The organism is Paenibacillus taihuensis (assembly GCF_003386535.1).
GTDB classification, from domain to species: Bacteria; Bacillota; Bacilli; order Paenibacillales; family Paenibacillaceae; genus Paenibacillus_Z; species Paenibacillus_Z taihuensis.
On record NZ_QTTN01000048.1, the window covers coordinates 1 to 44879 of the forward strand.

Sequence of the window (44879 nt, forward strand, 5' to 3'; positions counted from 1 at the left end):
AGGAGCTGTCCTTAGTACGAGAGGACCGGGATGGACGCACCGCTGGTGTACCAGTTGTTCCGCCAGGAGCATAGCTGGGTAGCCAAGTGCGGACGGGATAAGCGCTGAAAGCATCTAAGCGTGAAGCCCCCCTCAAGATGAGATTTCCCAATTAGTAAGACCCCTGAAAGACGATCAGGTTGATAGGTTCGAGGTGGAAGCGCAGCAATGTGTGGAGCTGACGAATACTAATCGGTCGAGGGCTTATCCTAAACAAGTTCATCCAAGCAAAGAACTTCGCAAAGGTTCGTATCCAGTTTTCAGGGTGTTAAGTACCTGAATAGCGTGCCGGTGTAGCTCAGTTGGTAGAGCAACTGACTTGTAATCAGTAGGTCGTGGGTTCGACTCCTATCGCCGGCACCATTTATATGCGGAAGTGGCTCAGCGGTAGAGCATCGCCTTGCCAAGGCGAGGGTCGCGGGTTCGATTCCCGTCTTCCGCTCCATATAAATGCTAATCATGGTAATCCTTGCTGATGCAAGGCTTTTTTTGTTTCTAAATACAAAGAGCGCAGTCCACTTAAGGTCTGCGCTCTTTTTACTTAAATGAGATGACCGATATAGCCTCGTACATGGGCTGACGGTGCATGTGTGTGGCGTACAGCACCATAGAGCTGGATTGCCACTGAAGCGGCTGATGTTCAGTCGGATACGGAGCTTTATGCAGCGATAGCGCTGAAGAGTCGAATGGCTCTTCACGGTTGTATTTACGTGCAAGAGTGAGATGAGGCGAGTAGGGTCGCTCCTCAGGCGGGAAGCCAAGCGGGCTTAGTTGAGAGATGACCTGCTGCTGTAAGCCGCGAAGCTGCTCTATCTCGCCATCTATAGAGCCCCACAGAACCGATGGAAAGCTTGGACGTCCGAAGGTACCGAGTGATTTTATGCAAATTTGAAAGGGTGTTATTGCGGTGACAGATGCCCTTAATTGCTCGATGATATGCGGTATTCGTTCTCTTGGCGTGTCACCGAGAAATTGGAGTGTAATGTGCAAATCCTCGGGATGAACCCATTTGCGAAAAGTGAATTGAGGCAGCTGTTGTAGATTGTTGATCCATTTCTTTAGCTCTTGTTTGATCTCGTCAGGAAGAGGGACAGCGACGAAGAGCCGCATGGAGGATGATTTATCATCTTCTGAAGTACTTATCATGTGGATGACTCCTTTAACTGGAGAAATGAGAGCAGGCCGCCTGAAATGGCGACCTGGCTGTTAATTATGCGCTCCTATCGGTTCGATCAGGACTCGTCTTCGAGCTCTTCTTCAAAACCCGCAAGGCTTTGTCTGCGGCGTTCATTCTTCGCCTGGAGATTTTGCTGTTCGCTAGCGCCTAGCTCGCTTGCATGTTCATCAAGATAAGCTTCGGTTTCCTGTAAATTCGACTCTGTGTTCTCGATATGTTCCTGCAGATGCGCTGCATTATCAGCGCGATTATCTGGTTTAGACATGATTTTCTTGCCTCCACGTTAGTTTAATGCCGAACCTTGCTTATTATGGCAGGTAGGAGAAGCAGGTATGCATGTAACAAGAGAAAACCGCGTAACCAGCCATGTGGTTACGCGGTTTTCTCTTGTTTATTCCGTGTAAGGCAGAACCATCTGCTTCACAAGCGACTTATAGGATGGATCAAAGTAGGCGGTGAATGTAATACTCGCCGAGAGCGGCTTGTCTGCACTGCTTGATTTTGCGATATCGAAGGAATCCACGGTTATCAATCGCGGCATCGTCTGGAGCTTCTCTACATAGTGAAGCACGTTCGTGTAGCTTCCTTTAATGACAACGGAAACACCAAGCTTCTTCACATAAGAGCCAAGCTCAGCAGAACTGCTATTTCCAGCGGTGGCATTATCAGAGCTTGTATCCAGCCCAATGTTCCCCAAGGAGGCGCTATCTGTCTCACCATCAGCTTGCTTCCCATCCGAATCGGGACTAAAGGTCGCAGTTATCGTAGTAGCACTAGTTTGTTGCTCAATGGACTGTAAATCTAACAGAAGCTGCTCCGTGTTATCCCAGAGCGGAAGTGCGTTCTGCACACCAGCTTCGGAATAAGATTTGTTTGATTCCTTCTTCTCCGCCAGCTTTTTGCTAAGCAGTTCCGTCTGGCCTGTCAGCCGATCTATCTCTGCTTGTTGGTCGGAGTTGCTGCCGGAAGAAGGCTTGATTACGAACGAATAAGCTGCAAACAAGATGAGAAAGAGAACGGCGATGAGAAGCACGGCGAGAGAGCGGTTCTTATTTAGCTGTTCCATCTGTCTCCTCCTCCTTCTCTGTCTCCGAGCCCAGCGGCTTCAATTTTACCGTGAATGTAGCCGAGTATGGCTTCGTGACGGAGACCCCGCCGTTGCCAGTAGATGTAGCGATAATCTCGCTGCGGGACATCGTTTGCAGAATGGCATCTTGGGCGAAAGTCATGCGATGCAGGTCAAACAAGTAGCGCGATATATCGCCAAGCTTTATGAAGCCGGCACTGATTGCGACCTGGCCCTGCCCTGTAATGCTAATCGTTCGGATATCCGCTCCAGCCGGAAGCTTCTGGTCCAGCTCACGTGCAATGGCGACTACGTCCCGTTGCTTGTTCTTAATGGCTTCAATCTCAGCCAGCGGGTTCGATTGGCCGCTCTGAGCGCTTGAAGCAAGCTGGTTGGAAAGCAGGGCAATTTGATCATTCAACCTCTGAACGGTGTCGGTATGATTCGCATCCTCGGCGCGATTGCTAAAGTAGGAGTAGCCAGACAGCGCGGCCAGAAGCAGCCAAACCGAAAGTGCAGCGACGATTATTGATGGAAAACGCTTCGACTCGCTCGTCGCACGGCGAGGCATCAGATTAATCTTGAAGCTCGAATCCTGCGGTAAAGCCAGACCGGCAGGGAGCAGGTAAGCCCCTTGTCGACCAGCGAAGAGATTCGGTTCAAATGCACGGAAAGCCGTATCGCTCATATCGATGTCCGGTTGGGCCTCGCTCAGCGCAGCGATGAGGCTCGCTTTGGCTGCGGGAGCGCCGGCGACGATCGCTTTTGTAATCTGCGATGCGCCTTCATGGAGACCGAACTGATAGAAGTTGAGAATCCGGGAAATTTCCGCTGTCAGTTCGCCAACCTGGTGCTCACTGAGCTTGCCAGGCTCATGGCCGCCAAGCTCCTGCAGCGAGATCGTACGCATGAAGATCGGACTGCCTTCATGGAACATAAAGATTTCAAGCGTGCTCTCGCCGAGATGAACGACCATCGTTTCGCTTGTTTTTTCCGCTTGCTGCGTGAATATCGATCTTGCGAGAGCAGCTGCGGGGAAGGAGATCATTTTGACACGAAGACGGGCTTCCTGCAGCAAATCGACTATAGAGCGAATCCATTTGAGAGGTGCGGCGAATATAAGCACATGTGTGCTTTCCTCGTCCTTGCTCATGATCAAATAATCATAGACCGGCTCCTCAAAAGGCAAGTGGAGCGTTGTCTCGACCTCCAGCTCGATGAGATGCCGCAGCTCCTTGGTGTTCGTTGAAGGGATGCGCATTTTGCGTACGATGATTTGTGAAGTTGGGACAGCTAGCGTAACGTTTGCGCCGGCGAGCTTCTCCTTGTTCACCCACTTTTTAAACGCGCCGCGAATACCGTCCGCATTAGTTAGCTGATCATCCACCATAATGCCGCTCGGGAAAGCAAGAAATCCGGAACGGTCAATCGTCCAGGCTTTCTTCTTGCGCAGGCTGGCATAACGAATCCCTGTCTCATCGATAGTCAAGCCAATCATTTTGGAGCCAGTTAGAAACATGATCAAATCACTTCCCATTATTAGGTCAATACGTTTAAATACCAATCAATGATGGCATCACCATAGCAATAAGCGATCAGTGAGCCTAGCGCGAGAAAAGGTCCAAAAGGTATAGCTTGCTTGCGCCTCACGCGCCTAATCAGCATGAGCAGGCCGCCAATAAGAGTACCGGCGAGACATGCGAGCAGCAGCGCGACGATAATGGACTTGAATCCAATGATAAGCCCGAACAGAGCGAAAAGCTTAACATCGCCAAGCCCCATCTGTCCGCGCGAAACGATATGCACGAGCAGCAGAATGCCGCCTCCTAGCAGGGCGCCAAGCCCGTAATGCCAGAGTGGCTCTCCGTGCTGAAACAGCCTAACGATCAGCACGAGCGGGAGGAAAGCAAGGAGGACGTTGTTCGGAATGAGCATATAGACAAGATCGGATACCGTAACGATGATGCACAAGCTGACAAACAACAGGGCCGCAACGAGTTCAAGCGATAAGCCGATTCGGATATACATAAGCATGAATAGCAGACCAGTAGCGGATTCGCCAAGTGGATAAAGCAGCGATACCTGCTTCTTGCAATGTCTGCAGCGTCCTCTGGCAAACAGATAGCTGAAGACGGGAACGAGGTCGCGTTTGCGCAGCCTTGTACCGCAGCTGCCGCAGGTGGAAGGCGGGTAAAGAAGCGACTGCTTCTTCGGCACGCGTAATCCGACCACGTTGAAGAACGAGCCGCAGATGAGGCCAATCAGCAGCAAATAGATCGCGATTGCAGTCGTCATAGTGTATAACTACTTTCGTTAAGAGTAAAAGAGAGGAACCGGAACGAATCCGGTTCCTCGTGAGGTGTTTTTGATATTATGGGTGCAGACCAGCTGCCGCAGTTGCTTTAGAGTTAGTAGCAATTACATCAGTACCTAAATAATATTTTCCTGCGGTGAGTGAAGGAGAGGTACTAACAGAAACGTAATACAGTTTCCCAGTTGCATCGTCGAAAGATACTTGGCCGCCAGTGATTGCCTCTTTATTGCTCGGAAGGTAGATAGGACTTTCCAAGTAACCTTTTGCTTGTAGTTCAGCAATCGTAATTATGAGGTCTGTATCTGTTGTCGGCTGCGTAGAAAGCTTGGTCTTGTAATCGCTGTTGAGTTCAGCTGTAACATACAAGCGTGTAGCTTCGTAAATTTGTCTCGCTGTCGCGAGGTCAGAATCGGTTTTGGACTTATTGATGACTCCACCGATCAGCGGAATAGCAATCGCAGAAATAACCCCTAGAATAACGATAACCGCCAGCAACTCGATGAGTGTGAATCCTTTCTCACTTTTGCCCATACGTTTCATTACATTAACCATCGTGCATTCCTCCTAAAAATTCTTCTAAATTGTAAGCAATCTCTTATTATGCGATAACGTAGAGGTCAGCCTAATTGGCTATATAAACTGAACATCGGCAGCATGATAGCCGCGACAATGGTTCCCACCATCCCTGCCAGAAAGACGAGCAGCAGTGGTTCGATCAATGACTTCAGTCGGTCTACGGTTTGTTCAACATCCATTTCATAGAAGTCAGCGACTTTGGCGAGCATCAGATCAAGTGAGCCCGTTTCCTCGCCGATCGAGATCATCTGCGTTACAAGCGGCGGGATGACCCACGACTTCTTAAGCGGATCAGATAGCGGCATGCCTTGACGAAGCGAATCGGAAGCGCTCTTGATGACTTGTCCGACTACGCGATTGCCGACGACTTCCTCGACGATGGCGAGCGCTTGAAGCATAGGTACCGAGCTGGCATAGAGCGAAGATAACGTTCGCGACATCTGCGCGATGACACCCTTCTGCTTGAGCTTGCCGGATATCGGTAACTTGAGCTTCATATAATCGATGTAATAAGCCCCCTTGCTAGTTCGTCCTGCTGCAAAATAACCAATCCCAATAAGTGCAATAACAACAATCCATAGATACCACTGGTTTTCAATGCTTCCGCTAACAGCCATAACCATCTTCGTAATGGCAGGCAGCTGTGCATGCATGGAGTTAAACATATTGACGAACTGCGGGACGACAGCTTTGAGCAAATAAACTACGGCGGCGACTGCAAGTAATCCGACTACAACGGGGTACGTGAGCGCTGACTTGATCTTCTCCCTCGTGACGTGCTGCTTCTCGAAGGTCTGTGCCAGCCGATCGAGCGTGCCTTCCAAGTCGCCGGACTCTTCACCTGCCCGAATCATACTGATGAACATGGCAGGAAAGATTCGTTTATGCTCGCTGGCTGAGAGCGAGAAGGCGTTGCCTCGAAGGAGGCTGGAATGGATGTCCTGCAATGCCTTCTTGAGCGGCTTGCTCTCGGTCTGCTGAGCCAAAATGCCAGTCGCGTCTACGATCGTAACGCCTGCCCGAATGAGAGTTGCGAACTGGCGGCAGTACACGATGAAGTGCTGCATCTTAACGGGATTGCCGATGTAAATCTCCATCGAGAGCATCGTCGTCCGATGCTCGTTCAGAGAGAGCACGACAAGACCGCGCTTACGCAGCTCCTCCATGGCTGCCGATTTGTCCATGGCTGCCATCTGGCCGCGAAGCTGCTTGCCTGTGCTCGTCTTGACGTGATAGGCGAACCGAGCCATTAGCCGGCACCTTCAGTCAAGTAAATCGCAGCGGCAGCCCGATCTACGCGTCCAGTTTGGAGAAGTTCCTTAATCGAAGCGTCCAGCGTGTGCATGCCTTGCGCACGTCCGGTCTGCATGATGCTCTTGATCTGGTGCACCTTCTCGGTGCGAATGAGATTCGCCACAGCAGGCGTGTTAATCATGATCTCCGTTGCACATGCGCGACCTTCGCCTCCAGGACGCGGCAGAAGTCGCTGGGAGATGACGCCGAGCAGTACGGCCGCGAGCTGCGTCCGAATTTGCCCTTGCTGATGCGATGGGAACGCATCGATGATACGGTCAATCGTCTGCGGAGCATCGGTCGTATGCAGCGTCGCGAATACCAAGTGACCGGTCTCTGCGGCAGTGACCGCAGCGGAGATGGTCTCCAGGTCGCGCATCTCGCCGACCAGAATGACATCCGGATCTTGTCGCAGCGCGGCACGCAGTCCGTTGCTGAAGCTCTTCGTATCGTTGCCGACTTCACGCTGGTCGACGACGGAGGCAGCATGCGTGTGGAGGAACTCAATCGGGTCCTCGAGTGTCACAATATGCTTCTTCTGCGTCCGGTTGATGAAGTCGATCATCGCTGCGAGTGTCGAGGACTTGCCGCTTCCCGTCGGCCCTGTCACAAGGACGAGCCCTTGATGCTTATTCGCGAGCGTCTCAATGATATTCGGCAATTGCAGCTGCTCGAGCGTCGGAATGCGAGTTGGAATCGTACGAATCGCGATGCTCACTTTGCCCCGCTGGCGGAAGGCATTAATCCGGTAGCGCGAGTATCCTTCCAGCTCATAGGAGAAGTCGACCTCACCGGCTTGATCGAAATGCGCAAGCTGTGCTTCGCTGAGCAGTGCGACAGCCATCGCTCTGGAGCGCTCAAGCGTCACCTCTTCTTGGCCGAGGCGCTGGAGCGAGCCGTGTACGCGCATAACAGGAGGGGAACCGACCGAGATATGCAGGTCAGATGCTTTGCTTTCATGGGCCTGCCGCAGCAGGTTCGTAATTTGCTCCAATGGTTGAGTCATTAAGTTGCCCCCTGTTTAGTGGAATACGGTCTCGCGAAGCACTTCCTGAAGCGAGGTGATGCCTTGCGCCGCCTTGTCCAGGCTGTCATGCATGAGCTGGATCAATCCGTGCTTCTCAGCCGCCATGCGCAAATCATGAACCGATGTATCCTGACTGATCTGCTGCCGGATCGTATCGTTAACCGCAAGTACCTCATGAATGGCTACCCTGCCCCGGTATCCGGTCTGATTGCAATCTCCGCAGCCGCTTCCCTTGTACAGCTTGTCCGCTTTGATTCCGTGATTGCTAAGGAAGATCGTTTCCTGCTCCGATGGCGTGTACGCCGCTTTGCAATTCGGACAAATCCGTCTGACAAGCCGCTGGGCAACGACTCCAACGAGTGATGATGCGATCAAATAGGACGCGATACCCATGTCCCGCAATCGTGTTATAGAGCTTGCCGCATCATTCGTATGCAGCGTCGACAGTACCAAGTGACCCGTAAGTGAGGCGCGTATTGCAATCTCCGCCGTCTCGGTATCCCGGATTTCGCCGACCATGATGATGTTCGGGTCTTGTCTCAGAATAGAGCGCAAGCCAGCTGCAAAAGTAAGGCCGATCTGCGGATTCACATGCACCTGATTAATGCCTTCAAGCTGATACTCGACCGGATCCTCGATCGTGACGATGTTCGTGTCTTCCTTGTTCAAGTGCTGAAGCGCGGAGTAGAGCGTCGTCGTCTTACCGCTTCCCGTAGGTCCGGTAATAAGAATGATGCCGTAAGGAACGCCTATAATTTCTTTGAAAATATCATAGTTAGCGCGGCTGAAACCGAGTTGGTCAATCGCCTTTACCCCGACGCTGAGATCGAGTATCCGCAGAACGATCTTCTCCCCATGAATGGTCGGCAGCGAGGAGACACGAATATCAACCGTCTTGTAATCGACCTGCATCTTCAAACGGCCGTCCTGAGGCAGCCGCCGTTCGGCAATGTTGAGCTTCGCCATAATCTTGAGGCGGGCAGTAATAAAGCCCTGCATCTGCTTCGGGATGGTACGTTCAGTCCGGAGTACGCCGTCAAGCCGGTAACGAATGGCAACATTCGTCTCGCCAGGATCGACGTGAATGTCGGATACTTGAAGCTGCACCGCCTGCTGAATCATCTGGTTGACAAGACGTACGACAGGGGAGTCTTCGTCGGTGATCTCCGTCTCGCGGATTTCATCCGTCGACGGGAGTTCTCCTAGAATCTGCGACATGGAATCCTGCAGACCGTAGTGTCTAGCAATGGCGCGCTGGAGTTCGTCCTTGCTGGATATGGCAGGCTCAATCCGGAATCCCGTTGACATCCGAAGTTCTTCAATTGCGAAGTAGTCGAGAGGATCAGCCATAGCGACAAGCAGCTTGCCGCCTTCTTTATGTAAAGGAATCGCTTGGTAACGGCGAGCTAGACTCTCTGGAATAATTTGCGTAATAGAAGGGTCGATCTGATACTTAAACAAGCTGACGTGAGGGATGCCCAGTTGGACTTCAAGAACCTCGAACAGCTGTTGCTCTGTGATATATCCGGAGGTGATGAGCAAGTCACCAAGCTTCTGTTTCGTCTTGCTTTGCTCACGCAGCGCTTGCTGCAGCTGCTCTTCCGAGATGACGCTGCTCTCTATGAGCAGATCGCCTAGCCGTTTCTTCTTTACGGTGCTCATGATCGTCACATCCCCTCTTAAACCTCAGACAAAAGTTGGAAAAAGGGAAATCTTGATAATAGGACTATAGACCTATTATTTTCTTATGCAGGAAATGGTAGAAGTAGACGCTAAATTCAAGAAAATTGCCACTTTTTACGGCAGTGATTTCATTATACACGTACCCGACTCTATTAGACAATAAAGGAATGGCTTGATCAAAATTTAACATAAAACGCTATTTTTCTAATGGGTTTAGAAGTATAATAGAAGTAAAATTCCACTAGTACTTTTGAACTGGTTAATTTTGTATAGGTTATACAGTTTTGGAGGGGATAACGTGAGCGCGAAGATGAGAAAGCTCATAGTCAGGCTTGTTCTTGTATGTATGGTCTGTGCATTGATCGCGATACCTGAATTTCGGGGAAAAGCATACGCTGACAGCACGGTTTACTATGCCATAAAAGCAGGTACGAATAAGTTTCTGACCGTTGGATCCGGCAATGTGCTGACTGCGAGCACGACTAGCAGCGGTACGGCAGCAGAACAGTTCGAACTGATTTCCAATAGTGATAATACATATTCAATTAAGTCCAAATTGACGGGGAAGTATGTGACGGCTTCTTCGACTTCGTCACCTCTCCAGGCGACCTCGACTACGATTGGCTCTCTGCAGAAATTCAAGAAGAGCAATGACTATTTGATCGCTACTATAAACAAGAACGATAAATATGTTTTCGTCGATGAGGATAATGGATCCAAACTTTACGCTTCGAAGAATAAATCCAGCGATGCAACGAAGCTCTATTTCTCCAAAGACGTCACGAAGCTGCTTGAAATAACGGATAGCGGCGATTCCGATTTGCAAGATGAGCTTGGCTCGCTTCCGAATGTGTCGATCGACACGGTTAGCATGAAGCGGTTCGTAGCGCTGCGCGGCGATCTGGACGGCAGCTATGACGCAATTTACATCGGGAAAGGCAACTACAATCCGAACAGGGTAGCGCTGACGACAACCAGCAACAGAGATGCTGCTCATGCAACCAAGAATCTGGAGAACGATATCACGATGCTGAAGGCAAAGGAAATCGTTAACCAGTTCATCCTCAAAGGCCAGCTTGTCCTGCTCTATAGCGATTCTTCATCGAAGAGCGGCTTGCTCTATCAGGGCACGATCGTCAACAGTAAATTTGTTGCCTCACACGGCAATCTCTATGACACATTTGCTCCATATTACACAGCTAAACGAGATAACGTCATTTTTCTGGATGCAACTGGTTTAAACAATCTCTACAGTAGGTTCTCAACCTATACCGAGCTGCTCCACCAGCGGCCGAAGCTTGTACTAAGCAATCAGCCAACTTCGTACTTAATTAATCCGTCGACACTGTACCACGCAGGGGACAGGCTTACATTCGGCTTCAATGTGCCGAATTACAGTGATTTTGGACAAGGCACTTTGACAGCAAATTTATATCTGGGCCTCGATAAGGCTGCAGTCTTCGGTAACAATCAGATCGTGGCAAGCGCATCGGTTACGAATCAGGAAGGCGAAATCAGCTATACGCTGCCGAAGGGCTACTCCGGGTTGTTCTATTGGAAGCTTGAAATTATCGACCAGCAGTCGAAGCTGAGCAGTTATGAAACCGGCGTCTTCCGTTATCGCGATCAAGTGACCAATGTACGCGTACTGCAAATTATGGCCAATGACTCGGATGTGAGTAGTCTAAAGAAAAGCACGAACTTGACTCAGAGTTATTTGAGCTCTACCGGCGAGTACAATATCACCATTACAACGATGAAATTTAGCGAATTTAACGCAAGCGACAAGAGCGGGCTGAATGGCTCGTACGACATGTTAATCTTCGGTTTTGCGGATTCGTACAATGCCAACGCAAGTATTACGGATGCAACCGCCGATGTCGTCAATAACTTTATCAAGACGGGGCAGAGCGTTATGTTCACGCATGATACGGTTTTCTCGAGCTCCGGAACAGATCGTAATACATGGATCAACAAGTTCCAGCAAACGACGGGGCAGATCGAGCCATGGACGAATCTTGGATTCGGCGCGCCAAGTACGTCAACCTCGGTCCAGAAAGTGAATGACGGGCTTCTCACTCAGTTCCCATTCAATTTGGATGATGCGACGCCAACGGTTGCAACGACGCACAACCAGTACTTCACGCTAGATCTAGAAGATTCGACTGTTGTGCCGTGGTATAACATTACTGGCGGCAGCCGCAATGACACGAACGATAGCTGGAATGATTACTATACGTACTCGAAGGGCAATGTGACTTACTCCGGTACCGGGCATACGAACACAGGCTTCCCAGATTGGGAACAGAAGCTGTTCGTCAATACGATGTATCGTGCATACATGGGTTCAAACCATGCGCCGCTATTGACGGTGTACAATCCGGTGGACTATTCGGCAGCCCAGGATAATTTTATTCCGAGCTATCAGCCGATCAACTTAAGCTTCATGCCGGAGGATTATGATTTTGCCGATCGCAACCTGACCGTTCAAACGAGTTACACCTACAATAATGGCTCGGGAGCTACAACGAAGAATCTAGACCCTTTAACGGTGGTATCCGGTTCAACAGCCAATCAAGTGATCCCGAACCCGTTTACAGGTGACGGAGATTTGACGATTAGCATCACCGTGACCGATAAGACAGGCGCGAAAGCGACAAAGACAGTTCCGGTGAAAATCAAGAAGATCTCTTCGAACCTGACTGTGCAGCGTACAATTACAGGTGGGGCTGTCGGTTCCGGCGGCGAGATCGTGATGGAGCGGGGAACGACAGCATCGTTGAATTATTCCGCAACGCCAAAACCGATTGCGAATTCCGGCTCTGTGAACGCTTCGAGCTTAAAGATTCAAGGCATCACATTCAATGAGACGCTTCCAGCAGGTCTTGAGGTTGTGGGCACGTTGCCTAACGGGCTAACGAAGAGCGGCGATGTGAACAGCGGCTATACAATTAGCGGCACTTTCAACACGATCTCGTATTCGCTCGCAGCTGACGGGAAGAACTACATCGCATCGCCGATTAATTTCAGCATTACGGTGAAACCGACCGTCACAGGCACATTACCGCTTAACCGAGCAAGCCTTGCGTTCAAGGATGTAGGACAAACGACGTCGATGACATTGCCATATGACTCTTACACGATTAATTCCATCGTTAAAGTGGACAACCTGTCAATCAGCGTGAACGACCTGACGCTGGTGAATAGGAGGGACAGCACAGGAGCGATGGTTTACGATACGGCGACGGTCATCCCTACGTATACCCCTGCAGATGCAACGCCGAGATTCAGCTGGACCTCGTCCAAGCCTAGCGTTGCTTCGATTATTACGACGAATGCAGGCAACGGCTTCGTAACCGCAGCCTCGACCGGCGAAACAACGATTACAGTCATAGATGCGATTACCGGCAAGTCTGCTAGCGCGAAGGTGACTGTTCTGGAGTCGGGCTTGAATATCATTGGCGACGATACTGTAAGCGTAGGATCGACAATCGATTTAAAGCGAGGTATCGTGAAACCGAACCGTGAAACAGAGAAAAGCATCCAATGGAGCGTCTATAACCCGAGCGATGCAACACTAAGTACAAGTACCGGTTTGCAGACGAAGCTGACTGGTCTCAAGGCAGGCACAGTTACCGTTACTGTACATGTCGAAACAACGTATGTCTCTGCGATAGATGGATCAACAGTGACGAATACGTATGATGCGACAAAGCAGATCAAGATTGAGAATCCGGATTTGAAGCTGTCCGGAGCTCAAACGGCCGGGGTTGGTGATAAGATATCGCTGACCGCTGCCTTACTGAAGGCATTTGATCAGACGCCTATTGCGGACAGCAGCATTGTGCAGAATGTAAGCTGGAGCTCCTCTAATACATCAATTGCAAAAGTAACGGCAGATAGTACGGGCAAACAGCTGACGAACGAGCTCCAGGCGAAGTCGCCAGGAAACGTAACCGTATCGGTTACAGTCATATTACCTGGTGGACCTCTGACGAAGGATCTTCCGATCGTCATTCAAGATCGTAAGCCTGCAATTAGTGGAACATCGGTTGTGAAGGCGGGTAATTCGATTACGGATCTAAACGTAACGTGGAGCGGCAGCGCAGGTGCGCCATCGTTCAACTACTTGCCGGAATGGACGATCTCGGGCAGCCATTCGGCGAGTATCACGATTGATCCAGCTACTGGCAAGCTGCAGACAGGACCCAATGATAGCGGTACAGTTACAATTGTGATGACGATACATACGCCAGCAGGCGTCGATCTGATAGCAACGAAACAGATTGATATCGTCAATATTGTGCCGCCACAGAGGGCAGAGCTGTTTCAAGGCGATACGATGAATTTGGCTGATTCAAAGGTGCTGATCATCCTGCCTGAACGACTGCGAGATTCGATCGTCACTGGTCTTCAATGGTCGTCGGATAACAGCAACATCGTGACCGTTACACAAGCTGGCGACATTACCGGCAAGCGTAAAGGTACGGCAACGATAACGATTTATGAACCGAAGCTCGGCATGACGTTTAAAGTGCCGGTAACGGTAACGAATACCGATAAGTACTAGACTGACGAAATGCTGCTAGAACAAAGAAAAATGGTGGTGCGGAATCTGACGATTCTGCACCACCATTTTTTATTAGAAGCTATGATGCAGGGACAAGCTTCTTCTGCCCGATGTGCACTCTGACTTTGTTGACGCGAGGCAACCCGACACCCTGGGTTTTGAACATATCGCGGTCATAGTCAATGACGAAGCGGGCATTCTTCAGGTTGAGGCCGTCCGCTTCATCCTGAGGTTCGAATTGCAATGTGTTCTGATTCGGCACTTGGCTCGTGTTGCCGAGCACAGCGTTGATCGTCATCCCATCCTTAGCGAAGAAGCCGCCATGAAGCCAGAAGAGAGAGCCTACGCCGTAGAGCTCCGCCTCCTTATCCGTATAGAAGAAGGCATCCAGTGTATTGGGGCTGTCCTTGCTATAGCCGCCAGGGTCGAGGTTCTGGAAGGAATCGACCCGGTAAATATCAATCGGCGAGTTCGCAATCATGACAAGCTCGCGCTTTACACCGTTAATAGTCAAGCCGCGAATCTGGGCATCAGCGATTTCATTCTTGCTGGTTTTACTATCTATTAAAGAGTAGATCGTTGAATCCATTTCAAGCTTTCCTGCCAGATGGATGTTTCCTTTGACCAAGATATTTGCCCGGATTGGAATCGTTGTGTTCGGATCATCATTGTCGATCGTTAAATCGCCATTTACGACTAGCCAATCATTTACCGTCTTTTCATGGTCATAGTAAATCTTGCTAAGTCCGTCCTTGCCAATCGTTAGATCGCCATCTATATAAAGCGGGCCGGATAGATGACTAAGGCTATCATTCAATTTGCTCATCGCTTGATGGTACAGGGTAACATCCTCGTCAGATGCACCGGCTGCCGGCTTCGACGGTACCGTCAGCACCCTGTTCTGATTGGAATAGATCGTTCTGAAATAGTCCCTCAGCAGGTTAAGGAGCTCGTCCGCTGGATTAATCGGATGGTCGTCATAGGCATGCATCAGCGCATCCCGGAGCATGTAATCTACAGTCCCATCCGCGCCAAGCGCATCGAAAGCTTTATCGACAAACGTGTCGGGCACTTCAATCGAGATGAACTTCTTCTTCTCGGAAAACTCGATCTGCGGCTCGAGGCCATGAAATTGCGGCGACTGCGAGTTTTGCGGAAGATCCTGAGACGTCGGACTATCACCTATGTAATATTGTACCGTGCTGTCCGTCTGAATTTGGATTTTGCCACTTTCAATCGGATCTCCGTTATCGTCAAACAGTTCATTGATCGGTGTTGTGTTATCTGACGGTACCACATAAAGATACTGCGTATCTGCTAAGTTCTGATTGCTATGGTAAACGTAATTGGCAGCGTTTCGGATACTCAACTGTGTGCCTGCATAGATGCTGCCGATGAAGAGGGGGGCACCGTTAACATTAACGTTGCCTTCGGAGCCCATTGAATATTTCAAGAAATCCGGGAATGTATCGAGCGTCACTTCTTGCGTGAGGTCACGTTTCACGCCGTTCACGACAGCTTCTGCAGTAACGCGCAGTGATGTTAGATACGTTGTCTCATTGCCGCTTGCAGGATTATCCGCTGTTTGATGGTCTGCACAGTAGAGACCTTGCTTCGAGATATCGGACGGCACGTCTAACAAACAAATATTCTTGATCTGGTATTCAGGGCTCTTGGCCTTATCAAGATCGGAGTTATCACGCCAGCTATAGTCATTAAACTTACCCACGAAATCTTCGGCTTGCTGGGTGATCTGAGTGGGGTTGATCGACTGGTCATTGAACTGCGCCATAATATGCGCGACTGCTTCGCTCAGCGCTTTATCTGCCAGATGGACGGTCTGCAGATTGTCCTCGGACTTCTGTGCCCGCGTTGCGCCGCCAATGGTAGCGCCAAGGACAGCGACACCGAGCATCGCGAAGAGGAGAATCATAAATACGACGAGCAGCAAGGCGGAGCCTCGTTCTTCCCGCCACATGGTGCGCAACATTGATCAACAGCCTCCTTCTTTAAAATCCGAATCTGCTCTCCAGATCAAGATCGTAATTCTTATTGCCAAACTCCTGACGCAGCTTCAACTTAATTTCGATGAGTCCGCTGCCACAGCCGTTGGCTGCATCGTTATTCATACAGGACACTGTGATAGAAGAGGCACTAGGATCGGTGCGGTCCACAACAATGTCAGATTGTGCTTCGATTATGCGCTCGTTTACGCCGCTACCAATAACGAGCGTGTTTTTATCCGTACCATCCGCCTGCTTGACAGCCCTGATCTGAATCGGTTCTAGCACGGAGGAGCTATCAGATCCATCCTCAGACTGAATCTCCGGAAGAGTAAGGACCATGGACTGATGGTAGGGATCAGTTTGCGATATCCGGGTAGGGCCGACCTGATACAGCTCGCTAATGATGGTGGACATAATCACATCGCCTTCGTCGCGCAGTTCGTTCTGAATACGTACTTTGTGATACGTGTTCAAGCCGAATGTAATCGAAGAGTAGATGACACCCATAATGACAGATAGCAGCGTGAGGGAGGCAAGAAGCTCGATTAGCGTGAAGCCTCGCTCACCTCCGTTACTGCGGAGGCGCTGAGTTAGGCGCTGATAGAAATTAACGAATCGATTCATCGGTTATATATCCCTCCACTTCCGTGCGCTTTCGCTTGGACGGATCTACAGCCTGCCCGTTATCGTTCTTGAGCACTTCTTCAACCTCTACCTTAATGGGGAGCAAGTAGGTGCCGATTCGTCCCCCGTCTGCAGTAGCGCTGTCGGTATTCGAGTCCAGGTCACTATGCAATTTTTCCTGATAGCTTATCGTGACATCGTATTGGATACCATTAATTTTAGGGTTCAAAATGTAGACGAGTGTTTGCGAGTCCTTTACGAGCGTCTCATACTCGGTACAGGAGCTGCTTACAACAGGGCAGCCGGCCGAATCAATCTTGTTATTCTGGGCGGAGAAGAAATCTTTCACTTTATCGAACTTGGACTCCTTCTGCATATAGAACAACGTATTGCGCGCGAGGTTGATCATAACAGTCTTATTCTGGTTGCCCTTCGCGTACGAGAGCGCATGAACAAAAAAAGCCGTCATCGCGAGTCCCGCAATAGCAATGACGACGAGGGAGGCTAAAATTTCGACTAAGGTGAAACCGCCCTCATTCGAAGGCTTCGGCCTTACGCGTGCTGCAGGCATACCATTCCCAATTCCCTTCGGTACAAACATTTACAAGTATTCTAATCATTCGACACGAAGGGGGCAAAATCCTCTTTTTCTAGTTCTAAGGTTCATAGTCTAAAAGTCCCGTGAGACGAAAGAAGCACCGCAGTTCCAAAAGGCGCTCATGCCTCCGGATGCGGTGCTTCCATACATTTCAACTATGCGTAGGTTCCTTCACTTTCGACGTCTGAATGAGACGCTGCAAAATGCTAAACAGCTGGATCGGATCGAACGGCTTCGTAATATAGGCATCCATGCCGGCATCAAGCACTTGCTCTTTGACGCCCTTCATGGCATCGGCGGTCATCGCAATGATCGGTGTATCTCGGCCCGCTGCTAAACCCCGAATCGCCTGTGTCGCCTCAAACCCATCCATGACAGGCATCTGCAGATCCATGAGAATGGCGTCATAGGGATCACGCTGCGCCAGCTCGACCGCTTCTTGTCCGTTCTCCGCGACATCAACATGAATGCCCATCTCGCGCAAAATCTCTCTGGCTACGAGCTGATTAATCTCGTTATCTTCGACAAGCAGCACGCGAGTACCGCGAAGGGCGGTGTATTTGTCCGACTGCTTCACATGCTGCGGCGACTGATGCTTCGTCTGAAAATGCTGCCTGAACAGGCTGATCATCTCGTTGTACAGCTGAGACTGGCTGATGGGATAGTGCAGCACCTTCTCGACTGCCTGCGACTGTTCGGCCTGCAGCAAGCCCGGCTCGTGGTATGCGCTGATCAGCACGATGACCTGGAGCGGCGCCGCGAATGCGATCTTGATCCGCTCGGCAAGCTGCAAGGCATCGGCAGGCTGCAGCATCCAGTCGACGATGACAAGGTCATAGCGGCCGCTGCGTGCAATATTATCGAATGCATCCTCCTCGGTCACCGCAGTGCCGACGACGCATTGGAACTGCTCAAGCTGCTTCTTCAGCACCTGCTGCATCTCGATATTGTTCGAGATAAGCAGGACGCGCAAGTACTTCAGCTTGACGTCCTCTTGCTCCTGGAGAGCAATCGCATCGCCGGTGCTGCGTCCGAACTGCGCGGTAAACGAGAAGCAGCTGCCTTCGCCAGGCTCGCTCTGCACCTCGATGGAGCCGCCCATCAGCTCGACGAGGTTTTTGCTGATGACAAGGCCAAGCCCGGTTCCGCCGTATTTGCGCGTGGTCGACATGTCGGCCTGCGTGAACTGGCGGAACAGCTTGTCCTGCTGCTCGCGCGAGATGCCGATGCCTGTATCCCGAACCGCGAAGGCGAGCGTAACGCCGCGCTCGTCCTTTTGTTGTACCTTTACTTCAAACGTCACTTCGCCTTCTTCCGTAAATTTAACTGCATTATTAGACAGGTTAAGCAGGATCTGATTGAGTCTGAACGGATCGCCGATGAGCATCTGCGGCACGTCAGGGTGAATCGAGAAGTGCAGCTTCAGCCCCTTGTCGAACGCTTTAATGCTGATCAGATTCGAAATCTGGTTCAGCACCTCGTACAGATCGAACACGATTTGCTCCATGACCACCTTGTTCGCTTCGATCTTGGAGAAATCGAGCACATCGTTAATGAGTGTAATGAGATTTTTTGCGGATAGGATCGTATTGTCCACGTAGCCCTTCTGCTGCTCCGTTAACTCTGTTTGCTGAAGCAGATAGCTAAGCCCGATGACGGCGTTCATCGGCGTGCGAATCTCATGGCTCATGTTGGCGAGGAATTCGCTCTTCGCGCGATTCGCCGTATCCGCCGCTTCCTTCGCTTCCTCAAGCATCGCGTTTTTGTTCTCAAGCTCCGTCGTCCGCTCCTCAACAAGCACTTCCAAATGCCCTTTATAATGATGCAGCGCTTCCTCGGCTTGCTTCCGCTCGGTGATATCCATCCCCGCCCGCAGTGTCCCGATCATCTGCCCGGCTTCGTCGCGAACGATCGTATTGTTCCAGGAAATATATCGTATCTCACCGGCCGACGTCCGGATCGCGCCTTCGTGCTCATCGAACGTAAACAACGCATTGTTGAACCAATTCAGTCCAAGCAGATCTATCTCCGAGCTTCCCAGCAATCGGCAGCCTTCACGATTAATCCGTGTAATCCGGCCGTCCGGATCATAGGCGACGATAATGACCTCGACGATATCGAGATACTGCTGCGCTTTCTCCTTCTCCAGCGACAGATCACGTTTCGCCCGACGGCGAATGGAACGGTTCACCAGCAGGAAGACGGCACCGATCACGATTGCCAGCACGCTGATCATAATGACCGTCGTTTGGCTTAACATCTGTTGGTTTGCCGATTTCTCGACATCGCGCTGCGTGCCGCTCAAATTGTAGTCGACCCATTTCGAAAGCGCAGTGTCCGCTTGCTGCCGCGTCGGCGACAGCTCGGCGAGTAGGGCAAGCCCGTCCTCATGCTTTCCTGCCAGAACTGCATCAATAATAAGCTGTCCGGTTTGGAAGTACGAGTCGGTGAACTTGCCTACAAGCTGATAGATGGCCGTTTCCTTCGTCGAATTGTTCAAATACGAGTAGCCTTCAAAATTCGTCTTGAACTGTTCCTGCTCTTTCCGGATCAGCTCCGCGTACTGCTGCTGCGTTTCTTTACTATCCGTAAGCAAGATTGTGTGCAGATCCACTCGTATTTGCGTGAATTCATCCTTCAAAATGGTGATTTTCGCAATACTCGGCATCCAGTTCGTTTCCACTTTATTTATCGTTCTCCGAAGATCGTTCGTTTGATAAACGGAAATCGCAATGACAGAAGCAAGCAGTACGAAAATGGTTGTCACAATTACGGTTATTTTCGTTCGGTTAGACATTGCGTCGCACTCCTTAAGTAGCAGAAAATTTTCCAGTTTACGGGTACCTCTCTAGCATACGCTCTATTTCCATTTGCTGTCTAGAAGGAAGAAGGCATATGGAGGCAATGGGATCGACAATGGAATCAGCGGCATTTTTATACGCTTTTAACGCGGGCCGCCCTCTTCTTTACCCCGCTTTTACAGCAAAGAGGTTTAAGATGTGTCAGTACCGTTCAACGCCGTTACGAGTATAGGAGAGTGGAGCAGAAATGGAAGGTTGCCAGATAAGAACGATAGAGCTGCACCGGTTCGATAGAGAGCTTAGCGAAGCGCGCTATCACCTTGATAATCGAAGCTGCATGTGCGGCTTGCTCAGCGTCACGGCAAGTAACGGCTCGTGCGGTTGCAGCGAGTTCGCAGTCCCAAGCACGCAGCTCCGAGGAGATTTTATCCAGTGGGCAGTTGTGTTTCAGAGATTGAAGGGAATGACGATTCAAGAAGGACTCGATTTCATTCATCTTCACCAGGATACATGGGGGGCTGCGCGCGTCTGTCTCGCTGAAGCGGTATTGACTCATATGGAGCAGACCGGCGCAGCTTGGAACAGAACCTATTTGTTCGATCATACCGAGGCCTATGTCTCGTTTTGAGGGAGGTGCAGCGCCATTTTTATATTTTTTTTACACGCCGCATCAGGTTTCTTTACCCCGTTTTTACAGCGAATCGGTTTAAAATTTGGCTATGCCAGCGAGGGGGAAAAAGACGTGGGTCCGTCTGGATGGTAAACGAGCATAGTGCGCATCATATAAAAGCTGGAAGTAAACGGTATTCCATAGGCTCGTTCTCATCTGTAAGGGGGTAGGAGAAGCATGGTTAATGATGTCACGATGGTTGTATTGTTCATTGCGGCATTTGCGATTTTCTGGGGATTCAAGAAGTTCTGTGAGAGAGCGTAAGGGGGTAAGAGCGAGATGGTCGTCGTTGGAATCATTGCAGCTTTGCTGCTCGTATATCTCGGATTTGTGTTAGTCAAACCAGAGAAATTTTAAAAACGTTAAGCGGAGGATATGTCATATGGGTATGGGATTTATTCAAGTGGCCCTGACGCTCGTCATCATTATGCTGCTGGTGAAGCCGGTGGGCACTTACATGGTCAAAGTATTCGGGCAAGAGAAAACATGGCTGGATCGTATATTCGGTCCAGGGGAACGGCTGTTATACCGATTGATGGGCGTGCGCGAAAATGAGGCGATGGGCTGGAAGAAGTACGTCGGGGCGATCTTAGCAAGTAACTTTGTAATGATGCTCCTGCTGTATCTTGTGCTCCGACTCCAAGGAAGCCTCCCGCTGAATCCGGATGGCATTGGCAATATGGGAGCGGCGCAAGCTTTCAACACGGCGGCGTCCTTCATTACAAATACAAACTGGCAGTCCTATTCAGGCGAAAATGGTCTGTCGTATCTATCGCAGCTGCTTGCGATTACATTCCCGATGTTTACGTCGGCGGCAACCGGCTTCGCGCTCGCCATTGCGTTTATTCGCGGATTAGTTGGCCGCCAAGACAATCTCGGCAACTTCTACGTCGACCTTGTGCGAAGCATTACGCGGATCTTCCTGCCGCTCAGCTTCTTGGTCGCGTTGTTCCTTGTGTTCCAAGGCATTCCGCAGACGTTCCAAGGTGCGGTTGATGTCACAACACTGGAAGGTGCGAAGCAAACCATTACGCGGGGACTTATCGGCTCACTTGAAGCGATCAAGCACGTCGGTACGAATGGCGGCGGATGGTTCGGCACGAACGCTGCGCATCCGTTCGAGAATCCGACGCCGCTTACGAATATGGTTCACATTGTATGCATGATGCTGTTGCCGACTTCCCTTGTCTATGCGTTCGGACTGATGATCCGGAACAAGAAACAAGGCTGGGCAGTGTTCACGGCGATGGGACTTATCTTCCTCGTCATGCTGTCCGTCATCTTCGTGTCGGAATACCGCGGCGTTGCTGCGCTGGATGCGGCAGGAGTACACGGTAATATGGAAGGTAAAGAGGTCCGCTTCGGCATATCGGAATCCGCTCTATTCACAACGGTAACGACTGCAGCAACAACAGGCTCGGTCAACAATATGCATGAATCGTTAACGCCGCTAGGCAGCATCGTGCCGATGGCCGAAATGATGCTGAACAACGTATTCGGCGGTAAAGGCGTAGGGCTTCTCAATGGGTTATTGTACCTCATTCTGTCCGTCTTTATTTGCGGCTTGATGGTTGGACGGACGCCGGAGTTTCTGGGCAAGAAGATAGAGGGCAAGGAAGTGAAGCTGGCAGCGATTGCGCTGCTAATTCATCCGTTTATTATTCTGGCGCCGACTGCGCTTGCGCTGGCGACGAATGCGGGGACCTCCTCCATTAGCAATGGCGGTACGCACGGTTTGTCTGAAGTGCTCTATGCGTTCACGTCCGGTGCTGCGAATAACGGCTCGGCGTTTGCCGGTCTGAATGCCAACACCGATTTTTATAATATCGGCATTGGACTCGTCATGTTGTTCGGCCGCTATATTTCAATCATTGCCATGCTTGCGATCGCGGGATCTCTGGCTGTGAAGCGGGTCGTTCCAGTAACGACAGGAACGCTGCGTACGAATACGCCGCTCTTTACAGGCATTCTGATTATGATCATTCTCGTCATCGGAGCGCTTACGTTCTTCCCGGCGCTTGCACTCGGACCGATTGCCGAGCATTTGGCTATGCCGCACTAGGAATTGAGGAGGATCACGATGTCTACTCGAAAATCATTAATAACCAAAGAAATTGCCTCCCAGGCAGTCATAGATGCTTTCAAGAAATTAAATCCTGCGGTCATGATCAAAAATCCGGTCATGTTCATCGTAGAGGTTGGTACTGTGATTACATTGCTGCTATCGATCTCGCCGGACTTGTTCGGAGCGGATCATGTCGGCCGCGGCTATGATGTGGCGGTGTTCCTTATCCTGTTGTTCACTGTGCTATTCGGCAACTTTGCCGAGGCGCTTGCGGAAGGCCGTGGTAAGGCACAAGCCGATACACTGAGACGGACGAAGTCGGAAACGATGGCGAAGGTGCTGCTGAAAGATGGCACGATGAAGCAAGTTCCTTCGACGCAGCTGAAGAAGGGCGATATCGTCCGTGTCGACACCGGTGAGATCATTCCGACGGATGGCGAAATCATTGAAGGGCTCGCATCCATCGACGAGTCCGCGATTACGGGTGAATCTGCACCGGTCATCAAGGAAGCAGGGGGCGACTTCTCCTCTGTAACAGGTGGAACAAGAGTTGCGTCAGACTATATAATCATGAAGGTAATGACCGACCCGGGCGAATCTTTCTTGGACCGTATGATCTCGCTCGTTGAAGGGGCGAAGCGGCAGAAGACGCCGAACGAAATTGCGCTGACGACGCTGCTTGCCGTACTGACGATGATCTTCATCATCGTTATTATCACCATGGTACCGATGTCGAAGTACTTGAATGTGGATCTGGATATCGCAACGCTCATTGCGCTGCTTGTCTGTTTGATCCCAACAACAATCGGTGCTTTGTTATCGGCGATCGGTATTGCGGGTATGGACCGGGTAACGCAGTTTAACGTACTCGCGATGTCAGGTAAGGCAGTTGAGGCAGCAGGGGATATCGATACACTCATCCTCGATAAGACGGGTACAATCACATACGGTAACCGTATGGCTGCTGAGTTTACTCCGGTGAAAGGCGTTACTCAGCAGGAGATCACGTTCGTTGCGCTGCAATCGTCTGTGAAAGACGAGACGCCGGAAGGCCGTTCGATTGTCGAGCTTGCGAATAAACAAGGCGGAGTATGGGCGAATAAAGAATATGATTCCGCAGAGATCATAGAGTTTACGGCGGAGACGCGTATGTCCGGCCTTGATCTGCCTGGCGGCGTGAAGATCCGCAAGGGCGCCGTTGATGCGATTAAGAAATATGTATCTGCGCTCGGCGGTGTCATTCCGAATGATCTAGAGGAGATTGCGAACCGAATTGCAAGAGCGGGCGGCACGCCGCTGGCGGTGGCCGCTGGCAACCGAATCGTAGGCGTTATTTACTTGAAGGATACCGTTAAGCCAGGCTTGAAGGAGCGTTTCGCTGAGCTTCGGGCGATGGGGATTAAGACGATCATGTGTACGGGTGATAATCCGCTTACTGCGGCAACCATTGCGCTTGAAGCCGGTGTTGATGATTTCATAGCGGAAGCGAAGCCGGAAGATAAGATCGCTGCGATAAAGAAAGAGCAGCAAGAAGGCAAGCTCGTAGCGATGACAGGAGACGGAACGAACGATGCACCGGCGCTTGCGCAAGCTGACGTAGGTCTGGCGATGAACTCTGGTACAATGGCCGCGAAAGAGGCAGCGAATATGATCGACCTTGATTCCGATCCGACGAAACTGCTCTCCGTCGTATCAATCGGCAAGCAGCTGCTCATTACTCGCGGCGCGCTGACGACGTTCTCGATTGCCAATGACATCGCGAAATATTTTGCCATCATTCCGGCGATGTTCATTCTTGCAATGCCGCAGCTGGATGCGATGAACATTATGCACCTTGCTTCACCGAAGTCGGCGATACTGTCCGCGCTGATCTTTAACGCGATCATTATCCCGCTGCTTATCCCAATTGCGATGAAGGGCGTTAAGTACCGGTCATCCACGGCTGACAGCCTGCTTACTCGCAATGTGCTGCTATACGGTGTTGGCGGTGTAATCGTGCCGTTCGTAGGCATTAAATTGATTGACCTTATACTTCATGGGCTCAGTCTTGTATAGGAAGGGGAACGATTAACTATGAATTCAGCACTAACCGCTATTCGCGCATCGATTGTCCTGATGCTGCTGTGCGGGCTCATATACCCGCTTGTTACGACAGGCGCTGCCGGCGTACTGTTCCCTAAGCAAGCGAAGGGAAGTCTCATTGAAGTGAACGGGCAGCCTGTCGGGTCCGAGCTAATCGCCCAGGATTTTGCGTCACCGAAGCTGTTCCATCCGAGAGCGTCGAATGCCAAGTATGATCCGACTGCTTCGGCAGGCTCCAATATGATGATCGCAAGCGAAGATTACGTGAAGTCGATTCAGGAGAAAATTGATGCATTGCACAAAGAAAATCCGAGTCTGACCGACATTCCAGCCGATCTCGTTACGGTGTCAGGCTCCGGCTTCGACCCGGATCTATCGCCGGAAGGGGCGAAGGCGCAAGTGCCGCGAATCAGCAAGGCGTCCGGCATTAGCGAGCAGGATTTGAATGCTCTGGTGGATCGCCTTACGAAGAGCCGTCAGCTCGGCGTGTTCGGGGAACCGCGCGTGAATGTGCTTGAGATCAATTTAGAAATGCTGAAAATGGTGCAGAAGCCTTAACGCAGTACAGCAGCATAGCCGCCCCCGCTAGATGGGGGTGGCTTTCGTGATGTTTGAGGGAGGGGGACGGATCGGTGGGCATGGACAGCTTTAAACGAAAGACGCCGGAAGAGATTTTGCTATCGATATCGAAGCTTCATCGCGGTACGCTCAAGATATACATCGGTCCGGTTAGCGGATCGGGGAAAACCTATCACATGCTTCGGGAAGGAAATACGCTGAAGAAACAGGGCATCGATGTCGTCATCTGCGCCGTATCTACGCTGCAGCGGCCGGAGACGGTAGAGCAGCTGGGCGATCTGGAGCGGGTGCCGAGCATTCATTGGATGAAGGATGGCGTGGAGCAGAAGGATCTCAACCTCGATGCGCTGCTGGAGCGCAATCCGGAGGTCGTGCTCGTGGACGCGCTGGCGCATTGCAACAGGCCGGACGCCATGTTTGAGACGCGGCTGGAAGATATACAGGTTCTGCTCGCCCATCATATCAGCGTCATTACAACCGTTAACGTCTATGAACTGGAGGGCTATACGGAGCTTGCCCAGAAGCTGACTGGCTTTGCGCCCGAGTGTACGCTCCCAGCAGATACGCTGGAGCTTGCGGATGAAGTCCGTCTCATCGATGTGACGCCGGAGGCGATTCTGAATCGGCTGGCGGAGGGCAATCTTCGCGGCAATAAGGACGCGACTCTGTTCAAACGCGGCAACCTGGGCGTGTTGCGTGAGCTGGCGCTTCGGGTTGTGGCGGAGGATGTGAACGTATCGCTGAATGAGCATCGCGAGGAGCTTGGGCTGGTCGGTCCGTCCGGCGCGGCAGAGCGCATCCTGGTGACGACGCAATACCATTGGAACGGATCAATCTATGTGCGCAGAGGGCAGCAAATTGCGAAACGGCTGAACGGTGAACTCTTGGTCGTGACCTATCGGGATTTCCGGAGGTCGCTGTCGAAAGAAGAGGCTGCTTTTCGCAGAAGCATGGTGAAGCTCGTGGAGAAGGTTGGAGGCGGGTTCGAGGAGCTGCCTCTCCCAGGGCGAAGGCGGATTCCTTATACCTTGATGGCTTATGCATTGCAGCATCATGTCACCCGTATCGTGATGGGCCATTCCAAACAAACGAGATGGCAGGAGCTGTGGCAGGGCTCCGTCGTCAATAAGATGCTGCGCATGGCGCGGAATATGGATTTGTTTCTTGTTGCCGACTCTGCCGCGCATGCCGGCGAAAGAGTACTGCCTGCTCATCTGTCAGCCTCCAAGGAGAAGCAAAAGTACCGCCGTCTGAGCTCGGAGGAAGTGGAAGAGCGGATCGGCCATATGCGGCGCGGCAAGTTCAAGGTGTACATTGGCGCGGCGCCTGGCGTCGGCAAGACGTATATGATGCTGCGCGACGGAAACGATCTGCTGGGGAAGGGCGTCGACGTAAAGATTGGACTGCTGGAGACGCATAATCGGCAGGAAACGCAGCAGCAGATCGGGAGCTTGCCGCTCATCTCGCGACAGAAGATCAGCTATCAAAATGTTCAGCTTGAGGAGATGGATACGGAAGCGATCATCCGGAGCTGTCCGGAGGTCGTGCTCGTCGATGAGCTAGCGCATACGAATGTGCCGGGGAGCAAGAACAAGAAGCGGTACGAGGATGTGCTTGAAATTCTCGAAGCGGGCATATCTGTCATTACGACAGTCAATGTGCAGCATCTGGAGAGCTTGAACGATGCCGTTGAACAAATTACGGGCATCCGGGTCCGCGAGACCGTTCCGGATCATATTCTTCAGCTTGCCGATGAGGTGCAGCTGATTGACGTGGCGCCGGAAGCGCTGCAAAGACGGATGCGCGAAGGCAAAATCTATGCGATGACGAAGGTCGATCAAGCGCTGAGCAACTTCTTCAAGACAGGCAATCTCATTGCGCTGCGTGAGCTGGCCCTGCGTGAAATCGCCGACGATGTTGACGAGCGGCTGGAGTCGATCGAGCGAACGAGCTCGCTGCGCGGTCCATGGCGGCGGCAGGAAGTGATCTTTATCGGCGTGAACAGTACCCCGTATGCCGAGCGGCTGATTCGGCGCGGGTTCCGTACGGCATACCGGTTAAAGGCGGCTTGGTATGTGAACTATGTTCAGGTTGAAGCAGAGCTGTCCGAAGAGCTGAAGCAGCGGCTTACTGCGCTTGAGAAGCTCACGGTGCGCTTGGGCGGCAAATTTATCGTGCATCAGGCACGGTGCGACTACAAGCAAATCGCGCAAGTGCTTGCTGCGAAAGCCGATGAGCTCGGCGCGACTCAGCTCGTCATAGGTCAGTCGAAGCAGACGCTGTGGGAACGATTGGCAAGAGGCTCCGTCGTGAACAAGCTTATTCGGCGGACGCGTCATATGGATGTGCTGATCGTGGCAGATTTTGATCCGAATAGCGAGCTATAATAGAATGAATGGCAGATGCGAGTAGTGGGATGTGATGAGAATGGACGCAGCGCGGGGAAAAGGGCGAGGAGCGCATGCTGCACTGCCTTGGGCTTGGCTGCCGTATGTTTCCGTGACGGTGGTCGTGGTGCTGCTGACTGTGCTTCTGCATGCGGTGGGACTCGGTTATGACCGGGTCAATATTGTGTTGCTGTATTTATTTCCGGTGCTGTTCAGCGCCGTTTATTGGGGAATTGGGCCATCATTCTATACGGCGGCGATTAGTGTATTGGCGTTCGATTTCTTCTTCGTGCCGCCATTCTTCAGCTTCTCTGTGGATGATCTGCGGTACTTGTTCTCCTTCTTCGTTTACTTGGCAGTTGCCGCATTGACCGCGACGCTTGCGGCGAGGCTGAAGCTGCAGCTTCGGTATGCGAGGCAGCGCGAGGCGCATACGGCATCGCTGTATACCCTTAGCAGGCAGATGACAGCGATCTCGGATTTGCAGACGCTGCTGAGCAATGTGTGCCGGCAAGTGTCGGCGACGCTGGATGCGGCGCAAGTGGTGATCTATTTGCCACGCGGCAGCGGCAACGGCAGTGGAAGCGGAGACGGAAGCGGGACCGGTGAGCAGGAGCTTCAGTTGGCCGCAACATCGTCGGTGAGCGGTGATGAGGCGGTTTTTGGCAGCGGAGAATCCGAAATGGTTATCGCGAAGTGGGTGTTCCGGCACGGCGAGATGGCAGGCAGAGGCTCCGGCACGCTGCGGGAATATTCGGGATTGTATGTGCCCTTGCGCACGGAGGAGCGAATCTATGGCGTGCTCGCTGTCCAGACCGCGAATGGGAACGAAGCGGCGGTGTTCACACAAGAGAACAAGAGACTCCTCGAAGCATTCGGCGGCTTGACGGCTACCGCGATTGCCCGCGTGAAGCTCGGGGAGGAGGCGAAGCTCGCGCATTTGACAGCCGAGTCGGAGCGGCTGCGGACAGCGCTGCTCGACTCGGTGTCGCATGAGCTGCGCACGCCGCTGGCGACCATTATCGGCTCCGCAACGGGGCTCATCGAAGGGGAGCCAATCTTCAGCTCCGCCGATCGGCTGGAGCTGCTCGCTACGATCAGGGACGGCGCGCTGCGGATGAACCGGCTCGTGACGAACCTGCTCGGCATGGTGAAGCTGGAGAGCGGCATGCTTCGGCTGCGCATGAGCTTCTGCGACGTCGAAGATATGCTCGGCGTTGTGCTGGCGCAGGTGAAGAATTATCAGCAGCACCGTCGCATTCGGATTCAGCTGCCTTCGCATCCGTCGTATTTTGCAGGAGATGAAGTGCTGCTGGAGCAGGTGCTCGTGAACGTGCTCAGCAATGCAATTAAGTATTCGCCGGATGGCAGCGAGATCGTAATTGCGGTGCAAGAGGATACGGCGTCGCAGCAAGTTATCATCACGGTAGCGGATGAGGGGCTGGGTATTCCAAAGGGCGAGGAAGAGCGGATCTTCGAGAAGTTTTACCGCGCAAGCAGCGCGAGTCATGTGACCGGAACGGGACTGGGGCTCGCGATATGCAAAGGTATTGTGGAGGCACATGGCGGCACGATTACGGCGGAACAGCCGGCGGCCGCGAGCGGGAACGGAAACGGCAATGGAAACGGAAAAGGGGCAGTGATTCGTATCGCGCTTCCGATCGGGAACCGTGAGGCGATTGATCGCATGACGGCGGAAGAGGAAAGGAGAAGTGAGGACGTATGACAGCGACAGGCGGAAACGGTGCGCGCATTCTCGTTATTGATGACGAGCCGCAGATCGTGAAGCTGCTTCGGGTGACGCTGCAGGCGCATCACTTCGAGGTGCATGAAGCAGCTAACGGAGGGACGGGCATCTATCAGGCGAGCATCGTCCATCCGGATCTTATTGTGCTGGACTTGGGGCTGCCGGACATGTCCGGCATGGAGGTGCTGCAGCGGGTGCGCGAGTGGTCGCGCGTGCCGATCATTGTGCTGACGGCGAAGGAGCGCGAGGATGATAAGATCGCCGCGCTCGACAGCGGCGCGGACGATTATGTGACGAAGCCGTTCGGCATGGGCGAGCTGCTCGCCCGCATCCGCGTAGCGCTGCGGCATGTGGCGAGCTCGACGAATGAGCCGATACTGCAGTTCGGCGGCTTGAAGCTCGATCTGGCGCAGCGGCTTGTGGAGCTGGACGGCAATCGGGTGAAGTTGACGCCGACTGAGTACGACCTGCTGAAGGTGCTTGCGTCGAATGCTGGCAAAGTCATCACCCAGCGCCAGCTGCTGCAGCAGGTGTGGGGCGGGCATCATCATGAATCCGACAGCCACTACCTGCGCATCTACATCGGTCATCTCCGCAAGAAGCTGGAAGAGGACCCGACAAGGCCGAAGTTTATCGAGACGGAGCCGGGCATCGGGTATCGATTCTTGTTGCAAGATTAATAGCGAATCTCATCAACTAAAAGAGAAGCTCCCGTACGAAGGAACGTCCCTCGTGCAGGAGCTTTCTTGTTACCTTTAACTTACCTTCAACTTACCTTCAACTCACCTTCAACTTACCTCCAACTCGCCTAATTACCGGCTTTCCAATCGTTAATCTGCTTCTGCATCTCGGCGATGATCTTCTCCGCGCCGGCAGATTTCAGCTTCGACAGGAACTCGTTGTATTTCTCTTCGGAAGTGACGCCGAGGTTGATCGCGCGCGAGTATTCATCCCATACCGCCGTCGCTTTCGCTATCTCGCCTTTGACCGGCTCCGCATCGAAAGTGAAGCCAAGCAGCTTGGAAGGCAGCGCATCGGCGTTGACCTTCTTCGTTTGCTCCCAAACATCGGCAGGCATACCTTTCTCCACGTTCGCGAGGAAGTTCGAAGCGAACATCCAAGGCACCTGCGGGTTATAGCCCTGTTGGTTATCGCCTGGAATCATCAAGCCGTCGGAGTCGATTTTGTAATGATCGTCCTTGATGCCGAAGTTGAGCAGATTGTACAGATCTTTGTCCGTGTTAAGCAGCTCGAGCAGCATCATCGCCCGTTCCGGGTTCTTCGAGTTGCGGTTGATCGCCATCATCGTTGCCGTAATACCGCCTGTCGTTAAGTGAGCAGTGCCTGCAGGCACTTCGACGTACGGCTCGCCGCCGAGGGCAGAGCTGAGGTTCGCGCCGCCTGGCTTGAACGCGCCGCCAATGTTGAAGATGAATTTGCCGGCTTTGCCATCCACCCAATCATCGGACTTCTTCGACAGACGCTCTTTTGCGTTCAGATAACCTTTGGCATTCCAGTCCCGCATTGTTGCAAGGAACTTCTTGAAGCCGTCCGACTCAAACTGGTTGACGACCGTAAGCGAATCATCATTAAAGGCGACGACGCCCGGCACGTTAATGCCGACGATTGCTTCTACGTTGAAGAAGTCCGGGTCAATGCCGATGACCGGATATTTCTGCGGATTGTCTTTCTTGACCGCTTGAATGAACGGCTCGAGCAGGTTCAGCGTGTCCGGACCGATTTTGCCGCCGATCGCATTCATGTCGAGAGCGTACTTGTCGATCAGCGACTTCGGTACTGCAACAGCAGGCGTACGCGCAGAAATTTGCTGATTCACGAAGCCATAGATTTGACCTTTAATCTTCGTAGCATCCCAGAAGGAAGCGGGCATGGAAGCGTAGGATTGCGGTGCATACTTGGCAAGCAGATCGTCAAGCGGGAGGAAAGCGCCTTTCGCTACGTTCTGGGTGTAGTTGTTGATCCAGCCCGCTGTGAACGTGATGTCATACGGTTCGCCGGAAGCGATAACGACTTGCATCTTCTGATCATAGTCGCCGAACGGAATCGCTTTGAAATCAATCGTCGCATTGATCTTGGATTTGACGACTTTATTCACTTCCGCGAACACTTTATCCTGCTCAGGCTGAGGCCAGTTTCCCGGGAAATACCAGGTCAGCTTCACCTCTGGGAGGTCTGCTGTCGTATTCGCCGCCGTCCCGCCGGAATTATCCGTTGCTGCCGCGTTGCCCGATGTATCTGTATTTGAGCTGTCCGCTGCTGCTGAATCATTCTTCGCTGTGTTGTTCGATGCCCCAGAACTATTGTTATTGTTGCTGGAATTGCTGCCGCATGCTGCTGCGAGCATGCTGAAGACGAGCAGAATGATCGTACATACTAGGCCAAGCTTTGACATTCGGACTGCTCTTTGCATCGTGAATCCTCCCTTTTTGTTTAACCCGCTTATCTTAAAATGGATGGCCGGTCCATGTTTAAGCACCTTTGTCCTTGCTTTCCTTACACTTCCGACATTTATCCCTTCACAGCACCGACCGTAAGTCCTCGCACAAAATATTTTTGAAAGAAAGGGAATACCGCCAGCATCGGTCCAGCAGCGAGAATCGCCATAGCCATGCGCGCGGATTCTGAAGGCAATACGACGTTCTTCATGCTAGCCGGCATCATATTCGTGGAACTTGTGAGGAACGAGATGTTGTTCATCATCCGATAGAGCATATATTGAAGCGGGACGAGATGCTCCTCTTCGATATAGAGCAGGCTGAGCCACCAGTCGTTCCAGTACTGCAGCATCGTGAACAGGGCAACGGTAGCGAGCCCCGGCTTGGCAAGCGGAAGCACGATCTGGAAGAAGATCCGGAACTCGCTCGCCCCGTCGATCATGCAGGACTCGATGATGTGGTACGGAATTTTCTGCATAAACGACCGCAGCAGCAAAATAAACCAAGGTACCGCCAAGTACGGCAGGATGAGCACCCAAATCGTGTTCTTCAGATGGAGATAGTTGCTGATCAGAATGTACGTCGGCACTAACCCGCCGTTGAACAGCATCGTGAAGAAGACGTAGAAGCTGAGGCTGTTCTTGAATTTGTAATCATGGCGGGATAGGGCGTAAGCGATGCCGGCCATGAATAGGACAGCGCATACCGTACCGACGACGCTGACGATGATGGAAACTTTGAAGGCGCCGAGCAGCTGGAGCGGTCGGTATAGCACATAGGTATAAGCGTTGAGATCGAACTGGCGGGGCCAGAGACTGTAGCCATTCTTCAGAATATCGACCTCGTTGCTGAACGAGACGGACAGAACGGAGATGAGCGGTACGATACACGCAAGACTAAACAGGACGAATACGAGATGAATGAGGAGCTGGGGGATTCTTTTCTTCAAGGGCACGGCGGTCATGCGCTCACCTCCTGGTTAGAATAGTTTGTTATCGTCATCGATCTTCCGCACCACATAGTTACTGATCAGCACGACGATGAAGCCCATGACCGACTGGAATAAGCCCACTGCCGAAGACATGCCGATATCGCCGGATACCTTCAGCATGCGGTACACATACGTATCGATTACCTGGGTCACCGGGAACAGCTGGCCAACCTCCCTGGGCACGAAGAAGAAGAGGCCGAAGTCGGAGTAGAAGATTTTGCCGATCGACAGCAGAGTCATAATGGTAATGAGCGGCATGATCAGCGGTACGGTAATGTTGCGAATGACTTGAAGCTTGGAGGCACCATCGATTTCAGCAGCTTCGAAGTACTCTTGCGAGATGCCTAGAATACCCGCATAGAAAATAATGCTGACATATCCGAGCCCCTTCCAAATATTAATGAGGGTGAGCAGGATCGGCCAAATCCACGTTTCCGAGTAGAAGTCGAAGGATTCGTACCCGAGCTTGCTGAGCCAGGTGCTGATGACGCCATATGGACCGATGAACGAGTACGCCATGTACGCGACGATGATCCAGGAGAAGAAGTACGGGAAGAAGAAGATGGTCTGATAGGCCTTCAGCCATTTGCGGCTAAGCACCTCATTAAGCAAGATGGCGAAGACGACGGACATGAAGGTTCCTACTCCAATGAACACAATGTTATAGAGCAGTGTGTTGCGGATAACGAGCCAGGCATCGTTCGAGGTGAAGAAGAACTTGATGTTGTCGAAGCCGACCCAGGGGCTGTGGACAATGCCATCGGTGTAATTAATGTTCTTGAATGCGATAAAGATGCCGCCCATCGGCACGTACGAGAAGACGAGGATGATGAGCATCGCGGGAAGCGCCAGCAGCGTTAACTGCAGATTCTTCTTGAAATGTCGCGACGGCGACAGGAAGGGGAGTTTGAACACGAGCAAGCCCACTCCTTTGCGGTATGATGGTTGCGCTGTCATTCATGTCTTGATCATAGGGGAAGGACGGCTATGGGGCAATTTCTCAATCGGGATATGAGTTCGATTTTGGGCGAAATGGGTAGTTCTCAAATCCGATTTTTGTTCGCAAAGTGGTCTTTTAGCCGCTAGTTACGGGAGAATCCGTTGATGAGAATTCCGGTTGTGTGATAGGCTTGATTGGAAGGAGTTGAGTTGCGATGTTTAGAAAATTCGTCCTCAAAAACCCGTATCAGCTTTTTCTAACGATTCTGCTTCCTTTCCTCGTCAGCACCGTGCTGCTGCTCTTTCTGCAATCCTCCCTGCTGAACCGCAACTTCGAGAAATTCGCGCTTAGCCAAGTGTACCATCAACAAGTGACCGATCTTCAAAATACGAGCCAAAATGTAAGCGTTCTCGAGCAGACGGCGAGATCCGTATCGACGACTGCCTTTTTTGACGATGTCATCAAAGATCTGCTCTATACGGACGTCGCTCCCGACGATTACTTCAAATACCAGAACAAGCTGCAATCGTACAAAAATATTTATCCGTTCCTGCAATCCATCTACGTCTATAATGGCGATCACATTCATGCCGTGCCCATGCCGGAGTTCTCCTATGACCGGGGGAGCTTCGCTGACAAAGGCATCTTCGATATTCTGGACGACATTCAGAACCACCGATCCCATAGCATCGTTCTTCGCAAAATTCCAAATGTGCTCGCAGGCATCTCGACTGGCGCGCCGGAAAGCATCTATGTGTATTCCTATCTCTTCTTCGACTCGCAAGTATCGAGCGGCAAAGTGAACGAAGCGATCATTCTGAACATATCGGCAGATTGGCTGAAGCAGAGCATTCAACCGTTGAGTGGTGAGAGCGGTGGGGGTGGTGGGAGCCGTGAAAGTCGTGAGAGCGGCAATCGGATCTTCATCATCGATTCCAAGGGGGAGCTGCTATCGGATGATTCGGTTCATCCGCTGCTGACGGATCTGCACGACCAAGCCTATATTAAGCAGATCAACGGCTCGAAGGAGCATTCCGGCAGCCTGCGCATGGATGTAGACGGCGTCGATTCGTTCATTACATACACGTCGACCGATGCGTTCGATTGGAAATTGGTCAGCATTACGCCATATCGCTTCATCGTCAAAGATGTAGAGAAGATGAAAGAGAAGACGTATCTGTTGGTCGTGCTGTTTATTGTGGGGAGCATTCTGCTGTCGTTCTATTTTGCCCGCAGGCTTTTCGTCCCGATTTCGATGGTGATCCAAAATTACAACCAGCTGGAGCTGGAGAAGCGCAGCGAGTTCTACGACCGGAAGCAGGAGTTTCTGCGCAAAGTCATTCAATCGCGTGTGCTGCTGACGCGGGAGTATCTGCAGAGCCAATTTCATAAGTATGCCATTACGCTCGATCCGGCAGGCAGTTTCTTGCTTGTCCTGCTCAAGATAGACCGCTTCCCGGAGTTATGCAGAAAGTACAGCCGAGGCGACCGCGATCTGCTGAAGTTCGGTGTCGTTAATATTGTGACCGAGCTGCTGGCGCCCGCGTATGCGCATGAGTGCATCGAGACGGATGAGGATCAGGTGATGATTCTGCTGCAGGTGCATGGGCTGCATGAACCTTCCGGGAATCGAGGACTGGTTCAGATTCTCGAGCAAATTCAACAGCAGACGCATCGCTACTTGCGTTTTACGGCATCCATCACATGCAGCGAGCCGTTCGAGTCGATAACGCAGCTGAACTTCCATTACTTGAAGACGGTGGACTTGTCTTATTATCGGTTGATCTATGGGTATGAAAGCATGGTCTTCAGTGAGACGATCAGCGGTCGGACGGACGAGATCAAATACCCGCAGGAGCGGGATGATGAGCTGACAGAGGCGCTTATTGGAGGACGTTTCGAGGATGCGAAGCAGGCGCTGAACGGGATTGTTGCAGGTGCATCAACATACAGTTACACGGCACTGAACTCGTTGTTCATCCGACTCTTGCTGCTTATTCGTTATGCGATCGAGGTGCTGGAATCAAATCATGCCATGAAAGTGGACTTTAACTTCAATGCGTATTTGATGAAGCTGCAGAAGATGGAAACCGTGGGGCAGGTTCTGACGGATTTCTTCGAGCTGTTCGATTCGCTTGCCATGGAGCTGGAGGCGAAGAAGGATAACAAATATGTGAAGCTGCTTGGCACGGTGACCCAGATCATCCAGCGCGACTTGGCGAATCCGGCGTTGTCGCTCGATTCGATTGCTGAGGAAGTTGATCTGTCGCCCGCGTATCTTGGCAAGCTGTTCAAGAAGCATCGGCTCGTATCGGTGGCGGATTATATCAACAATGCGAGGCTTGAGTACGCGACTCAGCTGGTTGTCTCGTCGAAGGATACGATCACCGATATTATGGAGAAGTCGGGTTTCTCCAGCCGCAGCCACTTCTTCACGCAATTCAAGAAGGTGTACGGCATTACGCCGAGCCAGTATCGGACGAATGCGAAGCAGATGGGGTAGTGGTTCCATCCCCCCCCTTCGCCTCGCCCCCCGCCCTTCACATGTTAGGGCACTGGCCAAACAAGACAAGCATTGACTTTCGGCTCACATCGTAGTAGCGTTCTATAGGGCTGTAAGCTGCATAATAGGATATACTGCCTTATATAGAATGCGTAAAAATGCGAGGGAGCTTGATTGGATATGGAACATACGGAAGAAGTTGTAGGAACTGGTGCACCAAGCATCGAGGATTTGAAGAGAGAAGCGAGCCGCATGTCGAACTGGCGGGCTCGTCTTGCAGCAGTAGAGGAGCTCGGTAAACTTGGCGGGCAGAAAGCGGTAGAGCAGCTGACGCGTATGGCGAAGAGTGATACCGTTTATCAAGTGCAGGAAGCGGCGCATCGTGCACTGCGCGAGCTTGGCGAAGAGATGGAGCAGCCGGTACGCAAGAGCGGCGAGTTGATCAAAGACGTGAAGAAGGTTCTTGTGCGCATCAAGAAGAGCCTGCCGGAAGGGCACTCGTACGAAGCGTTCAAAGAGAAGCTGCAGAAGATGAGAACCGATGTTTACGATACATACGAGGGCGATAAGGAAACGGGATTTGATCAGTGGCTTGAGCAAACGTGGGCGTCGCTGAATAGAAGGTAGGGAACACGCATGGCAAAAGGTAAAGGCGGCACTGGCCGCGGCACCGACAAGAAGGGTTGGAACCGCTGGCAACGCAGCGCCAACAAGCTCAAGAGCGCCCCGAAGCCGTACAAAAGCAAAGGGACGAAGAACAAAGCCGAAGCCGACAGCGGCAGCAGCGAAGCAGGCAGCTAATGTTCGCCCGCAAGTCATTTTCGATGACTTGCGGGTTTTTTTGTTGTGCGGCGGGCTGAGTGCTGGGCGCTGGGCGAGAGCGGGCCGCAAGCCGCGCACCGCGAGAGGGCGGGACCTCTCACGCGATCAAAAACGCCTAATTCGCCTCTGAGAGAGGGAAAGGCCTCTCTCACGTGCCCAACACCACCACATTCACCACGAAGAGAAGGTAAACCCTCTCTCAGTTGTAGGCTGCGACACTAAACAATACTGAGAGTCGGGATTTCCGACTCACAGTATCAAAACTAACCCCAATTCACTCTGGGAGTAGGAAAATCCGACTCTCAGAATGTCACAGACCAGGATCAACCCTCAAATGTCACTCGAGAATCGGAAAATACGACTCTCAGCAGCAATACTAACTCGTTTTTGCTCTGGGAGTAGGAAAATCCGACTCTCAGAACAGCGCAACTGTCTGGGGGGGCGGCACCGACCGTCCACATTGTGCTCGCGAGAGATCATAGCCGCTCTCCCGACTTAAGAAATCCAGTTACTTGATGCCACTGCGAGGTTGACCCGCGCCACCTAGAGCACCCGCGACAGCTTGCGGTACATGCTCGGCGACAGCCCCTCCTGCTTCGAGAACTGGCGGCTGAAATAATGGATGTCGGGGCAGCCGACCGCTGCCCCGACCGCCTCCACAGACAGCTCCGTTTCACGGAGAAGCCGCCGCGCTTCGCGATGCCGCAGGGCTCGCAAATACTCGCCCGGAGGCTGCCCCGCGACTTGCTTGAACAGCTTCGCTGCATGATCCTCCGTCATGCACAGCGACTCCGCAAACCGCTTGCTCGGCCAGGTCTCGGCCGGCGCGGCTTCCATCTGCTTCATCAGCGCCAGAATACGCTGACCATGCACCGATTCCGCTGCACGCTCATGCAGCGTCGACCGCGTCCGCTGCAGCTGCATCAGAATGTTCAGCATGAGCGCTTTGCAGACGAGTTCGTACCCCGCCGGCCGGGCGGTGAACTCCTCGACAAGCTGCTCCATCAGCTGAACGCATACATGCGGCGGCGTGTAGATCAGCTGCTCCGACAACGGCGGGAACGTCTCATTCATCGGCTCGATGCAGAACTTCTCCGCCATCGGATACAGCTCGTTCACGACCATATCTTCGTCCGAGCTCACTTCCAGCTCGCCGAAATAATCAAAATGAATCCCAAGCAGCTCCGCATCCGGACTCGACACCACCTCATTCTGGTGATACAGCCCGGCAGGCAAGTAGACGAGCTGCCCCGCCTTCCAGGCATGACGTACTCCATCTATCGTCGTAGCCGCCTCGCCTTGGCGCACATACAACAGCTCATAATCATACAGCCGCCGATGCACGAGCTTCCCTGGCAACAGCCGCTGATACTGAGCATAGTGAATGCTCGGCGACCATTCACGATAAGGCACAACCTGCCGCTTCATCAACTGGAACTCACCATCCTGCGATTCTCTTTTACTTTCATCCCCCGGCCATCACTGCCCGGCCGGAGTCCCTTCCTGCACATCCCACCAACAATCTCGGAATCTTACAAATTATCACTCTATCCGCTAAATATTTTCGCCACCTAATCATCTATACTTGGATTATCACTAGTTACATTATACATGTTCACCAATAGACCTGAAACGGGAAAAACACAAATCGAGAGGATGACAGCCTTATGAAGAAGGGGATAAACATTTGGTCGTTCCCGCAAGGAATGACGATTGCAGAGAGCATTCGCACTGCGAAGGATGCGGGCTTCGAGGGGATCGAGCTGGCGCTGAACGAGTCTGGCGAGCTTAGCTTGGAAACAACGGAGCAGGAAATTCACGAGATCAAGTCGCATCTGGAGCAAGCCGACATCGAAATTTGCGGTCTGGCAACGGGTCTCTACTGGTCCTACTCCATGACAAGCGAATCGGAAGCGACTCGCACGAAGGCGATGGACATTACGCGCAAGCAGCTCGAGCTGGCAGCAGCCTTCAATGTGGATACGATTCTCGTCATCCCAGGCGCAGTCGGCGTGGACTTCATTCCAGACAGCGAAGTGGTCGACTATGAGCGTGCCTATGACCGTGCCCTCGAGTGCATCACGGCTCTCGCTCCGGATGCGAAGGCGGCTGGCGTGAACATCGGCATCGAGAACGTATGGAACAAGCTTTTCCTTTCTCCGCTTGAGCTTAGAACATTCATTGATACAGTTGGTTCCGGCTACGTAGGTTCTTATTTTGACGTAGGTAACGTCCTTCATAGCGGATATCCGGAGCAGTGGATCCGTATCCTGGGTAAGCGCATCAAGAAGGTGCATTTCAAAGACTATCGCAGACAAGCTGGCGGCCTGCACGGCTTCGTGGACCTGCTCGCTGGCGATGTGAACTACCCAGCGGTTGTCGAAGCACTCAATACCGTCGGCTATGACGGCTATGTTATTGGCGAAATGATCCCTTCGTACACGCATCATGGCAAGCAAATCATCTACAACACTTCCCGCGCAATGGATGCCATCCTGGGCCGGATCTAATAAAGGAGCGAAACTTCCAATGATTAAAGTAGGCTTGATCGGTTTCGGATTTATGGGCAGAATGCATTTTGACCAATATACAAGATTGATGAAGGAAGGCGAGCCGGTTCAGCTCGTAGCGATCTGCGACCTGCGCATCGAAGAGCTGAAGAACGGTGCGGCAATCGGCAATATCGCGACAAATCAAGATACGTACGACCTGTCCGGATTTAATCTGTATACGAGCATTGAAGATATGCTGGCGAACGAAGAGCTCGATATGGTCGATATCACATTGCCGACGACGGCTCATGCGGAACTCACTTGCCAATTGCTTGAGCGCGGCCTGCATGTCCTGTGCGAGAAGCCGATGGCACGCTCCGCAGCAGACAGCTGGAAGATGGTCGAGACGGCGAAGAGCGCGGGCAAGCAGCTGATGATTGCGCAATGCCTCCGCTTCTGGCCGGCATATGAATACCTCAAGTCCTGCATCGGAGATGGACGCTACGGCAAACCGCTTGGCGGCTATTTCTTCCGCGGCTCCGGTCTTCCGCAGCCTTGGTACCTCGACGGCAAACTTAGCGGCGGCGTATTGATGGACATGCATATCCACGACACGGATATGGTTAACTGGCTGTTCGGCGTTCCGCAGAAGGTATCGACAATCGGACGCAACGTTATCCCGGGCAGCGCCTACGATATCGTGTCGACCCACTATGTATACGAGGATGGCTTGGTGCTGAACGCACAGGCGGACTGGACGCTTCGCGGCGACTTCGGTTTTGCGATGACCTACCGGGTGAACTTCGAGGGCGGCAATCTGATTTTTGAGAACGGCCAAGTGACCGTTAATCCGAACGAAGGCGCGAGCTTCGTTGCCGAGCTGTCCGAGGATATGGGGTACTATTTCGAGATCCGTGCCTTCTTGAATGCACTCGCGACGAACACGCCTACGACGGTTTGTACGCCAGAGAGCGCAGCGCGCACGATCGATATTATTGAAGCAGAGCAGAAGTCCGCAGAATCGGGCGGCAGCTTTGTAAGTCTTTAATCCTTAATCTTTAATCCTTAATCCTTAATCCTTAATCCTTAATCCTTAATCCTTAATCCTTAATCCTTAATCCTTAATCCTTAATCCTTAATCCTTAATCCTTAATCCTTATCTTTACCCAACTTCTCAACGCAAAAAGAGACTTACAGCCGTGGAGCGAACTATCCCTAAGTTCGTTCCTTCAGCCGCAAGTCTCTTTTTTATTTATACGATGGAGTATGACAGCCAATTCCCCTGCACAGCCCCGACTTGATCGAAAAACTGCTGCGCGCGTTTGTTCTCCGTCGACGTAATCCACGTCATATGCGAGAATCCCATATCCTGCGTATACTTCTGGCATGTCAGGAACAGCAGCGACTCCACCTGCGTGTCGCGGTAGGGTTCGAGGACGAAGAAATCGTTCATCACCGTAATCTTCTGCGCCTTCATCGTACTGTGTGAGAAGTAGATAGTAGCGAAGCCGACAAGCTCGCCGTCCTTCTCGGCAACGAACTGGATACCTTCCTCTTTTTCCAGCAGCGTCTGGATCAACTCATCGATTTTATCATCGCCCGGCCATGGATTTTTATAAAACCCAACGATATATTTATGCATCAGCTCAGCTACTCTTGTTGTATCAGCAGCCTCGACATTCCTTACAGTAAGAGACATTCAGAAATCCCCCTCAAAACGATTATATGCATAAATATACTACACAAAGAATTTATATTCAACACCCTCTATGAAGATGCCTATATTACATTTTGGTAAATAGTCCGTTGCCGGGGGCGAACTGCCCGTGGCTCTTCCCATACGACGCCAATAAAATGTACTATTCGGACTTGCACGGGGAGGGGGACAGACAGCGTGAAAATACTACTAGCCACCTATTGGGCGATCCCGCATGTCGGAGGCGTATGGAAGTATATGCTGCAGCTGAAGGAACGGCTTGAAGCGATGGGGCATCAGGTCGATATGCTGGGCAACAGTCCGGACAACGCCAAAGTTCATATGCCGGGAACGAACAAGGAGCTGTCGAAGGATGTGCTTAGACCGCTCATCATGGCGAAGCTGAGTATGATCTCATCCACACGCATGATATTTTTGCAGCAAGGGCATTTGAACGGGGGCGAGCACGGCGGACTGCGCACGTCGCTCATGTGCACGGATCTGTCGCCATAGAGCTGACGATGAACTATAAGCTGAACCCGCAGCTTGGCGTCAAAGAAGGTGATCCGGCATGGATGTACTTCTATGGGCTGGAGCATTACGTTCACATACGGCACCACGGCTGTGACGATGATCGTTCGCAGCAAAGGCGCGGTGCTCGCTATTTTTACAGACAAGGACTTCGACCGCATGCCTTGATTGAGCAAATCAAACGAAGAGGGATGGTAGCGATGAAATTTTCGGACAAAATGGTTGCGGATTCAGGCAGCTTCGCCCCCTTTCTCGTCGGACCTGACGAATTTGTGCTTGCATCAGTAGGACTAGCTAACATGGCTCCGGGCGATCGGATCGTGCTGAGCTTCGAAATCGGCTGGGAGCGGCTGTTCGAATGGGATTCCGTGGATCTTGAAATTATGCTTCGCGAGAGCTCCGAGACAGGGACAGTCCTTTATTGGAATATGGAATCCTGTTTTCTGCGTGCACGTTCCACGGAACGGCATACCATTGTTGGCGGCGCAGCCCCAGCACAACGTTATTTCTTAACCGTTCGTTCAGCGGAGAAGCGGGCTCGGATTACCGGACCTTATTCGCTGCAAGGTGCTGTCTATGCCCCATAACCAAAGCTGAAAAAGCCTTGAAATGAAAGTCGCTTCATGCGGCAGTGCATTTCAAGGCTTCTTCTATATAAGTGGATGCTGCTCTATTGGTGCTGCGACCACGACCGATACGTTTCTGCTACACCTTGCTCGATGCTGACTGCCGGATCCCACCGAAGGCTCTTGATGGCTTTCTGATTCGCAAGGCAGCTGTGCATGATATCGCCGGATTGTGCAGGTCGGTAATGGATTGGTATTTCTGCAGGATGCATGTCGCGCAGCAGCTGCACGATACGGTTTACTGACGTTCTTTTGCCGGTGCTCACATGGATCGTTTCTTGATCGCCGTAGTTTGCCGCAGCCCAGTTCGCGCGTACGACATCGCCGACATAGATGAAATCGCGGGTCTGCTCGCCATCTCCATTAATGTAGAGAGGCAGGTTTCCTAAGGCTCTTTCCATGAAATTCGCAATGACGCCGCCTTCGCCTTTGGCCGTCTGACCTGGACCGTACACATTGCCATACCTGAGTATCGTATAGGAGAGACAGTAGAGCTGGCTGTACATATGGATGTAGCGTTCAGCCGTCAGTTTGGACAAGCCATAGAATGAGATCGGGATAGCAGGATCACGCTCCGTAATCCGCTCCTTCGCCAGATTGCCATAGACGCCTGATGTGGATGAGAAAATGATTTTGTTAACGCAGGCCTCTTTGCATGCATCAAGGATATTGATCGTGCCTGTTACGTTGACGGATGCATCAAGGGAAGGTGCGAGGATCGACTGCTGCACATCCGCTTGCGCTGCCAGGTGATAGACGAGCTCTGGTTTGACGGCGGCAATGATCCGCTTCGCTTCCGCCGAGCGGACATCTTCGGTATGCAGCACAGCCCCTGGCGCGACTTGCTCGCGTTTGCCTGAGGACAGATTGTCAATGACATGTACGACGGCGCCGCCTTCCAGTAAAGCCTTCACAAGATGAGAACCGATAAAACCTGCGCCTCCGGTGACAACTGCCTTCATAAATAGTGCTCAACCCCCGCGATAAATTCGATGTACTATCGTACGCCAAGGGCATCCTTTGCGATTGAGGCAACAGCCTTCGTGCAGGTATATTTCCTTCATGTGGCGGTAATAGGCTTATGGACAGCTTCAGATGTAAGCGTTTAAAATAAAGAAATGCAAGAGTACCCTTAGAGGAGGAACCTGCCATGTCCATAGAACAATTGAAGCAGGCCAAAGCACACTACGACGTCAATGGTTACGCCGTATATCCGAACGTCCTCGATAAATCACTCATCCAAGAAGCTGCAGAGCACGTAAACTGGCTGATGAAGCAAAATCCGGATCTTCGCCCTGAGAATCTCGGCCACACGCTAATGAAAGATGATCCCTTCTGGGTCCGCCTCATTAGCGACGACCGACTGCTTGATATTGCCGAGCAGTACATCGGTCCGGACATCGCGCTGTTTGCATCCCACTATATAAGTAAGCCGCCGTTTGACGGTCGTCCTGTACTGTGGCATCAAGACGGCAGCTACTGGCCGCTTGAGCCGATGAATGTCGTGACGCTCTGGCTTGCTGTGGACGATTCCCTGCCAGAGAACGGCTGCCTGCGTGTTATTCCGGGCACCCAGTCGATGGAGCTGCAGGAGATGAAATCGAATACGAATACAGCGAACGTGCTGGAGTCTGAAGTAGATCCATCGCTAGTCGAAGAGGATAAGGCAGTCGATCTGATTCTTCGTGCAGGGGGCGTGTCGGTGCATCATCCGAACGTCATCCACGGCTCCGAGCCGAACCATTCGCCGCTGCGTCGCTGCGGATTAACGATTCGTTACATTCCGACGAGCACGCGAATTACGATTCCGCAATGGCCGTCAGCGTTCTTACTACGCGGTAATGCAGTGCCGGGCGTTAATGAATACTTGCCGTTTCCGAAGTATGTAGAAGGCAAACATATGCCGTTTAAGGGCTGCGAGAATTGGGCTTAGATTGGGGAGTTTTCGAGGGAGCCAAAGCAACTTGCTTTGGCTCCTTCTTTTATTGTAAAATAATACCTGTTGCGCATCAGTTGCGGGACATGTTATATTCTAATTCCGCCGCTGAGACGTACACGTTAACACGGTGGACGAAACGAAAAACAAGCCCAAAAATAAAGCTTGCAATTAAGTTTCGATGTATGGTATATTCTAATTCCGGTCGCGAGACTGGAACGAGAAATAAGAAACAATTTGTTCCTTGAAAACTGAACAATGAGCGACCTGTCAAAAGGTCTTAAAACAAGCTAGTTTTTTGAATGAGCTAACAAGCGAATTCATTTGGCGCAAATGGCTCCGCCATTTCGCCTTTATGGAGAGTTTGATCCTGGCTCAGGACGAACGCTGGCGGCGTGCCTAATACATGCAAGTCGAGCGGACCTTACCTTCGGGTAAGGTTAGCGGCGGACGGGTGAGTAACACGTAGGCAACCTGCCTGTAAGACCGGGATAACATTCGGAAACGAATGCTAATACCGGATATGCAACTTGGCTGCATGGTCGAGTTGGGAAAGACGGTGCAAGCTGTCGCTTACAGATG

General features: G+C 52.0%; 36 protein-coding genes, 2 tRNA genes and 2 rRNA genes. 21 read left to right on the plus strand and 19 right to left on the minus strand.

Annotation, left to right across the window (positions count from 1 at the left end):
* The 3 genes from A8990_RS27030 to A8990_RS27040 all read left to right on the plus strand — a co-directional run.
* Positions 1 to 251: ribosomal RNA gene (locus A8990_RS27030) — 23S ribosomal RNA — on the plus strand; the annotation flags it as partial.
* A 75-nt stretch (positions 252 to 326) separates the two neighbouring features.
* Positions 327 to 402: transfer RNA gene (locus A8990_RS27035), tRNA-Thr, on the plus strand.
* A gap of 7 nt (positions 403 to 409) precedes the next feature.
* A tRNA-Gly gene (locus A8990_RS27040) sits at positions 410 to 484 on the plus strand.
* A 92-nt stretch (positions 485 to 576) separates the two neighbouring features.
* On the opposite strand, the gene thpR is transcribed toward A8990_RS27040, so the two are convergent.
* From thpR to A8990_RS27085, 9 genes are all read right to left on the minus strand, one after another.
* The gene (gene thpR / locus A8990_RS27045) at positions 577 to 1185 is read right to left on the minus strand and encodes an RNA 2',3'-cyclic phosphodiesterase (RefSeq protein WP_116192148.1); all 609 of its coding nucleotides are present in this window, start codon (positions 1183 to 1185) and stop codon (positions 577 to 579) included.
* A gap of 86 nt (positions 1186 to 1271) precedes the next feature.
* On the minus strand, positions 1272 to 1481 hold the full coding sequence (tlp, locus tag A8990_RS27050; RefSeq protein ID WP_116192149.1) for a small acid-soluble spore protein Tlp: 210 nt from the start codon (positions 1479 to 1481) through the stop codon (positions 1272 to 1274).
* Positions 1482 to 1607: 126 nt separating this feature from the next.
* Entirely contained in the window at positions 1608 to 2282 is a 675-nt protein-coding gene (gene pilO / locus A8990_RS27055) for a type 4a pilus biogenesis protein PilO (protein ID WP_116192150.1), read from the minus strand.
* Entirely contained in the window at positions 2266 to 3801 is a 1536-nt protein-coding gene (gene pilM / locus A8990_RS27060) for a type IV pilus biogenesis protein PilM (RefSeq protein WP_181909802.1), read from the minus strand. Before pilM ends, pilO begins: the two co-directional genes overlap by 17 nt.
* Positions 3802 to 3821: 20 nt before the next feature.
* Positions 3822 to 4577: a prepilin peptidase gene (locus A8990_RS27065; RefSeq protein ID WP_116192152.1), complete on the minus strand. Its 756-nt coding sequence runs from the start codon at positions 4575 to 4577 to the stop codon at positions 3822 to 3824.
* 76 nt (positions 4578 to 4653) lie between these two features.
* Positions 4654 to 5148, minus strand: coding sequence for a type II secretion system protein (locus A8990_RS27070; RefSeq protein WP_116192153.1), 495 nt, complete (start codon positions 5146 to 5148; stop codon positions 4654 to 4656).
* 65 nt (positions 5149 to 5213) lie between these two features.
* Positions 5214 to 6422 (minus strand): type II secretion system F family protein, encoded by a 1209-nt coding sequence (locus A8990_RS27075; protein ID WP_116192154.1) that lies wholly within the window; start codon positions 6420 to 6422, stop codon positions 5214 to 5216.
* A complete protein-coding gene (locus A8990_RS27080) occupies positions 6422 to 7471 on the minus strand; it encodes a type IV pilus twitching motility protein PilT (RefSeq protein WP_116192155.1) in 1050 nt (349 codons plus the stop codon). The genes A8990_RS27075 and A8990_RS27080 overlap by 1 nt, the downstream gene beginning before the upstream one ends.
* A 15-nt stretch (positions 7472 to 7486) precedes the next feature.
* On the minus strand, positions 7487 to 9154 hold the full coding sequence (locus A8990_RS27085) for a GspE/PulE family protein (RefSeq protein ID WP_116192156.1): 1668 nt from the start codon (positions 9152 to 9154) through the stop codon (positions 7487 to 7489).
* A 319-nt stretch (positions 9155 to 9473) separates the two neighbouring features.
* On the opposite strand from A8990_RS27085, the gene A8990_RS27090 reads away from it, so the two are divergent.
* Positions 9474 to 13745, plus strand: a complete 4272-nt coding sequence (locus tag A8990_RS27090) for a DUF5057 domain-containing protein (RefSeq protein WP_116192157.1) — start codon at positions 9474 to 9476, stop codon at positions 13743 to 13745.
* A 79-nt stretch (positions 13746 to 13824) separates the two neighbouring features.
* Here the strand turns inward: A8990_RS27090 and A8990_RS27095 are convergent, their stop codons facing one another.
* The 4 genes from A8990_RS27095 to A8990_RS27110 form a co-directional block, all read right to left on the minus strand.
* Positions 13825 to 15735, minus strand: coding sequence for a hypothetical protein (locus A8990_RS27095; protein WP_116192158.1), 1911 nt, complete (start codon positions 15733 to 15735; stop codon positions 13825 to 13827).
* 19 nt (positions 15736 to 15754) lie between these two features.
* Complete coding sequence (locus A8990_RS27100) at positions 15755 to 16375, minus strand: PulJ/GspJ family protein (protein WP_116192159.1); 621 nt, start codon at positions 16373 to 16375, stop codon at positions 15755 to 15757.
* A complete protein-coding gene (locus tag A8990_RS27105; protein ID WP_181909803.1) occupies positions 16359 to 16946 on the minus strand; it encodes a type IV pilus modification PilV family protein in 588 nt (195 codons plus the stop codon). The genes A8990_RS27100 and A8990_RS27105 overlap by 17 nt, the downstream gene beginning before the upstream one ends.
* Before the next feature lie 178 nt (positions 16947 to 17124).
* Positions 17125 to 19770, minus strand: coding sequence for a response regulator (locus tag A8990_RS27110; RefSeq protein ID WP_116192161.1), 2646 nt, complete (start codon positions 19768 to 19770; stop codon positions 17125 to 17127).
* 251 nt (positions 19771 to 20021) lie between these two features.
* On the opposite strand from A8990_RS27110, the gene A8990_RS27115 reads away from it, so the two are divergent.
* From A8990_RS27115 to A8990_RS27150, 8 genes are all read left to right on the plus strand, one after another.
* Positions 20022 to 20402: a hypothetical protein gene (locus tag A8990_RS27115; RefSeq protein WP_116192162.1), complete on the plus strand. Its 381-nt coding sequence runs from the start codon at positions 20022 to 20024 to the stop codon at positions 20400 to 20402.
* Between the two features lie 321 nt (positions 20403 to 20723).
* Complete coding sequence (locus A8990_RS32850) at positions 20724 to 20801, plus strand: potassium-transporting ATPase subunit F (RefSeq protein ID WP_116192181.1); 78 nt, start codon at positions 20724 to 20726, stop codon at positions 20799 to 20801.
* A gap of 31 nt (positions 20802 to 20832) precedes the next feature.
* Positions 20833 to 22506 carry a potassium-transporting ATPase subunit KdpA gene (gene kdpA, locus A8990_RS27125; RefSeq protein WP_116192182.1) on the plus strand — a complete coding sequence of 558 codons (1674 nt, stop codon included), beginning with the start codon at positions 20833 to 20835 and terminating at the stop codon, positions 22504 to 22506.
* 18 nt (positions 22507 to 22524) lie between these two features.
* On the plus strand, positions 22525 to 24564 hold the full coding sequence (gene kdpB, locus A8990_RS27130; RefSeq protein WP_116192163.1) for a potassium-transporting ATPase subunit KdpB: 2040 nt from the start codon (positions 22525 to 22527) through the stop codon (positions 24562 to 24564).
* Positions 24565 to 24582: 18 nt separating this feature from the next.
* The gene (gene kdpC / locus A8990_RS27135) at positions 24583 to 25149 is read left to right on the plus strand and encodes a potassium-transporting ATPase subunit KdpC (RefSeq protein ID WP_116192164.1); all 567 of its coding nucleotides are present in this window, start codon (positions 24583 to 24585) and stop codon (positions 25147 to 25149) included.
* Between the two features lie 80 nt (positions 25150 to 25229).
* Positions 25230 to 27557 carry a universal stress protein gene (locus tag A8990_RS27140; RefSeq protein WP_116192183.1) on the plus strand — a complete coding sequence of 776 codons (2328 nt, stop codon included), beginning with the start codon at positions 25230 to 25232 and terminating at the stop codon, positions 27555 to 27557.
* A 40-nt stretch (positions 27558 to 27597) separates the two neighbouring features.
* Complete coding sequence (locus A8990_RS27145; protein WP_116192165.1) at positions 27598 to 29283, plus strand: ATP-binding protein; 1686 nt, start codon at positions 27598 to 27600, stop codon at positions 29281 to 29283.
* Positions 29280 to 29984, plus strand: a complete 705-nt coding sequence (locus A8990_RS27150; RefSeq protein ID WP_116192166.1) for a response regulator — start codon at positions 29280 to 29282, stop codon at positions 29982 to 29984. Before A8990_RS27145 ends, A8990_RS27150 begins: the two co-directional genes overlap by 4 nt.
* A gap of 128 nt (positions 29985 to 30112) precedes the next feature.
* Here A8990_RS27150 and A8990_RS27155 read toward each other — a convergent pair whose 3' ends face one another.
* From A8990_RS27155 to A8990_RS27165, 3 genes are all read right to left on the minus strand, one after another.
* Positions 30113 to 31735: an ABC transporter substrate-binding protein gene (locus A8990_RS27155; RefSeq protein ID WP_116192167.1), complete on the minus strand. Its 1623-nt coding sequence runs from the start codon at positions 31733 to 31735 to the stop codon at positions 30113 to 30115.
* A 98-nt stretch (positions 31736 to 31833) separates the two neighbouring features.
* Positions 31834 to 32724, minus strand: coding sequence for a carbohydrate ABC transporter permease (locus A8990_RS27160; RefSeq protein ID WP_116192168.1), 891 nt, complete (start codon positions 32722 to 32724; stop codon positions 31834 to 31836).
* A gap of 15 nt (positions 32725 to 32739) precedes the next feature.
* Complete coding sequence (locus A8990_RS27165; RefSeq protein WP_245996251.1) at positions 32740 to 33666, minus strand: ABC transporter permease; 927 nt, start codon at positions 33664 to 33666, stop codon at positions 32740 to 32742.
* Between the two features lie 239 nt (positions 33667 to 33905).
* Between A8990_RS27165 and A8990_RS27170 the strand changes: the two genes are divergently transcribed.
* The 3 genes from A8990_RS27170 to A8990_RS27180 all read left to right on the plus strand — a co-directional run bounded on the left by A8990_RS27170 (position 33906) and on the right by A8990_RS27180 (position 36995).
* Positions 33906 to 36194, plus strand: coding sequence for an AraC family transcriptional regulator (locus tag A8990_RS27170; RefSeq protein ID WP_116192170.1), 2289 nt, complete (start codon positions 33906 to 33908; stop codon positions 36192 to 36194).
* A gap of 180 nt (positions 36195 to 36374) precedes the next feature.
* Complete coding sequence (locus A8990_RS27175; protein WP_116192171.1) at positions 36375 to 36821, plus strand: HEAT repeat domain-containing protein; 447 nt, start codon at positions 36375 to 36377, stop codon at positions 36819 to 36821.
* Positions 36822 to 36830: 9 nt separating this feature from the next.
* Entirely contained in the window at positions 36831 to 36995 is a 165-nt protein-coding gene (locus tag A8990_RS27180; protein ID WP_116192172.1) for a DUF3934 family protein, read from the plus strand.
* A gap of 564 nt (positions 36996 to 37559) precedes the next feature.
* Here A8990_RS27180 and A8990_RS27185 read toward each other — a convergent pair.
* On the minus strand, positions 37560 to 38444 hold the full coding sequence (locus tag A8990_RS27185; RefSeq protein WP_116192173.1) for a helix-turn-helix domain-containing protein: 885 nt from the start codon (positions 38442 to 38444) through the stop codon (positions 37560 to 37562).
* Between the two features lie 239 nt (positions 38445 to 38683).
* On the opposite strand from A8990_RS27185, the gene A8990_RS27190 reads away from it, so the two are divergent.
* Positions 38684 to 39526 (plus strand): sugar phosphate isomerase/epimerase family protein, encoded by an 843-nt coding sequence (locus A8990_RS27190; protein ID WP_116192174.1) that lies wholly within the window; start codon positions 38684 to 38686, stop codon positions 39524 to 39526.
* A gap of 19 nt (positions 39527 to 39545) precedes the next feature.
* A complete protein-coding gene (locus tag A8990_RS27195; protein ID WP_116192175.1) occupies positions 39546 to 40556 on the plus strand; it encodes a Gfo/Idh/MocA family protein in 1011 nt (336 codons plus the stop codon).
* A gap of 204 nt (positions 40557 to 40760) precedes the next feature.
* Here the strand turns inward: A8990_RS27195 and A8990_RS27200 are convergent, their stop codons facing one another.
* Positions 40761 to 41207 (minus strand): GNAT family N-acetyltransferase, encoded by a 447-nt coding sequence (locus tag A8990_RS27200; protein WP_116192176.1) that lies wholly within the window; start codon positions 41205 to 41207, stop codon positions 40761 to 40763.
* 195 nt (positions 41208 to 41402) lie between these two features.
* Here A8990_RS27200 and A8990_RS27205 point away from each other — a divergent pair, with 195 nt between their 5' ends.
* Both A8990_RS27205 and A8990_RS31320 read left to right on the plus strand, forming a co-directional pair.
* Positions 41403 to 41717: a hypothetical protein gene (locus tag A8990_RS27205; protein WP_116192177.1), complete on the plus strand. Its 315-nt coding sequence runs from the start codon at positions 41403 to 41405 to the stop codon at positions 41715 to 41717.
* Between the two features lie 8 nt (positions 41718 to 41725).
* Entirely contained in the window at positions 41726 to 42322 is a 597-nt protein-coding gene (locus A8990_RS31320; protein WP_147306883.1) for a hypothetical protein, read from the plus strand.
* Between the two features lie 83 nt (positions 42323 to 42405).
* Here the strand turns inward: A8990_RS31320 and A8990_RS27215 are convergent, their stop codons facing one another.
* Positions 42406 to 43323: an NAD-dependent epimerase/dehydratase family protein gene (locus A8990_RS27215; protein WP_116192179.1), complete on the minus strand. Its 918-nt coding sequence runs from the start codon at positions 43321 to 43323 to the stop codon at positions 42406 to 42408.
* A 188-nt stretch (positions 43324 to 43511) separates the two neighbouring features.
* Between A8990_RS27215 and A8990_RS27220 the strand changes: the two genes are divergently transcribed.
* Together A8990_RS27220 and A8990_RS27225 are read left to right on the plus strand one after the other, a co-directional pair.
* Positions 43512 to 44294 carry a phytanoyl-CoA dioxygenase family protein gene (locus A8990_RS27220; protein ID WP_116192180.1) on the plus strand — a complete coding sequence of 261 codons (783 nt, stop codon included), beginning with the start codon at positions 43512 to 43514 and terminating at the stop codon, positions 44292 to 44294.
* A gap of 355 nt (positions 44295 to 44649) precedes the next feature.
* Positions 44650 to 44879 (plus strand): 16S ribosomal RNA (locus tag A8990_RS27225); the annotation flags it as partial.

What these genes read in the sequence shown, in the direction of transcription:
- thpR (WP_116192148.1), bottom strand. Translation starts at nt 1,185, where the DNA reads ATGATAAGTACTTCAGAAGATGATAAATCATCCTCCATGCGGCTCTTC.
- tlp (WP_116192149.1), bottom strand. Translation starts at nt 1,481, where the DNA reads ATGTCTAAACCAGATAATCGCGCTGATAATGCAGCGCATCTGCAGGAA.
- pilO (WP_116192150.1), bottom strand. Translation starts at nt 2,282, where the DNA reads ATGGAACAGCTAAATAAGAACCGCTCTCTCGCCGTGCTTCTCATCGCC.
- pilM (WP_181909802.1), bottom strand. Translation starts at nt 3,801, where the DNA reads ATGTTTCTAACTGGCTCCAAAATGATTGGCTTGACTATCGATGAGACA.
- A8990_RS27065 (WP_116192152.1), bottom strand. Translation starts at nt 4,577, where the DNA reads ATGACGACTGCAATCGCGATCTATTTGCTGCTGATTGGCCTCATCTGC.
- A8990_RS27070 (WP_116192153.1), bottom strand. Translation starts at nt 5,148, where the DNA reads ATGGTTAATGTAATGAAACGTATGGGCAAAAGTGAGAAAGGATTCACA.
- A8990_RS27075 (WP_116192154.1), bottom strand. Translation starts at nt 6,422, where the DNA reads ATGGCTCGGTTCGCCTATCACGTCAAGACGAGCACAGGCAAGCAGCTT.
- A8990_RS27080 (WP_116192155.1), bottom strand. Translation starts at nt 7,471, where the DNA reads ATGACTCAACCATTGGAGCAAATTACGAACCTGCTGCGGCAGGCCCAT.
- A8990_RS27085 (WP_116192156.1), bottom strand. Translation starts at nt 9,154, where the DNA reads ATGAGCACCGTAAAGAAGAAACGGCTAGGCGATCTGCTCATAGAGAGC.
- A8990_RS27095 (WP_116192158.1), bottom strand. Translation starts at nt 15,735, where the DNA reads ATGTTGCGCACCATGTGGCGGGAAGAACGAGGCTCCGCCTTGCTGCTC.
- A8990_RS27100 (WP_116192159.1), bottom strand. Translation starts at nt 16,375, where the DNA reads ATGAATCGATTCGTTAATTTCTATCAGCGCCTAACTCAGCGCCTCCGC.
- A8990_RS27105 (WP_181909803.1), bottom strand. Translation starts at nt 16,946, where the DNA reads ATGCCTGCAGCACGCGTAAGGCCGAAGCCTTCGAATGAGGGCGGTTTC.
- A8990_RS27110 (WP_116192161.1), bottom strand. Translation starts at nt 19,770, where the DNA reads ATGTCTAACCGAACGAAAATAACCGTAATTGTGACAACCATTTTCGTA.
- A8990_RS27115 (WP_116192162.1), top strand. Translation starts at nt 20,022, where the DNA reads ATGGAAGGTTGCCAGATAAGAACGATAGAGCTGCACCGGTTCGATAGA.
- A8990_RS32850 (WP_116192181.1), top strand. Translation starts at nt 20,724, where the DNA reads ATGGTCGTCGTTGGAATCATTGCAGCTTTGCTGCTCGTATATCTCGGA.
- kdpA (WP_116192182.1), top strand. Translation starts at nt 20,833, where the DNA reads ATGGGATTTATTCAAGTGGCCCTGACGCTCGTCATCATTATGCTGCTG.
- kdpB (WP_116192163.1), top strand. Translation starts at nt 22,525, where the DNA reads ATGTCTACTCGAAAATCATTAATAACCAAAGAAATTGCCTCCCAGGCA.
- kdpC (WP_116192164.1), top strand. Translation starts at nt 24,583, where the DNA reads ATGAATTCAGCACTAACCGCTATTCGCGCATCGATTGTCCTGATGCTG.
- A8990_RS27140 (WP_116192183.1), top strand. Translation starts at nt 25,230, where the DNA reads ATGGACAGCTTTAAACGAAAGACGCCGGAAGAGATTTTGCTATCGATA.
- A8990_RS27145 (WP_116192165.1), top strand. Translation starts at nt 27,598, where the DNA reads ATGGACGCAGCGCGGGGAAAAGGGCGAGGAGCGCATGCTGCACTGCCT.
- A8990_RS27150 (WP_116192166.1), top strand. Translation starts at nt 29,280, where the DNA reads ATGACAGCGACAGGCGGAAACGGTGCGCGCATTCTCGTTATTGATGAC.
- A8990_RS27155 (WP_116192167.1), bottom strand. Translation starts at nt 31,735, where the DNA reads ATGCAAAGAGCAGTCCGAATGTCAAAGCTTGGCCTAGTATGTACGATC.
- A8990_RS27160 (WP_116192168.1), bottom strand. Translation starts at nt 32,724, where the DNA reads ATGACCGCCGTGCCCTTGAAGAAAAGAATCCCCCAGCTCCTCATTCAT.
- A8990_RS27170 (WP_116192170.1), top strand. Translation starts at nt 33,906, where the DNA reads ATGTTTAGAAAATTCGTCCTCAAAAACCCGTATCAGCTTTTTCTAACG.
- A8990_RS27175 (WP_116192171.1), top strand. Translation starts at nt 36,375, where the DNA reads ATGGAACATACGGAAGAAGTTGTAGGAACTGGTGCACCAAGCATCGAG.
- A8990_RS27180 (WP_116192172.1), top strand. Translation starts at nt 36,831, where the DNA reads ATGGCAAAAGGTAAAGGCGGCACTGGCCGCGGCACCGACAAGAAGGGT.
- A8990_RS27185 (WP_116192173.1), bottom strand. Translation starts at nt 38,444, where the DNA reads ATGAAGCGGCAGGTTGTGCCTTATCGTGAATGGTCGCCGAGCATTCAC.
- A8990_RS27190 (WP_116192174.1), top strand. Translation starts at nt 38,684, where the DNA reads ATGAAGAAGGGGATAAACATTTGGTCGTTCCCGCAAGGAATGACGATT.
- A8990_RS27195 (WP_116192175.1), top strand. Translation starts at nt 39,546, where the DNA reads ATGATTAAAGTAGGCTTGATCGGTTTCGGATTTATGGGCAGAATGCAT.
- A8990_RS27200 (WP_116192176.1), bottom strand. Translation starts at nt 41,207, where the DNA reads ATGTCTCTTACTGTAAGGAATGTCGAGGCTGCTGATACAACAAGAGTA.
- A8990_RS31320 (WP_147306883.1), top strand. Translation starts at nt 41,726, where the DNA reads ATGAACTATAAGCTGAACCCGCAGCTTGGCGTCAAAGAAGGTGATCCG.
- A8990_RS27215 (WP_116192179.1), bottom strand. Translation starts at nt 43,323, where the DNA reads ATGAAGGCAGTTGTCACCGGAGGCGCAGGTTTTATCGGTTCTCATCTT.
- A8990_RS27220 (WP_116192180.1), top strand. Translation starts at nt 43,512, where the DNA reads ATGTCCATAGAACAATTGAAGCAGGCCAAAGCACACTACGACGTCAAT.